At 60.3% G+C, this 55,462-nt stretch carries 58 protein-coding genes and 3 pseudogenes; 28 read left to right on the top strand and 33 right to left on the bottom strand.

All coding sequences use genetic code 11. The features are described 5' to 3' along the window. Positions 1–911: 911 nt before the first annotated feature. Both VLI63_RS17110 and VLI63_RS17105 read right to left on the bottom strand, forming a co-directional pair. Positions 912–2,191, bottom strand: a pseudogene (locus VLI63_RS17110) (IS256 family transposase). A gap of 154 nt (positions 2,192–2,345) precedes the next feature. Then, positions 2,346–2,801, bottom strand: a complete 456-nt coding sequence (locus tag VLI63_RS17105; protein ID WP_409158059.1) for a MarR family winged helix-turn-helix transcriptional regulator — start codon at positions 2,799–2,801, stop codon at positions 2,346–2,348. A gap of 96 nt (positions 2,802–2,897) precedes the next feature. On the opposite strand from VLI63_RS17105, the gene VLI63_RS17100 reads away from it, so the two are divergent. Both VLI63_RS17100 and VLI63_RS17095 read left to right on the top strand, forming a co-directional pair. After that, complete coding sequence (locus VLI63_RS17100; RefSeq protein ID WP_409158058.1) at positions 2,898–3,632, top strand: SDR family oxidoreductase; 735 nt, start codon at positions 2,898–2,900, stop codon at positions 3,630–3,632. Further along, entirely contained in the window at positions 3,629–4,474 is an 846-nt protein-coding gene (locus tag VLI63_RS17095; RefSeq protein ID WP_409158057.1) for an NmrA family NAD(P)-binding protein, read from the top strand. Before VLI63_RS17100 ends, VLI63_RS17095 begins: the two co-directional genes overlap by 4 nt. Before the next feature lie 39 nt (positions 4,475–4,513). Here the strand turns inward: VLI63_RS17095 and VLI63_RS17090 are convergent, their stop codons facing one another. Further along, positions 4,514–4,804: a hypothetical protein gene (locus VLI63_RS17090; RefSeq protein ID WP_409158056.1), complete on the bottom strand. Its 291-nt coding sequence runs from the start codon at positions 4,802–4,804 to the stop codon at positions 4,514–4,516. 258 nt (positions 4,805–5,062) lie between these two features. Here VLI63_RS17090 and VLI63_RS17085 point away from each other — a divergent pair, with 258 nt between their 5' ends. Further along, positions 5,063–5,983 (top strand): NAD(P)-dependent oxidoreductase, encoded by a 921-nt coding sequence (locus VLI63_RS17085; protein ID WP_409158055.1) that lies wholly within the window; start codon positions 5,063–5,065, stop codon positions 5,981–5,983. A 33-nt stretch (positions 5,984–6,016) separates the two neighbouring features. Here VLI63_RS17085 and VLI63_RS17080 read toward each other — a convergent pair whose 3' ends face one another. After that, positions 6,017–6,223, bottom strand: coding sequence for a hypothetical protein (locus VLI63_RS17080; RefSeq protein WP_409158054.1), 207 nt, complete (start codon positions 6,221–6,223; stop codon positions 6,017–6,019). A gap of 34 nt (positions 6,224–6,257) precedes the next feature. Between VLI63_RS17080 and VLI63_RS17075 the strand changes: the two are divergent. After that, positions 6,258–6,986 (top strand): annotated as a pseudogene (locus tag VLI63_RS17075) (IS256 family transposase); the annotation flags it as partial. 304 nt (positions 6,987–7,290) lie between these two features. On the opposite strand, the gene VLI63_RS17070 reads toward VLI63_RS17075, so the two are convergent. Beyond that, positions 7,291–7,623, bottom strand: a complete 333-nt coding sequence (locus VLI63_RS17070) for an ATP-dependent DNA ligase (RefSeq protein ID WP_409158053.1) — start codon at positions 7,621–7,623, stop codon at positions 7,291–7,293. A 433-nt stretch (positions 7,624–8,056) separates the two neighbouring features. Between VLI63_RS17070 and VLI63_RS17065 the strand changes: the two genes are divergently transcribed. Both VLI63_RS17065 and VLI63_RS17060 read left to right on the top strand, forming a co-directional pair. Further along, on the top strand, positions 8,057–8,389 hold the full coding sequence (locus tag VLI63_RS17065; protein WP_409158052.1) for a hypothetical protein: 333 nt from the start codon (positions 8,057–8,059) through the stop codon (positions 8,387–8,389). Between the two features lie 241 nt (positions 8,390–8,630). Next, entirely contained in the window at positions 8,631–9,404 is a 774-nt protein-coding gene (locus tag VLI63_RS17060) for a glycosyltransferase (protein WP_409158051.1), read from the top strand. A 246-nt stretch (positions 9,405–9,650) separates the two neighbouring features. On the opposite strand, the gene VLI63_RS17055 is transcribed toward VLI63_RS17060, so the two are convergent. Further along, the gene (locus VLI63_RS17055) at positions 9,651–10,178 is read right to left on the bottom strand and encodes a hypothetical protein (RefSeq protein WP_409158050.1); all 528 of its coding nucleotides are present in this window, start codon (positions 10,176–10,178) and stop codon (positions 9,651–9,653) included. Between the two features lie 986 nt (positions 10,179–11,164). On the opposite strand from VLI63_RS17055, the gene VLI63_RS17050 reads away from it, so the two are divergent. From VLI63_RS17050 to VLI63_RS17040, 3 genes are read left to right on the top strand one after another with little or no spacing between them, the layout of a single operon-like run. Continuing rightward, positions 11,165–12,103 (top strand): hypothetical protein, encoded by a 939-nt coding sequence (locus VLI63_RS17050; RefSeq protein ID WP_409158049.1) that lies wholly within the window; start codon positions 11,165–11,167, stop codon positions 12,101–12,103. 23 nt (positions 12,104–12,126) lie between these two features. Continuing rightward, positions 12,127–12,951 (top strand): glycosyltransferase family 2 protein, encoded by an 825-nt coding sequence (locus tag VLI63_RS17045; RefSeq protein WP_409158048.1) that lies wholly within the window; start codon positions 12,127–12,129, stop codon positions 12,949–12,951. Then, positions 12,948–14,042 carry a glycosyltransferase gene (locus VLI63_RS17040; RefSeq protein ID WP_409158047.1) on the top strand — a complete coding sequence of 365 codons (1,095 nt, stop codon included), beginning with the start codon at positions 12,948–12,950 and terminating at the stop codon, positions 14,040–14,042. The genes VLI63_RS17045 and VLI63_RS17040 overlap by 4 nt, the downstream gene beginning before the upstream one ends. Positions 14,043–14,774: 732 nt before the next feature. Here VLI63_RS17040 and VLI63_RS17035 read toward each other — a convergent pair. The 6 genes from VLI63_RS17035 to VLI63_RS17010 all read right to left on the bottom strand — a co-directional run bounded on the left by VLI63_RS17035 (position 14,775) and on the right by VLI63_RS17010 (position 18,984). Beyond that, positions 14,775–15,413 carry a TetR/AcrR family transcriptional regulator gene (locus VLI63_RS17035; RefSeq protein ID WP_409158046.1) on the bottom strand — a complete coding sequence of 213 codons (639 nt, stop codon included), beginning with the start codon at positions 15,411–15,413 and terminating at the stop codon, positions 14,775–14,777. Between the two features lie 277 nt (positions 15,414–15,690). Then, positions 15,691–16,848: a YihY/virulence factor BrkB family protein gene (locus VLI63_RS17030; protein ID WP_409158045.1), complete on the bottom strand. Its 1,158-nt coding sequence runs from the start codon at positions 16,846–16,848 to the stop codon at positions 15,691–15,693. A gap of 101 nt (positions 16,849–16,949) precedes the next feature. Further along, positions 16,950–17,489 (bottom strand): DUF3618 domain-containing protein, encoded by a 540-nt coding sequence (locus VLI63_RS17025; RefSeq protein WP_409158044.1) that lies wholly within the window; start codon positions 17,487–17,489, stop codon positions 16,950–16,952. Further along, positions 17,486–17,893 (bottom strand): phage holin family protein, encoded by a 408-nt coding sequence (locus tag VLI63_RS17020; protein ID WP_409158043.1) that lies wholly within the window; start codon positions 17,891–17,893, stop codon positions 17,486–17,488. The genes VLI63_RS17025 and VLI63_RS17020 overlap by 4 nt, the downstream gene beginning before the upstream one ends. Then, on the bottom strand, positions 17,890–18,708 hold the full coding sequence (locus VLI63_RS17015; protein WP_409158042.1) for a hypothetical protein: 819 nt from the start codon (positions 18,706–18,708) through the stop codon (positions 17,890–17,892). The genes VLI63_RS17020 and VLI63_RS17015 overlap by 4 nt, the downstream gene beginning before the upstream one ends. A gap of 153 nt (positions 18,709–18,861) precedes the next feature. Next, positions 18,862–18,984, bottom strand: a complete 123-nt coding sequence (locus tag VLI63_RS17010; protein ID WP_409158041.1) for a hypothetical protein — start codon at positions 18,982–18,984, stop codon at positions 18,862–18,864. A gap of 441 nt (positions 18,985–19,425) precedes the next feature. Here VLI63_RS17010 and VLI63_RS17005 point away from each other — a divergent pair, with 441 nt between their 5' ends. Next, complete coding sequence (locus VLI63_RS17005; RefSeq protein ID WP_409158040.1) at positions 19,426–19,611, top strand: hypothetical protein; 186 nt, start codon at positions 19,426–19,428, stop codon at positions 19,609–19,611. Between the two features lie 328 nt (positions 19,612–19,939). Here the strand turns inward: VLI63_RS17005 and VLI63_RS17000 are convergent, their stop codons facing one another. Next, positions 19,940–20,110: a CsbD family protein gene (locus tag VLI63_RS17000; protein WP_409158064.1), complete on the bottom strand. Its 171-nt coding sequence runs from the start codon at positions 20,108–20,110 to the stop codon at positions 19,940–19,942. A 514-nt stretch (positions 20,111–20,624) separates the two neighbouring features. On the opposite strand from VLI63_RS17000, the gene VLI63_RS16995 reads away from it, so the two are divergent. Together VLI63_RS16995 and VLI63_RS16990 are read left to right on the top strand one after the other, a co-directional pair. Further along, positions 20,625–21,176 carry a hypothetical protein gene (locus VLI63_RS16995; protein WP_409158039.1) on the top strand — a complete coding sequence of 184 codons (552 nt, stop codon included), beginning with the start codon at positions 20,625–20,627 and terminating at the stop codon, positions 21,174–21,176. Positions 21,177–21,796: 620 nt separating this feature from the next. After that, entirely contained in the window at positions 21,797–22,990 is a 1,194-nt protein-coding gene (locus VLI63_RS16990; protein WP_409158038.1) for an AI-2E family transporter, read from the top strand. A gap of 189 nt (positions 22,991–23,179) precedes the next feature. Here the strand turns inward: VLI63_RS16990 and VLI63_RS16985 are convergent, their stop codons facing one another. After that, a complete protein-coding gene (locus VLI63_RS16985; RefSeq protein WP_409158037.1) occupies positions 23,180–24,079 on the bottom strand; it encodes a phosphotransferase in 900 nt (299 codons plus the stop codon). A 95-nt stretch (positions 24,080–24,174) separates the two neighbouring features. Between VLI63_RS16985 and VLI63_RS16980 the strand changes: the two genes are divergently transcribed. Beyond that, positions 24,175–24,702 carry an ATP-binding cassette domain-containing protein gene (locus VLI63_RS16980; protein WP_409158036.1) on the top strand — a complete coding sequence of 176 codons (528 nt, stop codon included), beginning with the start codon at positions 24,175–24,177 and terminating at the stop codon, positions 24,700–24,702. A gap of 1,537 nt (positions 24,703–26,239) precedes the next feature. Here VLI63_RS16980 and VLI63_RS16975 read toward each other — a convergent pair. Both VLI63_RS16975 and VLI63_RS16970 read right to left on the bottom strand, forming a co-directional pair. Next, positions 26,240–26,584: a type II toxin-antitoxin system PemK/MazF family toxin gene (locus VLI63_RS16975; RefSeq protein ID WP_409158035.1), complete on the bottom strand. Its 345-nt coding sequence runs from the start codon at positions 26,582–26,584 to the stop codon at positions 26,240–26,242. Next, positions 26,581–26,817, bottom strand: coding sequence for a hypothetical protein (locus tag VLI63_RS16970; protein ID WP_409158034.1), 237 nt, complete (start codon positions 26,815–26,817; stop codon positions 26,581–26,583). Before VLI63_RS16970 ends, VLI63_RS16975 begins: the two co-directional genes overlap by 4 nt. A gap of 150 nt (positions 26,818–26,967) precedes the next feature. Here VLI63_RS16970 and VLI63_RS16965 point away from each other — a divergent pair, with 150 nt between their 5' ends. The 3 genes from VLI63_RS16965 to VLI63_RS16955 all read left to right on the top strand — a co-directional run bounded on the left by VLI63_RS16965 (position 26,968) and on the right by VLI63_RS16955 (position 29,446). Continuing rightward, positions 26,968–27,246, top strand: a complete 279-nt coding sequence (locus VLI63_RS16965) for a hypothetical protein (RefSeq protein WP_409158033.1) — start codon at positions 26,968–26,970, stop codon at positions 27,244–27,246. Between the two features lie 235 nt (positions 27,247–27,481). Then, a complete protein-coding gene (locus tag VLI63_RS16960; protein WP_409158032.1) occupies positions 27,482–27,928 on the top strand; it encodes a MarR family winged helix-turn-helix transcriptional regulator in 447 nt (148 codons plus the stop codon). Between the two features lie 72 nt (positions 27,929–28,000). Beyond that, positions 28,001–29,446 carry an MATE family efflux transporter gene (locus VLI63_RS16955; protein ID WP_409158031.1) on the top strand — a complete coding sequence of 482 codons (1,446 nt, stop codon included), beginning with the start codon at positions 28,001–28,003 and terminating at the stop codon, positions 29,444–29,446. Positions 29,447–30,325: 879 nt separating this feature from the next. On the opposite strand, the gene VLI63_RS16950 is transcribed toward VLI63_RS16955, so the two are convergent. From VLI63_RS16950 to VLI63_RS16910, 9 genes are all read right to left on the bottom strand, one after another. Next, positions 30,326–31,324 (bottom strand): ABC transporter permease, encoded by a 999-nt coding sequence (locus VLI63_RS16950; protein ID WP_409158030.1) that lies wholly within the window; start codon positions 31,322–31,324, stop codon positions 30,326–30,328. Further along, positions 31,321–32,289 carry an ABC transporter permease gene (locus tag VLI63_RS16945; RefSeq protein ID WP_409158029.1) on the bottom strand — a complete coding sequence of 323 codons (969 nt, stop codon included), beginning with the start codon at positions 32,287–32,289 and terminating at the stop codon, positions 31,321–31,323. Before VLI63_RS16945 ends, VLI63_RS16950 begins: the two co-directional genes overlap by 4 nt. Next, positions 32,286–33,860: a sugar ABC transporter ATP-binding protein gene (locus tag VLI63_RS16940; RefSeq protein WP_409158028.1), complete on the bottom strand. Its 1,575-nt coding sequence runs from the start codon at positions 33,858–33,860 to the stop codon at positions 32,286–32,288. Before VLI63_RS16940 ends, VLI63_RS16945 begins: the two co-directional genes overlap by 4 nt. Positions 33,861–33,982: 122 nt before the next feature. After that, on the bottom strand, positions 33,983–35,056 hold the full coding sequence (locus VLI63_RS16935; RefSeq protein WP_409158027.1) for an ABC transporter substrate-binding protein: 1,074 nt from the start codon (positions 35,054–35,056) through the stop codon (positions 33,983–33,985). A gap of 113 nt (positions 35,057–35,169) precedes the next feature. Beyond that, positions 35,170–35,958: a DeoR/GlpR family DNA-binding transcription regulator gene (locus VLI63_RS16930; RefSeq protein ID WP_409158026.1), complete on the bottom strand. Its 789-nt coding sequence runs from the start codon at positions 35,956–35,958 to the stop codon at positions 35,170–35,172. 100 nt (positions 35,959–36,058) lie between these two features. Continuing rightward, positions 36,059–36,712, bottom strand: a complete 654-nt coding sequence (locus tag VLI63_RS16925) for a recombinase family protein (protein WP_409158025.1) — start codon at positions 36,710–36,712, stop codon at positions 36,059–36,061. Next, complete coding sequence (locus tag VLI63_RS16920) at positions 36,709–37,035, bottom strand: sugar-binding domain-containing protein (protein WP_409158024.1); 327 nt, start codon at positions 37,033–37,035, stop codon at positions 36,709–36,711. The genes VLI63_RS16925 and VLI63_RS16920 overlap by 4 nt, the downstream gene beginning before the upstream one ends. Beyond that, positions 37,035–37,373, bottom strand: a complete 339-nt coding sequence (locus VLI63_RS16915; protein ID WP_409158023.1) for a hypothetical protein — start codon at positions 37,371–37,373, stop codon at positions 37,035–37,037. The genes VLI63_RS16920 and VLI63_RS16915 overlap by 1 nt, the downstream gene beginning before the upstream one ends. 927 nt (positions 37,374–38,300) lie before the next feature. Next, positions 38,301–38,630, bottom strand: coding sequence for a hypothetical protein (locus VLI63_RS16910; protein ID WP_409158022.1), 330 nt, complete (start codon positions 38,628–38,630; stop codon positions 38,301–38,303). Positions 38,631–38,896: 266 nt separating this feature from the next. Here VLI63_RS16910 and VLI63_RS16905 point away from each other — a divergent pair, with 266 nt between their 5' ends. Then, positions 38,897–39,187, top strand: a complete 291-nt coding sequence (locus tag VLI63_RS16905; protein WP_409158021.1) for an antibiotic biosynthesis monooxygenase family protein — start codon at positions 38,897–38,899, stop codon at positions 39,185–39,187. 61 nt (positions 39,188–39,248) lie between these two features. On the opposite strand, the gene VLI63_RS16900 is transcribed toward VLI63_RS16905, so the two are convergent. Both VLI63_RS16900 and VLI63_RS16895 read right to left on the bottom strand, forming a co-directional pair. Continuing rightward, positions 39,249–39,797 carry a GNAT family N-acetyltransferase gene (locus VLI63_RS16900; protein ID WP_409158020.1) on the bottom strand — a complete coding sequence of 183 codons (549 nt, stop codon included), beginning with the start codon at positions 39,795–39,797 and terminating at the stop codon, positions 39,249–39,251. Positions 39,798–39,909: 112 nt separating this feature from the next. Next, complete coding sequence (locus VLI63_RS16895) at positions 39,910–40,155, bottom strand: hypothetical protein (protein WP_409158019.1); 246 nt, start codon at positions 40,153–40,155, stop codon at positions 39,910–39,912. Positions 40,156–40,432: 277 nt separating this feature from the next. Between VLI63_RS16895 and VLI63_RS16890 the strand changes: the two genes are divergently transcribed. After that, positions 40,433–41,095 (top strand): TlpA family protein disulfide reductase, encoded by a 663-nt coding sequence (locus tag VLI63_RS16890; protein ID WP_409158018.1) that lies wholly within the window; start codon positions 40,433–40,435, stop codon positions 41,093–41,095. Positions 41,096–42,129: 1,034 nt separating this feature from the next. Here the strand turns inward: VLI63_RS16890 and VLI63_RS16885 are convergent. The 3 genes from VLI63_RS16885 to VLI63_RS16875 all read right to left on the bottom strand — a co-directional run bounded on the left by VLI63_RS16885 (position 42,130) and on the right by VLI63_RS16875 (position 44,607). After that, positions 42,130–42,948, bottom strand: a complete 819-nt coding sequence (locus VLI63_RS16885; RefSeq protein WP_409158017.1) for a hypothetical protein — start codon at positions 42,946–42,948, stop codon at positions 42,130–42,132. A 52-nt stretch (positions 42,949–43,000) separates the two neighbouring features. Next, on the bottom strand, positions 43,001–43,312 hold the full coding sequence (locus tag VLI63_RS16880) for a hypothetical protein (RefSeq protein WP_409158016.1): 312 nt from the start codon (positions 43,310–43,312) through the stop codon (positions 43,001–43,003). Between the two features lie 95 nt (positions 43,313–43,407). Further along, the gene (locus VLI63_RS16875; protein ID WP_409158015.1) at positions 43,408–44,607 is read right to left on the bottom strand and encodes a sensor histidine kinase; all 1,200 of its coding nucleotides are present in this window, start codon (positions 44,605–44,607) and stop codon (positions 43,408–43,410) included. A 201-nt stretch (positions 44,608–44,808) separates the two neighbouring features. Here VLI63_RS16875 and VLI63_RS16870 point away from each other — a divergent pair, with 201 nt between their 5' ends. From VLI63_RS16870 to VLI63_RS16855, 4 genes are read left to right on the top strand one after another with little or no spacing between them, the layout of a single operon-like run. Then, complete coding sequence (locus VLI63_RS16870) at positions 44,809–45,459, top strand: hypothetical protein (RefSeq protein ID WP_409158014.1); 651 nt, start codon at positions 44,809–44,811, stop codon at positions 45,457–45,459. After that, positions 45,456–46,121, top strand: a complete 666-nt coding sequence (locus VLI63_RS16865; protein WP_409158013.1) for an ABC transporter ATP-binding protein — start codon at positions 45,456–45,458, stop codon at positions 46,119–46,121. The genes VLI63_RS16870 and VLI63_RS16865 overlap by 4 nt, the downstream gene beginning before the upstream one ends. After that, positions 46,121–46,852 carry an ABC transporter ATP-binding protein gene (locus VLI63_RS16860; protein ID WP_409158012.1) on the top strand — a complete coding sequence of 244 codons (732 nt, stop codon included), beginning with the start codon at positions 46,121–46,123 and terminating at the stop codon, positions 46,850–46,852. Before VLI63_RS16865 ends, VLI63_RS16860 begins: the two co-directional genes overlap by 1 nt. Then, positions 46,849–49,509 carry an FtsX-like permease family protein gene (locus VLI63_RS16855; RefSeq protein WP_409158011.1) on the top strand — a complete coding sequence of 887 codons (2,661 nt, stop codon included), beginning with the start codon at positions 46,849–46,851 and terminating at the stop codon, positions 49,507–49,509. The genes VLI63_RS16860 and VLI63_RS16855 overlap by 4 nt, the downstream gene beginning before the upstream one ends. Positions 49,510–49,519: 10 nt before the next feature. Here the strand turns inward: VLI63_RS16855 and VLI63_RS16850 are convergent, their stop codons facing one another. Continuing rightward, entirely contained in the window at positions 49,520–50,239 is a 720-nt protein-coding gene (locus VLI63_RS16850) for a response regulator transcription factor (RefSeq protein ID WP_409158010.1), read from the bottom strand. A gap of 490 nt (positions 50,240–50,729) precedes the next feature. On the opposite strand from VLI63_RS16850, the gene VLI63_RS16845 reads away from it, so the two are divergent. Both VLI63_RS16845 and VLI63_RS16840 read left to right on the top strand, forming a co-directional pair. Then, on the top strand, positions 50,730–51,173 hold the full coding sequence (locus VLI63_RS16845; RefSeq protein ID WP_409158009.1) for a DUF1003 domain-containing protein: 444 nt from the start codon (positions 50,730–50,732) through the stop codon (positions 51,171–51,173). Between the two features lie 105 nt (positions 51,174–51,278). Further along, a pseudogene (locus VLI63_RS16840) lies at positions 51,279–51,427 on the top strand (IS3 family transposase); the annotation flags it as partial. Positions 51,428–51,560: 133 nt separating this feature from the next. Here VLI63_RS16840 and VLI63_RS16835 read toward each other — a convergent pair. Continuing rightward, positions 51,561–52,790 (bottom strand): permease, encoded by a 1,230-nt coding sequence (locus VLI63_RS16835; RefSeq protein WP_409158008.1) that lies wholly within the window; start codon positions 52,788–52,790, stop codon positions 51,561–51,563. Positions 52,791–53,081: 291 nt separating this feature from the next. On the opposite strand from VLI63_RS16835, the gene VLI63_RS16830 reads away from it, so the two are divergent. Next, positions 53,082–53,417, top strand: coding sequence for a hypothetical protein (locus tag VLI63_RS16830; RefSeq protein WP_409158007.1), 336 nt, complete (start codon positions 53,082–53,084; stop codon positions 53,415–53,417). Between the two features lie 158 nt (positions 53,418–53,575). Here VLI63_RS16830 and VLI63_RS16825 read toward each other — a convergent pair whose 3' ends face one another. Further along, positions 53,576–54,052, bottom strand: coding sequence for a hypothetical protein (locus VLI63_RS16825; protein WP_409158006.1), 477 nt, complete (start codon positions 54,050–54,052; stop codon positions 53,576–53,578). A gap of 294 nt (positions 54,053–54,346) precedes the next feature. Between VLI63_RS16825 and VLI63_RS16820 the strand changes: the two genes are divergently transcribed. Genes VLI63_RS16820 through VLI63_RS16810 form a run of 3 tightly spaced genes read left to right on the top strand, consistent with a single transcriptional unit; the run spans position 54,347 to position 55,271 of the window. Next, on the top strand, positions 54,347–54,943 hold the full coding sequence (locus tag VLI63_RS16820) for a dihydrofolate reductase family protein (RefSeq protein ID WP_409158005.1): 597 nt from the start codon (positions 54,347–54,349) through the stop codon (positions 54,941–54,943). Between the two features lie 15 nt (positions 54,944–54,958). After that, positions 54,959–55,120, top strand: a complete 162-nt coding sequence (locus VLI63_RS16815) for a hypothetical protein (RefSeq protein WP_409158004.1) — start codon at positions 54,959–54,961, stop codon at positions 55,118–55,120. A gap of 7 nt (positions 55,121–55,127) precedes the next feature. Next, a complete protein-coding gene (locus VLI63_RS16810) occupies positions 55,128–55,271 on the top strand; it encodes a hypothetical protein (RefSeq protein ID WP_409158003.1) in 144 nt (47 codons plus the stop codon). Positions 55,272–55,462 lie beyond the last annotated feature (191 nt).

The raw sequence follows: 55,462 nt of genomic DNA, 5'->3' as shown, positions 1-55,462 counted from the left end.
CTCCTTTTTCGCGCCGTCCTACGGAGCAGTTCTGCCCAAATCTCGCCGCTATTGAGGTCGGAGTGGTTCGAGTTCGTTCGCTGGCGTGCTCGCTTAATTGAGGAACGTTCGTCCACAAACGAAGTCTTCTGTATTTCAATCTGAGCGCTCTTGCGAGGTGCTTTGTGTGCCCCGAATTGGGGTCGGCATCGAATCTCTGCAATTGTCCTCCTAAAGGGGGACATCAGGTAACGTGTCACCCACGCCGATAGAGTTTCCCGATCTGTCGGTGGGATACCCGAATGTGACGAACGCGGCTTTCCCCCGGGCATTGCGGCCGTCTCAAAACGCGTGTCTGACTGGAGTTGCCCTGAGGTCCCTTCAGAGCGATCCGGCGCAACGCCCCCGAAAGTTGCGCCGGATCGCATTCTCTTAAAACGCCCCCGTTTTGGGGTCTTTCTGCATTCATAGCCTCGCACCATACTCAAGGGCGTCAAGGCATTCGGGGGAATGTTCTTGACGCTAAGTGCTGAAATACGCGGGACGCAGCTGTGGGTTCATTCGGGTTGACCCCACAGCTGCCCCAGGAATCTTTCCTTCAGGCATAAGCACCGAAGGCGCATAGCCGTCGCGGGCCCTCGCTACCGAGAAAATAGAGCCCCCGACGAGACGGCCGAACGCAGAGGCCGGCAACACCCTGGCGTATGAGCCATCTCGCACGAGAACGGTCATCGGATACGATTTTATGCCCTCGCGAATGTGCCCTTGAGGCCACTATTCGCCCGTATCGGCCGCCCCGAAGAGGAACCACTACTGTCACGGCGACCGCGATATCGTGAACTCCCCGCCCCTCCAGCGAACACTTAAGAAACGAGTCTCGAGCGGCGCATTCCCAGGGTCTGTAACGTTTGCGGTGTTTCCAGCATTTTTGGTTAGTAGGTTTCTGCTGCCGGCCAGCGGTCGGCGAAGGTGATCGCGAATGCGTTCAGTGCTGGTTTCCACCTCACGGTCCAGCGTGTCCTACCGGCACCTGTCGGGTCAAGGGACCTCGTCACCAAGTAGAGGCATTTGAGCGCGGCGGCCTCGGTCGGGAAATGGCCCCGGGCCCGAACGGTCCGGCGGTAGCGAGCGTTCAACGACTCGATCGCGTTCGTGGAACAGATCACGGTGCGAATCTCGACGTCGTACGCAAGGAACGGTGTGAGTTCCTCCCACGCGTTCTCCCACAACCGGATGATCGCCCCGTACTCGTGACTCCATTTCTCTCTCAGCTCATCCAACGCCAGCCGGGCTGCATCAGCGTTCACGGTGGTATAGATCGGGCGGACCTCCTTCTTGAGGGCGTCCCAGTCCTTCTTCGACGCCAACCGGAACGTGTTGCGGATCAGGTGGATGATGCAGGTCTGCACCGTGGTGCGTGGCCACACGTTGCCCACCACTGCAGGCAGTCCCTTCAGGCCGTCGCAGACTAGGAAGAAGGTGTCGGTGACGCCACGGTTCTTGAAATCGGTCAGGACACTCATCCAGAACTCCGCCCCCTCTCCACCGGTCCCGGCCCACAAACCCAGAACATCCATCTCGCCTTCCATTGAAACGCCGATCGCGGCATAAATGGGCCTATTGGCGACCTGCCCGTCACGAATTTTCACCAAAATCGCATCAATGAAGATCGCCGCGTACACGCCATTCAGCGGCCTGTTCGCCCAGGACGCCATTTCCTCGGACACCTTGTCCGTGATTCTCGAGATAGTCTCCCTCGACACCTGCGCCCCATAGATGTGGGCGAAGTGCGCAGTGATCTCACCCGTCGTCAACCCGTGGGCATAGAGCGAGAGGACTATCTCGTCGACCTCATTCAGGCGGCGCTGAAGCTTCTGAACGATCACCGGCTGGAAAGTCCCATCCCGATCCCTCGGGATCTCAATCTGGACATGCCCAGTCGCTTCAGTCAAGACCGTTTTCGGCCTCGTGCCGTTTCGCACGTTCGTGGCATCCCGGATTGGATCGGCCCGGCTCTTCTCGTGGCCGAGGTGCTCCGTCATTTCCTCGTTCAGCGCGGTCTCCAGGACCGTTTTCGTGAACTGTTTCAGCAGCCCGTCGGGCCGGTCAGGGATAAACCCTGCTCGGCCGCCAACCGCACCAACTCCCTCGCTGCCGTCTCCTCCGCAGAGGGCTCCAGCTTGTTTCTCTTCACAACATCCAGTGTCGTCATCACGGCACCTTTCCCGCCAGGCTCACGCCCAACGTGTCAGGCCGGAAACACCGAATTCGAGACAGTCCCATCGTGCATTTCCCTCTCGCCCGACTTGTAGTAGAGGACTGCGAGCGTGCTCCCTGCTCGTAGCTGTTGTCCGTCCGCGAAGCTCTCAGCTCGCGATGTTCTTGTGGCCTTGTAACAGCTTGGTCAGAAGACTTTGAAGCTGTGCGATCTCGGCGGGTGTCAGGGCGGCCGAAAGCTCCGTTTGAACCAGGTCGGTCGCAGTTTGCAATTGGTCGAGGTAGGTCTGGCCGGACTCGTTCAGGGTCACGATGTTCCGACGCCGGTCGGACAGATCGGTCTCTCGACTGAGGTGGCCTGCGTCACGGAGTCGACCCACGACACCGTTGACGTCGTTGCGGTCAAGGCCCAAGTAGCGGCCGAGGTCGGCTTGACTGAGAGTGCCGTATTCGTCCAACGCGGCGAGAACGGCGAATTCCGCACGGGCGGACAAAGGCATTTGCGTTGCCGTCAGCCGAGAGCCGACCGTATTCATCTTGCTCGCCTGCCAACTAAGGAGAGAGCGCAGTCGTGCGGGAGGATCTGGTACCAATTCGTCGACCATGAACCCCATCCTAATCGTTGACACGGCCAACGAACCGGATTACGTTGGGAAAACCAACATTGACCAGACCAATGAGTCTGAATCCTGGAGAAACTAATGACTACTGTCACCACGTTCGATCTCACCGGCCACCGTGTCCTGATCCCCGGCGGTACCGGTGCCGTCGGGGAGGGTGTCGTGCGCGCCTTCCTGACCGCTGGGGCCGAGGTGATCGTGCCGACACGCTCCGAGGGCCGTTCCACCGAATTTCGTTCGCTACTCGGTGATGCGGCCGATGAGCACCTGCATCTCATCGTGCACGACTACACCACGTTCGCCGGGGCGAAGGATCTCGTCGAGCAAATCGTCCGCTTCCGCGGCGGGCTCGACTCGGTCGTCGCCCCGATCGGCGGGTGGTGGCAGGGCGGCCTCCTGACCGAGATCTCCGAGGACGACTGGGCCTCGGCATTCACGGAGCTCGCAACCACCCATCTGGCCATCCTGCGAGCAGCGCTTCCGCACCTCGCCGCCAAAGGCGCCTACACCGTCATCGTCGGAGACTCCGCGACCCGGCCGGTTCCCGGCAGTGGTCTGGTGAGCATGGAGCAGGCTGCCCTTCTGATGATGCAGCGTGTCGCCGCGGCAGAGTCCGGTGAAAGCCGGCGGGTGTTCACGTTGGTGCTCGGGCAAGTCACCAGCCGTCTGGCCGAGGGCACCGTCACCGTTGGAGATGTCGGACGGGTCGCGGTGGCGATCTCCGGAACTACCGCACCGAGCGGATCCGTCGGCGTCCATGACGCCGGCGAGGCCGAGTCGGCGATCGCTGCTCTTCGCGAAGCGGCGCGGGCATGATCCTCGTCACCACGGCCGGGAAAGTCGGTTCCGAGTCAGCTCGTCTGATGGCAGATGCGGGGCACGGAGTCCGCGTGCTTACCCGCAACCCTGATGCTCACGCTGCCCTCGCAGCGGCGGGTGTCGAGGTGGTCGAAGGGGACCTCAATAATCCGTCCTCGATCGCAAAGGCGGTCCAAGGCGTGGCGTCGATCGTGCTCGTCACCCCTCCGAACGCCCATCACGAGATCGGTGTAATAACTGCAGTCCGTGGCACCGGCATCCATGTGACGAAGGTCACCGCCGACGCGTCCGCCGATTCCCCTATCGCTCGCCGCCGCGATCACTTCCGCATCGAGCAGGCCCTGACATCCTCGGGGCTGCCGTACACACTGGTTCGCGCCAACGCCTACATGCAGAACTTCCTCGCCTTAGCGCCGGTGATAGCCCGCACGTCGACCTTCTCGTCTCCGACCGGTGACGGACGCGTGGGCATGGTCGACGCGCGGGATGTCGCAGCCATGCTCGCCACGATCGCCACGTCTCCTGCTCGCCATACCGATCGAACCTATCGGGCCAGTGGACCCGAATCGTTGTCTTACGACGACGTCGCCGTCCGGCTATCGAAAGTCCTCGGTCGAACGATCACACACGATCACATCAGCGTTCAGGACCAGGTATCGGCGATGGTCCAGATGGGCATGCCTGAAGGTGTTGCGCGCGCCAACGCTCAAGCGCTCCGGCTGTTCGCGGACGGTGACTCCGACTGGCTCAGCACCAACGTCGAAGACGTCACCGGACGCCGCGCCTCACCCTTCACCCAGTTCGCCACCGACTACCGCCTTGAATTCATCCCGAACTGAAACCCATCAAGGGCTCGCGGAGCCCTCACTGCTGACCTGCTATAAAGCGGCAACAAAAAGCCGCCACAGAGCATCAATAGTTACACGCACGGTCTCACGCCACTGGCGCGCCGCTACGCTCACAGCCTCCCGTGCCGTCTCCTCGTACTTCTTCGCGTGGGCGAACAGTCTCGCTGCGGGCTCCGGAATCTTGATCGTCACGCGCACCTCAAACGCGCTCTCGTCCACGTCGAGCCACGCGGCCGCGAGGTCGACCGTCGACCTCCCGACACCGAAATCCTTCGTTACCGGCCGCTGCGGAACGCCGTCCGCGACAAGCCTTCTGATCACCGCCCAATCTCTCAAAGTGATCCCCCATCCAATTTGTCTGGGTACCCTCATATTCAAACGTCGCTTTGGCCTCATTTTCGAACGTCGTCGACAGCCGGAAACCCCGTTAACGAGGCAGACCCCCCGCGACTGGTGACGAGTGACCCTGAAGCGGTGTGGAGATTGTTCGTCACCCTCATCGACTGCTTCGGAGTTGACTGCTTTCACTAGCAGCCCCTTCACAGAGCTTCGATGCAATTGGGTGGTTCGTTGAGGAAAATGGTGGTCATGATGCGGACTGTTGGACTTCTCGGTTTTGGTCGGATGGGCTCTCGTATTGCTCGGCGGCTCGTGAGTGGCGGATGGAACGTCACCGTGTTCGATCCGCGCGCTGGGACGCGCATGGGGGTGGAGGCTATCGGGGCGGTGTGGGCGGGTGACGCGGAAGCGCTTGGGGTGGTCTCCGATGTGGTGATGACTGTGCTGCCCGGCCCGACCGAACTGGAAGAAGCTCTGCTCGGATCCGGGTCCCCGCTCTCGTCGATGCGGCAGGGAACGTTGTGGCTCGATGCTACGAGCGGCGATCCGCGAGTCACGCAACGCCTCGTCGCGCATGCAGCGGTCAGAGGTGTCAGATGCGTATCCGCTCCCATGGGTGGGGGCCCGAGAGACGCGGAGGCAGGGTCGCTCCGTTTCTTCGTCGCCGGCAACCGAGCAAATATTGAATCCAGTCGCGATGTGCTTGATGTGCTCAGCGGACCCGATGGAATCGCTGTCGTGGGCGAGGACCCGGCCGATGCGCAGGTTGTGAAACTTCTGGCCAATCTGCTGTGGTTTGGGCAGGTCGCGGCAGTGACAGAAGCCTTGCTGCTCGGACAGTCGCTTGGCCTCGACCCAGTGACGGTGAGAAACGTCTTGTCGCGAAGTGCTGCGGCAGGCGCATTCCTAACCGATTCAACCGACGCGCTTTTCTCGGGCGACTATCTCGAGAACTTCCCGATCAGTCGCTGCCTGGAGGAATTGAGCACCGTTGCCGCTCTCGCGGAGCAAACATCAACGCCTTTCGATATTTCGACCGCGATTTCCGGCCTCTATCGGGATGCTGTCGATCAATTCGGCGACGCTGACGGCGAATTGCTGGTCGCAAAGCTATTGGAGCAACGAGCCGGTCGGCTGCTACGGCCGAGCACCGGTGTGTGAGTTGCCGTGATCCCGGACGCAGCCATGCCGGATTTACCCGATGAGGCTGACGGCGCGGGCGATGACGAGCGCCACGATGACGAATCCACCAGCGGAGTGTAGGGACATGAGCAGCTTGGCTCGCGCGGTAAGGGGCATGGTGTCGGTGGGACTAAATGCCATCGAGGTCGACAACGAAAGGTAGAAGTAGTCGGCGTAAGTTGCAGTCCAGTCCGCTGTGAGCGACGATCCGGCCGCCACCTCGACGATGGTGTCACTATCTTCATCCTGAGGAAATCTGATGCGGCCCCTGCTGCAGACCATGATCAACGCTTTGCTATCGGCTGACGCCGATGCCGTTGTCGGAGCGGAGTGGGGTGAACGCAGTCCCGACCGGGTGACCCACCGCAATGGCTATCGACACCGCAACCTCGATACTCGTGCCGGCACAATCGAGATCGCCCTTCTGAAGCTGCGCTCGGGAACGTATTTCCCGGAGTGGCTCTTAGATCGTCGGAAGCGATCCGAGGCGGCGCTGATCGCAGTGATCGCGGACCGCTACCTGGCTGGTGTTTCGACCCGCCGGATGGACAAACTCGTGAAGACTCTCGGGATCCACTCGTTGTCGAAGTCGCAGGTCTCTCGGATGGCTGCCGATCTTGATGAGAACGTCAACTAGTTCCGACACCAGTCTTTGGTCGACGCGGGGCGGTTCACCTTCGTCGCTGCGGATGCGCTCACCATGAAAGTCCGCGAGGGCGGCTGGGTGATCAACACCGTCGTGCTTGTCGCCACCGGGGTCAACGGTGACGGGCGACGAGAGGTCCTAGGACTGCAGGTCGCCACAAGTGAATCAGGGCCGGCATGGAACGCGTTCTTCGCCGACCGTGGCCCCCGCGGTCTGACCGGTGTTAAGCTGGTGACCTCCGGCGCGCACGCCGGGCTGAAAGACGCGATTGCGGCACACCTGCCCGGGGCGGCCTGGCAGGGATGCCGCACGGCTGGACGAGCAACTACTCGTGGGAATCAGAGCCATAGCTCATCGTGAACGATTATCAGCAGCGTGACAAGTCGCTAGATTATGAAATTGCCACGGCGTCGGCATCAGTGAGAGAAGGATCATCAGGCCGATTTTGCCGGCCCTCCCGGAGACCGTTTAAAGACCGATCACTGCCTCGAGGGGCGCCGCAGGGCAACGGCTAACGACACATGTCGAACACGAATGCGAATATCACATTGTCGAGCTTGACGCACGACCCAGACCAACGGCAATGTCCTTGAGTCAACTGCTGACTATTCGACAGGACGTTACTTATGGTCGACATTGGTTACGAAGCTGCCCTTGAAGGGGTATGACCGGCAGCTTCGGGTTCAGGTATGAAATGTAGGCCACCTCCGCTATTGGCGGACTCCATCAGAAGGTTGATCCATTCCCGGTTCACCAAGGGCATCCGGCTTCCGCTGAAGCGGTACATCATCGTGTTGCTGGGATGCAGCCAGATGCTGGAGCGCCCACCTCCGTCAGATAAAGGGTTAGTCCACGTGAACAGGAAGCTTTCATGGCGGCGCAGCTTCGCGGTGATGACGATCTGCAAATGAAATAGGGCACGGTCATCGAAGGTTACTTCTGCAGTCGACCGGCCGTAAACGAAGATGCCCATGCCTACCTTCTCCCGTCATCCCAAACTTTAGTTCTGGATCGTTGAGTCAGAGAGTTATCGTGATCATGACTGGGGGACGAGCGTGAGGAGCCTGCTGAACTGGTCGGGAATGTCGGCACTGCCCATGATCGCCGCTGAATGGAACCCGATGCTCTCCTGCCCGATCGACAGTTGCAATCGGCGGGAATGAATCGCGAAGAATAGGACGGGGATGAAGATGAAAAAATGCCCTCCACCGTAGTCCGATCTGTTGGCGGCGCTGGGAATGGGAAAGTTCAGGTGAACACAATCATTATCCCGCTAACGGGGCATAACCGCGGGGCGTTGCGCCCGGCGCTTGACCGATTTGAGACGCCAACATCTTTCGCTCGCTACAGTCGCGAGCGATATTTCAGGGGTGACAGAAAACCCGCGCCGGAGTACTGATAGTCCTATGGAACGTATCCACTACTCGGGCGACTCGTTTGTCACTGGTACCGAGATCGCGGCAGCAATCTTCTCCTACTCTGAAGCCCTCGCAAAGCGGGGAAGTTCAGCTACAGTGACCATTCCCGTTCGAGAGGAGGACGGGTCCATTGAGCATGCCCGCCTTCTGCTTGGCCCAGCCAGCCAGATCGTTTCCGAATCTGAGCCGAGCGACTTCGACGAATTGGAGGACGGTGAGCTGGTTGCCTCCATTAGACACGCCACTGAGCTTCTTGGTAGCAGTCAGGCTCGGTCTGTTCACCTCTCCGACGTGGATCACGAATTCAGCTGGGAGATGTGACATCCATCACGACCGACTTCACGCTTGTCAGCCAAAAGCCACTGGAATCGGACTGAACATAATTTCGCCGCGATACTTCGCTCACTCACACCAGCTTGACGGGCAGTGAGCTGCAGCAGAACATGTTCTCACCGCTTGAACTCTGAACACTCATATTGATCCAGCGGGCGATCCTGATGGCGACAGGGCATGAGGCATGGCGGCTCCAAATCGACCGAACTTCTACGACTAGAGGATAGAAATGAAGTGCAACGCTGAGGGTCGAAAGGGTTTACCCGTTGCCGAGATTGTGGTCGTGGTCCCTGCGCGAGACGAGGAGGAACTCATTGATCGGTGTCTGAGGTCAATTGTGGAATCGGCCCGTCAGGTATCGGTGATGGTACATATTTGCGTTGTCGCCGACGGATGTTTAGACCAAACTGTGCCGATAGCGCAAATGATCGCCGGCGTGAATGTGGTGGAGATTGATTCATCCAATGTAGGAACGGCTCGAGCCGCCGGAGTCGCACACGCCTTGACGTTGGTTCACTACCCACTGGACCAGGTTTGGATCGCTAATACCGATGCAGATTCGGAAGTTCCGCTCGGTTGGCTTGAAGACCACCTCCGGTTAGCTGATATCGGGGCCGACGCTGTGGTCGGTACGGTTCGCCCTGATTTCACCGATTTGACCCCGGCTCAGGTGCGCGCATGGTTGGTAACCCATCCCAGCGGGGTGGTCAACGGTCATGTTCATGGTGCGAACCTCGGGATCCGAGCTTCCGCCTATCAAAAAGCCGGAGGCTATAGAACAGTGCCAGAGCACGAAGACGCTGACCTAGTGCACCGACTTCGCAGTTTTTCAGTCACCGCCGAATGCGAGGTGCTGACTTCCGGACGCCGGTTCGGACGAACGCCTGGCGGGTACGCGCGGTACCTGCGCGAAGACCTCGAAAACGCGGCCGCCCGCCGTCAAATATCAGATCCGTCAGCCGACGCGACTTCCGCAGTTTCTCCGGGACTGGCGCCTCAATAGGCCTGACTTCATGAACCCATTCCGCGTCCACTTGACACGCCACCGCCGGAAATATGCGGACGGGAGAACACGACTTCTAACAAGGTCAAGATGGGTCTTCGTTAAGGCTCGCGTTCTTTGCGCTGTTGGATCATCCGCCGCGCCACCTCGCACTGCTTATTTCTCCGGGAAAGAACCATGATCGTCGGGATCGATATGACCTCACCACCCACATATCGAGCGCGCCTACAGCCCCTCCCCGCGGAGTTAGAAAAACCCGCCCGCGGGGGCATTAGCACTCCGGCTTGCCGAGTCCGGTTGTTTAGGCGAATCGGGAGTGGCTTCGTGGTGTCGTTGCCCCGGTGTGCGACGGTCCTCTTTCATCTCCGCCTCAAACAGATGTCTCTTCCCTCCCGCGATTTGCTCTCGAGCATGAGCTTCTTGCATCTTAAATTCTCGGTAGTAGTTGTCGTCGTAGTCTTCGATGATTTGAAAAGTCCATCGTCCTTCAATTACGTTACGTCCGACGAGTGTGCGATCGATTTCGTCAGCAATATCAGTTCGACCAGCCGCATTCAGCAGCTGCACTGCCTCGCCGAGCGCCAGGTCCCCTTTTCCGGTAAGCCGGTGAAACCCATACAACAACCCGCGAGCGTGTTCAATAACTTCCAGCGCTTCAGATAACTTGCCTAGCGCTTCAACTTCTGCATCACTCACACTCGCGGGACGCTGATGTGCGACGTCTGGCCCATCGTGAGGAACCGTAAGTTCCGACTGTTTCTCAATATCTGTCATTCTTCTTTCTCCTTCTTTTGAGCCCGTGACTACGCCGAAGGTGGGCAAGCACGGTGGTTAGAGTGTCGCCTTCCGAAACGAAACTGTCCGCCTCAACATCACTCTCCGGCACAGATGCCGCCGAATAGAGCGCATCCCACTGAACCGGGGCGTCCGAGTTGGCGCAGGGTCCTCTTTACTCCAGATGTACTCCCCCGCGACAGCGCGCGGATACGGATCGAAGAAGAACCTATTCACGATTGACCGGTTTTCATGGGCTGGACCCCGCAGGCTCGCTGGATGGTCTCCGAACCGCATTCCCGCGACGACCCTCGCGATTAAACCGTGACCAAGATGCCCGGTAAGGCATCCAAGAATGCTTCGTTTCTCACATTCGGACCCGCTGATAACGGTGACCTTGTTCAAGTTGGCAGAACTCGAATAGGTCGCATAATTTGTGAACTGGCCGGCAAATGTGACGCCCAGAGACAACGCAAAAGAAGCGTCTGACATGCGACGAGCTTACGAGCGCCGAGCGAGAATGGTCGAAAATTTTGGGCGGCCTTGACACGCTCTCGGTCTTCCACACGGTTGATCTATTGAGTGACCGTTTGACATTGTGACTCGAAAGACTCATGTCGCGCTGTGAGGGCCACCTTCCCTCGAAGCGAGTCTTCCCGTTCGAGCCCCACAAAATGGAACTCGCTGTGAAATCAAGGGGGTAGCACCGCCGGCAATCGAGGCCATTGTGGAGGGGTGGACACTTTCGCGCTGGACAAATCCTTCGCGGCAGATTGCCCTGTTCCGCGCGTCACTCACTTCGTCGCAACAGCAACGTCCTCTGTGATCGTTCGACCCCATCCATCGGCAAAGGTTCTTGCGGACGCGGACCAGTTCTCTTGGCCATCCCTTAACGGTGGGACCTCGCGCCTGTGATCGGATATTACGTGCATCATCGTGGGTCCGGGCACTTGCATAGGGCGCTCACTATCGCTTCTGCTCTCGCCATGCCGGTAACTATCCTCTCCTCACTTCCTCAGCCTGAAGCCTGGTTGGGAGAGTGGATACAGCTACCTACCGATACTGACGTCCATCCAATTGAAGCTACAGCAAACGGTGCTTTCCACTGGGTGCCTCTGGAATCCGTCGGACTGTCGTCGCGGATGAGCGCAATCTCTTCCTGGCTTGGAGCCGCTCGTCCCGAGGTTGTGGTTGTCGATGTCTCGGTAGAAATTGCTGCCCTTGTGCGACTGCACGGGATTCGCGTGGTCACATTCGCGCAACCCGGTGACCGCACGGACGAGGCCCATACGTTGGGTTATCGGCTTGCTTCCGCGATCATCGCGCCGTGGCCAAGCGATCTCCGCCCATCGGCTGTCCTCGCGCCTCTGGAGTCCGAATTCCAACATGTCGGCGCGATCAGTCGAATCCAAGTAGAAGCTGCGGTCTCCACAGACGTCGTGCGGCGCCCGAATCGGATAGCGGTGATGAATGGATCTGGAGGGCGCGGCATAAGCGCTCTGGACATGGTCGTGGAAGAAGCTCAAGCGGCGATGCCCGACGCAGAGTGGGTCCGGCTCGACGGGGAGCCTGTGAACACTGTCGAACACAACCTTCGTGAGGCGTCCGTCGTCTTCGCCCATTGCGGACAAAACGCTCTTGCTGAAATAGCGGCATGCCGGACCCCAGCAATTCTGGTGGCAGAGGACCGGCCGCACAATGAACAGCACAGCATGGCAGCGTCACTGCGCGTCAGCGAACTTCCCGTCATCGTTCTGACTCCGGGGGATGGGGTAGACCGCCGAGCAGCAATTGCGACGGCGCAGCTCCTGGACGGCGAAGGTTGGGCCCAATTCGTCGACGGAGACGCAGCACGTCGAACAGCGACCGTGATCACCAACGTCGCCGGCGCCAGTCACCTCCCCTCGCATCGGAGGGCAGTATGAACCACCACGCTCACCGAATCGGTGTGATCACGATCGTGTCCGGACGACGAGACCATCTGATTAACCAGCACCGCGGGCTGGCGCTCAGCGACACAGCACCGCACTGCTACGTGGTGGTCGCGATCGACGAGCCGCATCTCGCCGACTGGCTGGACCAGAGCCCACCCGTCGCCCAGATCAAGCACCTTAACAGCCCAGATGCTCATCTCCCCCTGGCCGCCGCACGCAACCTCGGGGCGAAACACGCCATCGACCGCGGTGCAGATTTGCTGGTCTTCCTCGACGTTGACTGTGTACCCTCTCCTTCTCTGCTAGCACGATATTCGGAAGCGGCCTACCTTTTCCCCACCGCACTACTCGGCGGTGCGGTCGGTTACCTTCCCGACAACATCAGCCCATTCTCAAAAAATCGGGACCTGCTCGCACATTTCCACAACTTCAGGCCCCGCCCGCGGGCCGGGGAGACATACCTCACCGATCCGAATCTGTTTTGGTCTCTCTCCTTCGCCCTCACCACTGCGATGTGGAAAGAAATCGGCGGATTTCATGAGGCGTATCGCGGATATGGGGGTGAGGACACTGATTTTGCGCGCACCTCGGAAAAGAGCGGAAACGAGTTTCGGATGGTCGGTGACGCAGAAGCGTTCCACCAATATCATCCCAGCCCCTCCCCACCCGTCCACCATCTCGAGGACATCCTCCGCAACGGACGCATATTCGCCGAACGGTGGGGGACCTGGCCGATGATCGGTTGGCTAGAAGAGTTTGAAAAACAAGGCCTCGTTTACCACGACGACAGCAGTGGCGACTGGCTAAAAATTGATCCCCACCCGAAAGACGCAACATGAAAATTGCCATTCTCAGCCACATGCACCACCCCATCGCGGAACCATTCGAGGGAGGCACAGAAGCTCACACCGCCATGCTTGCCAACGCTCTGGTCGAACGTGGACACGACGTGACTTTGTTCGCGAAGGAAGGATCAGTCACCTCCGCCACTATGTATTCGCTGGTACCGAAAGATTTCGAATTCATACGTAAAGCGACACCGCTGGTGCGTATCCAGCAGGCGGGATTTCTGGCTGAGGCGGTGGATCACAGCATCAATATCATCCACTCATCCGGATTCGACGTCGTTGTGAACAACTCGCTCAGTTCACTGCCCTACATCTCTATGCGCGACCTTCCCATGCTGACAATCCTGCACACTCCACCCACTCTTTCCGACGTAACCGCGATCGTGAGCGACCCCGACTGGGTGCCCAGTCCCCTACACGAATATGTGAGCGTCTCCGCGACGAACGCGGAAGCGTGGCGCGCACTCCTCCCCCGCGTTGGCGTTGTGAGAAACGGCATCCATCTGAATCAATGGTCCTCGCCAGTCCGACCGACCCCGGGCCTTGCGGTGTGGGCGGCTCGAATCACTCCAGAAAAGGGATTGCACCTGGCAATCGACGCCGCTCGTCTTGCCGGTCTCGATATAGAGTTCGCCGGTCCGATCTCGCACAGCGACTACTTCGATGCCGAAGTCCGTCCTCGCCTAAACCAACATGTCCGCTACCGCGGACATCTTTCCCACGCCGACTTGCGCGGACTATTTGCGTCCGGATCAGTATTCATCGCCTCTCCCACTTGGGCAGAGCCATTTGGACTGACGGTAGTGGAAGCTTTAGCAAGCGGTACACCGGTCGCCGGTCTCCCCAACGGTGCATTGCCCGAACTCATCGAGCCGGGGGCCGGCGTGATCGCAACCACAACCACCGCCCCAGCTCTCGCTGAAGCGATCCGGATTGCTATAACTCGCGACCGTACACAAGTAGTCCGCTCTTCAACGCGATTCTCGTTCGACACGATGATTGACCGCTACGAAGAAATATTGGAATGTCTCGCCGAAAAGGTCCCCACACACCGTGAAGACGATCAAATGTCCGTCGGCTAGCTCCGCTAATCGAGCCGGACGACGCGCGCCGGGAAGATCGGACGCGCGCAAAGCTTGACTATCCAAGATCGGTCGATCATTCTCCAGCAGCCAACCCGCGTAACCACCCGGTCGTCTCTCACCGACTCCGTACGAGCGCAACCCAGCTGAACCCCCGGAAGACTCGAATTACCTGAGCGTCAATATTCCTGACACCTTCTGACCATGCGGGCGGTGAGGCTGTCCACTCCAAGGCACAATCGCCATGGGGAGCTGCTCCCAGTAGGCGAGTCGGGCCTCGATCCGACCATGCGGTCGATAGCCAAGCGACGCGGAGATTTCTGGCTTCAGAACAACCACCCGCACCCGCCACGGTCCCTGGCGCCATGGTCGTGGCCCGGGCCGGAACGCTATGCATCGCAATATCGGCGGTGAGCGCGTTCACCGTCGGACCGGAACTCACCCTAGAACCGATCCACCAACGAACGCTCTTGCTCGAGAACACGTAGTGGCCTCACACCGCCAGTGGACAAGTGAAGCTTTCCTTTATCAGTATTCTGCGCATCGCTGTTGGTCGGCGAAAGCCGATCCGGAACGGACTGGAACAAACCCGATCCACTCATCCTCCTCTGTGACGGTGCAGAGAAAGTTGAGGCCGGCGGAGCCAAAATAGGTGCTACCGCGGCCCCGACTCCCCGAGCGCGCTTCACCAGTTGTTCATCAACACAATCCGCCAAGTGGTCTGATCAGGTATCAGAAGCCTGCTTCGAGCCAGGATGCTGCTTCTTGGAACGAATTGTCTTCGGCAAACGCTAGCCCCGGCCGGTGATGGGCAATAAGCGCTCTGGCCATAGTCTTCGCTCGAGCTGCCGCCCGGGTATCCCCATCCACCGCGGAAATCACCGCACCCTTCATAAGGATGTGCCAGGACAAACAGAAATTGTCCAGATCATCCAGCCGAGCCTCATTGGCAAAAGCGGCGATAATATCCCGAATCCGCGACAAATGGCCGAGTCGAGCCAGCCCGAGCGGATGGTCAGGATCAGCCTCCAACATCACGGTGATGAACGTGCATGCTTCGTAGTCGTCGCGCTGAAACCATTCGTCGAAAACGTCGAAGATAGCTAACAACCGATCTTCGGGCGAAACCCCGCGCTGCTTGATCCCGGCTTCGACCACTCCGTAAAACCACTCGACCTCACGCCGCTGCAAAAAAGCTGCCCCCACCTCATCCCGAGAGGAGAACCATTCGCCCACTACCTCAGCGCTCAACCCGGCGCCGTCTTCAATCTCGGCCATTGACACGGCGTGAATGCCGCGTCTGGCAAACATCGCGTATGCCGCCTGCACAACCTGGTTTCGGATACCTGCGCCGTGATCGTTCGCTCTCATGTGTGAACCATACGCCCACACCTTCGACGGGCCGACTAGCTGCTCCTTTGGTCAGGTCCCCCGCCGGGGAGAGCGACCCTACAGATTCGACCAGCGACCGTCCACATTTGAATCACCCTCACAAAAAAGCTCGTAAACGGACGAGACCTCAATGAAGGCGATGAGGCCAAATGGACCCTGGGACACCCCAACGGCCGTAGGAATTTCCTGAGACCTGCACAGAACGCCACGGTGACCTGTCATCGACCGTGAGCTAGAAGGCGCGAGTCTCGAAGATCTACTTTCGATGCGTGAGACGGTGGAGAAGTCCCGTCTTTGGCGCTCCCTTGTCACGTGCCGATCTATCATCCGACTGGTCCGAGTCTTCCGAATCCTCCGAGTCGTCCGAGTTTTCTCCGTGGTCTTCGCGAAGCTTTCGGCCGATTGCAACGTCTTCCTGGTGCTTGGCCGCTTTCTTATCGCTGGCTACAGTGTCGCGCGGAGGGAGTTTGATATCTTCTTCCGCTTCGATTCCTGCTTGGAGTTGTCTGCCGCGTTCCGTTTCGGCGTCAAACTCCGCACCGAACAGGAGAGCGATATTGGTGATCCAAATCCACAGCAGAAAGACGATGATCGCCCCGAGAGAGCCGTAGGTTTTGTTGTAGCTGGAGAAGTTGGCCACATACAAGCCAAACAGTACCGATGCGCCGGCCCAGAGCGCCAAAGCGAGAAAGGCGCCCATGCTCATCCACCGCAACTTGGGCTGCTTCAGGTTCGGGGACGCGTAGTAAAGGATCGCGACCACCATGACTGCGATGACAACCAACACCGGCCATTTGACGATATTCCACACGAACACGGCTGTTTCGCCCAACCCCAGAGCATCCCCGATACTTTTTGCGACGGGTCCGCTGACGACCAGGATCAGCGCAGCGATCACGATCAACACGAGCGTGACAACGGTGATCAGTAACGTGGTAACTCGAAGTTTGAGGAAAGGGCGTCCTTCGTCAACGGTGTAGATGCGGTTCATCGCCCTGCCGAAAGCACGGACATAACCGGATGCCGACCACACAGCGCCGAGAATACCGGCGACGAAACCGAATCCGGCGGCGGGCGATTTCGCGAGAGATTCCAGCGGCCCTCGAACTGCATCAACCACCTGATGTGATCCAAGATTGCTTACGATTTGAAGCATCACAATGACGGTGTCTTTCGTCTGCCCAAACATACCGAGCAATGACACGATTGCCACTAACGCCGGGAATAGGGAGAGAACAAAATAATAGGTAAGACTGGCGGCCAGGTCGGTGCAGGCATCGGCACCGAATTCGCGGACCACTTTCCGGAATACGTATTTCCACGATCGAGCGGTGATGTCGGTGGGATCGTCAGGCTTTCTCTCGTCGTCTGGATCTGGCGACTCTTTCGCTTTGGTACTCGAGCGCTGCGCCATCGGAAGTCCCTGTCGTCGCTTTACTAATCGGTTGAATTGCCTATGCCCGCCACGTTGCGGGCCGGTTCGGGTGTATCTGAACCGGCCCGCCTTCTCGTGGGTTAGGCGTCCCGAACGCTTTCGGCGGAGTCCGTCGCGCTGGACTTCACCTCCGCGACGGCGTTTTGCGCATCCTCTTTTACCGAGGCTGCGGCGTCGGTTGCGGAATCTTTGACTGATTGTGCCGCGTCCATAGCGGGCTCTTTCAAATTAGCTGCAGACTCCTTGACCGCTGTACTGACCGCTTCGGTTAATGGCGCGGCTTTCTCTTTGACCGTCGCCGCAATATTTTGCTCTTTGATGCTTGCGGGGATCAGCGATGAAACGAGCCAACCAAGGCCGAAGACCACGAGGCCGACGGCGATAGCGTTGCCCTGAACTTTTTCCTGTACCTTATCTTTCACATCTTCCGCCGATGCCGCCAGATCATCTCGGGAGCCCATGAGAGTGTCCCGGACAGATCCGACCTTGCCTTTGATTTTCTCCGTTTGGCGGTGGGCGATGCTCGATGGATTGACTTTGTCGGCGAGGGCGTCAACGTCGTAGTCCAGGCTCGCTCGGGTTCGCTCAATATCAGCGCGGATAGCGTCGGGGTTGCTCATGAGGTACCTCCAGGTTTCAGTGTTTCAGGAATATTTTTGAGCGTCTCCACCGTTTGCGGAGCGCCCGTGATTGTCTTCAGCTGGGTTCGGCCAGCCAGGTACAGGACGAAGGCGACGATCGCGTATATTCCCGCGACGATGAGGGCCGACCAGGCGTTCCCGACCAGATACCCCAATCCCCACCAGGCAGCAATCGACACGAACAGGAGCACATAGAGGCCGGCAACGCCGGCGCCGCCGAGCATCCCGGCTCCTTTGCCCGCCTTTTTCGCCGATTCGCTCAATTCAGCCTTAGCAAGCTCGACCTCCTGACGAAACAGCGTGGAGATATCGGCGGTCACGCTGGATAAGAGATCCCCCAACGATGTTGTCGCCGCCCGCTCCTCCGGGTTGAGCTCCGTCACAGCGAGTCACCGCGACGATCGAAATCGATACTCGTGCCATATACGGAGTCGCCACTGAGAGATCCGCTCGAAGAGACGCGGTCAGAGGCGGACGTGACGGACGAATTTTCTGCACCCCCGGCAACGGATTGTGGACTCGGGGCATGCACGGAAGAGGTTTGAGTGGGCGCTTCCGAGACCGGGGACGAGTTTTCCGCAGATGCTGAGGTCGAGCTTTCGTTGTCGTCTTTGGCATTCGTTACGAGAGATTTGGAAAGCCGTCCCGCGAGGATCCCCGCGACCGCTGCGATGCCAATAAAAGTGCCCGGATTGTGGGAGGCGTACTTTCGCACATCCGCTAACACTTGATCGGTGTCCCGGTCGCCTAACCAAGACGCGACCGCACCCGCACGGCCGCCGAGGTTTCGAACCAGGTCCACAGCCGGACCGTTGTCTTCGGAGGAATCCGCCATAGACGTGAGCTGCTCGCCGACAGAGTGCAGCTGCTCGGCGGCTCGTTTCTTCTGTGTCCCGGCTTGCTCGCGCAGTTCGCTTGTGGCCTCCTCCAGCAGATTTTTGGCCTGACCTTTCGCCTCTGATGCGACGTTAGCCACTTTGTCTTTCGCGCTATCCGCCACGTCGCGAGCGGCATCCTTTGCATCTCCGGCTACAGCTTTGGCCTCTCCCTTCGCCGACTCGGCTTCGACCACAGCCGGGTTACCAGACGTGTCCGTCTGCTCACCCTCGGGGTGTGTATGCGTGATTTCGTCGAACAACGGAGTTGTGGCTGCCGCGTCATGGTCTGGAACATTGTTGCTGGGGTATTCGGTACTCATGATGTCCTTTCACAGGCTTAATAGGGGAAAGTGTGCCCCGCCGGACAGCGGGGTACGTATTCAATAAGGGGGTTCGACGCGCCGCGACACCATCGTTGTCGATGTTTAGCGGGGCGACGCTTTCCGAGGTGCCGGATAGGCCGGTCTTGATAGTCACCCAAGGCAGCTCTGAGTTTCGGCATCGACATACACGTGCCCGACAGTGCCGACCTTCGTGTCATCTTCACCGAAGTCGTCAACGCCGATCAGATCGTCGATGTTGTTCGTTTCGATCATCGTTCCTTCCTCCTTTTTTCCAATCCGAAATTCGGATGTTCGTGGTGAGGTAATTTGCTTGGCAACAAAAACGAAAATAGGGGGCTCGTGGCTGTTAAATCCGTCATCTCAAAAGGAGGTTCACCGGCCTAAAGCGGTCCCACTCCACAACTCTCTCCCAAGACGAGACAGCGCTCACAGCCGCGCGAGCGGGAACCGCCGGCGGGAATAACTCAACTGATGACCCGGTCGAAACGCTTGCACTGAGTTCGTCGATCACACGATCGCGCGTACCGGGGTCATACGTGATTTGATCGCCGGAGGATGGATCGATTGAGGACACAAAAACTCCAAACTCACAGATAGGGACAAGACCTCTCGGTCACTCTGATATGAAGCACGGAGAGCAAATCGTGCGCCCAACCACGAAGTCGCCGTTGCGAACATGAGAGGGTAAGGGGGGTGGGCTCTCACGTTCGCAGCCGTGCGCGATTCCTGTTCGGGCGCATTTTTCGCCAGCGTTTGATTGCGTTTGCCAACGTTCGCCATCGCGTCTTCGGGGATGCGATGGCGAACATCTATGCCGACCGGGTGACCGGCGCGAGCATGGTGATGTCATCAGTGTTCCTATCCAAGAAGACAAAATAAATCCCCTTGACAGGCCGTCCCGGAGTAGTAAAGTTGCCGATCCCCGATGTATTCAGCGGTGGGGAGAACACCACGCCCGACCGCGTCCGACTCGAATATGTCGCTGAACAAAGCATTATGACCCACACAACAGTCGTTGCCTCGCTTGCGCTCGAAAGCCCGGCGGGCGAACGGCTCGGACGTCTACGGGGCCGGTATGCACTGCATAAGGTGAGAGCGTGAAGGTCGAATGTGCGCGCGCCCAGTCCGACCGCTCTGCACAGTCGCGACTAATAGCGAAACGCCCCCTTCCAGCGTGGAAGGGGGCGTTCGCGAGCGAACTATCTGACTACTTGAACGCGTCCTTCACGTTCTCGCCAGCCTTTTTGACGTCCGCAGATGTTTGGTCCGCCTTACCTTCAGCGACTTTGCTGTCGTCTCCGGTGACTTTCCCCACAGTTTCTTTGATCTTCCCGCCCGCATCTTCAGCAGCGTTCCTAATTTTGTCGTCAGCACCCATGTGCACATCTCCTTTCATTTCTCCCACAAAGTACAACTCTTCCATCGGCCCAGAACAGGGCTTGAATCACCGAAGAACCTAAGGTAGAAAGTTGTTGACATTACCGATCGATCCGCGGGTTCCTTACCGCCGAGCGTAAGCAATTCGCACCCTCCTATGACCTATGAGAGACCTAACGGTCCGGCCGCCATTAACCTCGCGATCGGATCAGGCCATCCTCGGCGCAATCCTTCACTGCGAGAACGACCGACCACATCACACGCTCCGGCGGCAGACGGAGTCCATGCAGTTGCGCAGCGCATGAATCAGGGGAGCGGAGCCTGACACCTTCGTGTTTGCCGTCAAATCGGCCCGGGTTCACACCGCAGCAGGCCAATAGGGCGCGTCCATCGGCAAATCAGCATAAGGCCGGCCAATCGGAGGCCCTGCTCCAGTCGTGCCAATATTTCAAGCCCTAGTTTCGCAACAAAATCGGCAGATAGTGGGCATATATCCCCGCAATATTAGGAGAATCATGACCAAACGCAACACTTTCATCCGCAGTCTGCACGACATCGGACTTGCCGCCTGGTTCGGCGGTGCTCTTATGGGTGCTGTCGGATTGAATGGGGCTACTGCCGCAGCCACTCCCTCGTCGGAACGGCTTCGCTTGTCCTCCCTCGGTTGGTCCCGATGGGCGCCCCTGCAACTTGCCGCGATTGCCGTCCACGGAGTGGGCGGGGTGGGCCTCATCGCCTCTAACAAAGGTCGGCTTCTCGTCCAGCCGGAAAGTCGCGCGAACACAGTGGTGAAAATCGTCGTCACGGCCCTCGCCGGAGCGTCCACTTTGTATTCCGGCATCCTGGGCAAAACCATTCACGACCATCAGGATGAACCCACTGACGGGGTGACCGAACCGTCCCCCGAGTCCTCCGATGCCCTGTCCACCGCGCAGGATCGTCAACGAATTCTGCAGTGGATCACTCCCGCCTTAACTTTGGTGATGATCGTCCTTGCCGCCCAGCAGGGCGAGCAGCAACGACCAATCAAGGGGCTATTGAAATCAGCCGTGAAGAAACTCAGATAAAAATCTTTCTGCCGAGACCGTCGGCATTCCGCTGTTCACGTGCGCGCCGCACGGCCACGCGTCGGTATCGTGAAACCCGGGCGTCGCCAGTTCTTCGAGACCTCGGTGAACCCTCAGCCGAGTAGAGCAACTTCAATTTGCACTATTGGCGACCGAATTCGTTGTTGCGTTTAGAGGTTTCCCATCACCGCAGCACGCGCTCGGCAACACAACTCGAGAGCGGGGGTGCGGTCATGTACGCCGATGCGAATTTGAATGGATATGCCCGGGTCTATCTCCACAACACGAGTATGCGCAGCGATCCTCGGGATGCTCACAAGCATCTTCCCCACTGTCTCGGCAATCTTCGGAGTCTTCGGGCCCGAAAACAGGGCCGCGACTCCAGGGACATTCGTAACGACGCATCTGGTTAGCCAGCAAGGTCCAGAGGCGCGCTCAAAGTCGCCCGCGTGTAAGACCCACGCACCGTGCTGCGGGTTCGAGGATGTGTCACTTGGGAACGATCAGCGGGCACGCAATCGCCTGGACAAGACACGACTAACTGCTCTTCGCGCCATCTTCGCTACATCATCTCCGCGTGGTGGGCAACCGGATGGCAGCGCCGACGCCCGCACGGTTAGATGAACACCATGGGACTCTGGGGAAGATCGAAGACCGCTGCTGTTCGGGTGCCGGAGCTGGTGCCGACCGCCCCGCTGCGAAAAGCACGGGTAGAGGCATCCATTCCGGTGGCGGTCGAGATCGCCGGACAGTGGGCGTGGCGCATCCTCGCGTTGACGGGCACGCTCGTGGTCTTCGGTTTGCTCATCGTGAACCTGAGGGAAATCGTGATCCCGTTCATGGTCGCGCTGCTGATTTCGGCGCTGCTCGTGCCGTTCTCCAACTTCCTCAGGCGGCACGGGCTGCCGAAATGGCTGTCAATCGTGATCGCACTCGTGGTCTTCATTGTGGTGGTCGGCGGACTGATCTACCTCGTTGTGCTGCAGGTGCGGGCCGGGCTTCCAGACCTTGAGAAGCGCTCCGTCAGCGCTTACACGAACTTCAGGGTGTTCCTGAAGACCTCGCCGCTGCAGGTCTCTGACTCCCAGTTCAACTCCTATCTCGCGCAGGTTGGCACCGCGATCCAGTCGGACAGCAAGAACCTGGCGAGTGGTGCGCTGACGATCGGAACATCCGGACTTCATCTGCTCACCGGGGCGTTACTCGTGCTGTTCTCCACGATCTTTCTGCTCATCGATGGCACCGGGGTGTGGCGCTGGGTGACGAAACTGTTCCCACGTCGTGCGCGTACAGCTGTCGACGGAGCTGGAAAGGCCGGATGGCTCACCCTGACCACCTTCGTTCGGGTGCAGGTGTTCGTGGCCGCCGTGAATGCCGTCGGGATCGGGCTTTTCGCCTTCTTCCTCGGCCTTCCTCTCGCTATTCCCATCGCGATCGTGGTCTTCCTCGCCTCGTTCATCCCGGTCGTCGGGGCGATCGCAACAGGTGTCATCGCCGTCGCAATCGCACTCGTCTATGTCGGACCGATCCAAGCCGTCATCATGCTCGGTGGCGTGCTCGGCGTTCACCTGCTTGAGGCGCACGTACTGCAGCCGCTCGTGATGGGAACGGCCGTGAAAGTGCACCCGCTTGCTGTCGTCCTCGGGGTCGCTGCCGGATCGTACGTCGCCGGAATTCCGGGTGCCCTGTTCGCCGTGCCGATCCTGGCGACGATAAACGTGATGTTCACCTACGTCGCGAGTGGCGAATGGAGGGCACTGTCCAAGAAACGCGCGGAATACGACGCTGCCGCAGGCGTGTTCGAAAAGGAGTGATCCCCTCGTGGACTCGTTGCAGCGGGTTCGTAGACGGGATCTTCTGTATGAGCCCAAACGGACGCGCTCTCCGTGCCCTGGACGGCTCAATCCCGAATAGGCGACCGTGTTGCATGCTGAGAATGAGCACGTTCGGGATCCTCCTGCAGCCGCTTGTGCGTCAACTGGCTGAGCTCAGTGCGGTGGTACTTAGTCAGTCAGTAGCCGTTGCACGGTTTGTAACGCTTGGTTAAAGAACACCGGATTGGTGTGTTCGTAGTAATGCAGGCCACCGATCGCCATCTCAAAAGCCCACCCGAGTCCGCGCTCCTGGGCGGCAATGTCGAGTCCCATTGCGGTGACGAATGTACTGCGTGCTGGCTCCTCGAAGAGAACCCACGCAGGTTGGAGATCTGCAGCCGGATCGCCAATTGCCGGCAGCGCCACATCCACCATGCCCGTCAGCACACCGTCGTCCATGAGAAAATTGCCCGGCATCGGGTCGCCATGGATGCGCGACGGCGGGTCGATATGTGGTCGGGCCGAAAGCGCTCGCTCCCACACTTGTGTCGCTTTAGCCCGATCGATGAGATGGGCTGATCGGTCAATGGACTTCCGCACCCAGGCCGTGTCGGCGAGCGGGCGTCCGCCTCGACCTACGCCATTCCACGGCCGACCGCCCGTCTGCAACGACTGAATAGAACCAAGTACAGTGGCGAGGTCTGTGGCGAGACGAACATCCCGGCACACTGCTAACCGGTCGAGTGATCTGCCAGGCAACCAGGTCCAGAGGGTCCAGACACCCGGGTACCCCTCAAACGGTTCACCGATACCAAGCATCTGTGGCACGGCGATGTCGAGAAGACCGGCGAGGACTACCGCGTGCGCCTGTTCACCGCGAATATTCTCTCGTGCGACATCCGAATCGGTCGGCACGAGCGGCAGGCGGGCGACGACGTGCTCACCGACGCGAAACGGCGCAACGACGGTGCCAGCTGATTCGACACGCTCTACGGGCAACCCAGCAAACTCTTTAAACTGCGCCGCGATCGCAGAAGCCACCTCTTCAGCGGCAAGCTCCACTTGGCCCTCGTGCATCACGAACGTCATCCTCGCACGCGGCGCCCGCAAGGAAACGGCGTGCGGGGTCTGCTCGTTGGTATAGGCCCGAGATCATCTCCGCGCCACCGTGTCAGAATTTGCGAATGCAGACAATCAAGCGGACCGAGGTGATCTTCATCGGTGGTCGCTCCGGAGTTGGCAAGACCACCGTTGCTGCCGAGATCTCTTCGCTCTTCGCGGTTGAGGACATCGCCCACGCCCTGATCGAAGGGGACAACCTCGACCAGGCGCATCCGGAACCATGGCGGGATGGCATCAGTCTCGCCGAACAGAACCTGGCCGCGATGTGGAGAAACTACCAAGCGGCTGGCTGCTCGCGTCTAATTTTTACCAACACGGTAAGTGTTCTGCAGATGCCGAGTTTGACCGCAGCCCTCGGGCCGGACGTCAGCCTGACGGGGGTGCTCCTCACGGCAAGCGATTCGACCGCTACCGATCGGCTGGCACAACGCGAAGTTGGGTCCGGGCTTGAAGCGGCAATCAAGCGCAGCAAAGTAGCGGCGGTGGAACTTCAGCTCAACGCACCTGCTGAGGTGCGCCAAGTGTCCACTGACGATCGCGAAGTCCGCGACATCGCGAATGAACTTTTTGCCTTGTCCGGGTGGAGTTGACCAGATCGACCAACAGACCCTCCGACTGCATAGGAACGGCCAGAGCGACAAACTCACCTTTCGATCGCCGGGCTCGAGGCCGTGTGACTGGGGAACGTCAAATCGAACCTCTACGGTATCGGAGGGAGGTTCTCCCGGATGCCCCGAAGCCGCCACCCGCGGGTCAGCGACTAGACGCCTCATCTCAAGAACTCATCGCCTTGGTGCATTGGGACGGATTCTCCCTCGTCGACGCCACAGCACATCTCGGAATGAACCCCTCAAGCGCCCGAAGCCGCTACTCCAGAGCTCGCACAAAACTCGCCCTGCTCCTTGAGGACCAGGCGCCGAAAACGTCGAACCCGGCAGGGGGGGCTTCAATGAAAATGAACCGACGACGAGATATAGCCGCGGAGGGCTGCCATGACTGATCCCCAGCCGACAGACCTCGAGCTCCCGCCACCAATATCCGTAGACATCACCGACTTCGTCCGTCTCGGACTGGCCATCATTCAACCGGAAAACGCGCACCGCAACCAACCGCCGCAGTGACTATGCGGTGACATATCTCTTGTCCGGTCACTCTGGCAGGATGCAGTTCTTTTGCCAACTCCCGTTGACGAAAGGCGTCTAGCCGTCGCGGACCTACTCGCCGTCCTCACCGGGTGAGCGACCAACCGAGACCATATCAACAGTCGGATGCGGAGGCCGGCAAAGACGGGTCCGGCCGGTTGGCCGACGGAACCAGTGCTCAGCTCACGAAACCCAACAAGGACGACGTCAAGCCGGCTTTCGGCCTGGCTAGCGAAGCTTGAGCCAGTCGACCAGTTCACTGACCGGCAGTGGGGATCCAGCGGTGCTGACTCAGGGATCTTCACCCTTCGCCCCCCGGGGTTTGTCAGCCCTCACCTATCGTCGGTAAAATATTTCGATAAACACGCGGCGAAAGTGACCCATGATGAAGGTCTCTGAAGAAGACTTGATCTCAGTCCCAGACTTTTTAGGGATCCGGATTCTGGTTGCTGACGACGTCCTCCTTGAGTTCGGGATTCATCTTCTCAACACAGATCCCGAAGGTGTGTGCCTCGATCAAAATGGGCCCCGCGCTTTCTACATCACCCGGCAAGAACCCTTGCCTGGATCGAGGGTGCCCCGTGGCTCGATTGTCCGTGTGTCACTTTTCGGAGAAGATCCCAGTGACTTAGATTCAGTCTCTGGTTCGACACTGTTGCCGCCAGCGCCCCTACCAGCTGTTGAATACGAGCCGTGGACTTTCGGAAGCAGCAGTTTTGGTGGAAGAGTGTTAAGATCGCTGCGTCCCAAGCGACACTGACTGGCCGACAGGCAACGAGTCTCTGAAGTCTTCGATCACTGTGGGCACGACCCTGCTTTCACGTCCGAACCCCAACCGCGCCCGAGGGCAATCACTGCCGGTTAGCCGGACGATCAGCGGGCGGCATCCTTTTCCATCACGGGAGCAGCCTCGAGGGCACTTTTCGACCAAAGGCGCCGCCCGTAAGCGGAACCTCAGCGCAACGGTTGATCGCGGGCGGTTCGGTTAGATGTCGAGGAAGTCTCTCAGCCATACGCGCACGGTGTGGAGGCATCCATCGGAGACCTGTCCGGCGACCGCGGTGATCCGGTCGCGTGAGAGGGTGCGAGGCTGTTCGCTCATGATCCATGAGGCGCGATCCAGGCCGCTTGGACCGTCAACGGCGATGTGATTCGGCCAGCCGCGGTCTACGGTCGAGATCGGAAGGATGATCACGAGCGTTGTGACAGCGTCGAGGTAGCCGGCCGAGGCAACCACGAGAACGGGTCGATGCCCGCCCTGCTCGCGGCCATGCACAGGCTCGAGTGTTGCCCAGGCAACAACCCCCGGCGCGAGGTCCAGATCGCTCATGCAGTCGCGTCAGCGAGTTCGGTGCGCTCCCACTCGGTGGTCTCCGCTGAGTAGGAGATCGAATCCTCGCCCAATGTGTCGGCGATCGCCGTCTTGAGCTCGCTCAACCGATGCGCGCGGTCGTCTGCCTCGGCGAGACGAGCCAGGTGGGCACCCAACGTCAGGCCATCTCGGGCTGCCTGAACCTTCAAATGGTCCCGCAACCCGTCACTGACTTTGATCGTTGTAGTCATACTTCAAGTATACCAACAGCGGCAAGACTCCCTACCAGACATGGAACCCTCTGCGCGACGCGAGAACGTTAGCGAATGGGCACACCTAACGTAGGTTGAGCATGCAGCCTGCGAAATTTGCGCATCATGACAGTGGCGGGAGAGTGAAGTGTGACTAAGCGCCTGTTAGTGATCTCCGCAATCGTGGGAGGTATCTCCCTCCTTCTCGTGATCGTGTTGACTTTGATTGAAGGCGTGAAATATCGCGTCCGAGAGGAACAAGGGCTAGATCCAATCTCGGCCCCGGATTGGGTTGCCAATCTGACCTCCGCAGGGCTGGCGGTTTGCGCTCTAGCATTCGTGGTTCTCATGGTGACAACCTTCAAGACGCTGATTGCGGCTCCACCACTACCACTTGACAGCGATGAAAAGCCACTGAGCGGTGCATAAGGGGAACCGCGTACGGACAATTCTGGGCTGAGTCCGACGGGCTCGGACACCACCAGCGAAGAGTCGGAACCATCATCGTGCGCGTCTGGCTTGGATCGACGTGCGCGCCACGCGTTCACCTGCGACTCCGCGCCACAGGATTTCAGTAGCCCTTCGACGTATTCCGTCTACCGCTTCAGTATTCACGTGTATTCGATGATTGACAGTATGGCATCTAATGGTTAGAGTTCTAATTATGAATGAACGAAAGATCGCCGACACGAGCGGCATGGATCTCGTCCGCTGGATCGGATGGGCCCAGATGATGGCTGGCCAGGACTGGGTTCGGGAGCGCGAACTCAGCCGTGAACAGTCCTTCGTTCTTGGCTATCTCGTTCACAGTTCCGGCGTCATCCAGCGCGACATCGCGCAGGTGACCCGCACCAGCGCGGCAAGCGTCTCGAGCCTCTTGCGGGGACTCGAGCGCCGCGGCCTGGTCGAGCGCCGCGCCGAGGATGGCGATGAGCGCAGCAAACGTGTTTACGTGACATCCGCTGGCGCCGAACTCATCTCGGGCTTTGAGGAGGCGATGTCCGCAGCCAACGAATCAATTCTCGCTCCTCTCGACACGTCCGAGCGGGACGCACTGCATGCCCTTCTCTCCAAGATCACCGCAGAGCTGCCGCAACCCTCGCGGCCCTAGCTACGCAAGACCCACTCACCGCTCCGACGACCGTCGGCGCGGTGCTTCGACCATGCCCGGAAAAGAGCAGTCATGAGCAACACAACAAACCTCGAATCCACAAACACCAGTGCCGTCGGAACCAACCGCTGGTACCTGTCGACGGCTCCGATCGTGCGGGCCCTCGCGCACCTGTCCGTGCCGATGGCCGCCGCGATGATCGTCGGCGCCGTCTACAACGTCATCAACGCGGGCTTCATCGGCTCGCAACACAACACCGCGTATCTGGCCGCGATCACCTTCGGCACTCCGCTGCTCGGTCTGATCATGGGGATCGGCGGAATGTTTGGTGCCGGTGGCGGTGCGCTCATTTCGCGCCTCCTCGGCGCGTCCGAGAATGAGCCCGCGAAGGCCGACGAAATCAAGAACGTCGCGTCCTTCGCCTTCTGGGGCTCGATCATCGTCGGGGCGGTCTTCGGCGGCGTCGGACTTCTCCTGCTCCACCCGCTCGTCACTGTTCTGGGTGCGAACGCGGCCGCAGTGCCCGCGACCAGCGCCTACGTCGCCGTGATGCTTGCCTTCGTTCCCATTCTTGCCGCCGCGTTCTGCCTAGAGCAGCTCGTGCGTGCAGAGGGTGCCGCGCGCCAGGTAATGATCGGACTCATCGGGTCCACGATCTTCAACGTCCTGTTTGACGTGCTGTTCATCCTCGAGCTGCACTGGGGCGTCGTCGGCGCGGCACTATCGATGGGACTCGCCAACCTCGGGGTGGTCCTCTACTTCGTCATATGGCTTCAACGGAACAGCGAGAATGTTAGCCTCTCGCCGCGGTGGTTTACCCTTTCGTCCACCGTGATGAAGCCCGTGGTTGGCGTAGGTGTCGGCGAACTCCTGCAGTCCGGGTTCCTCATCATCACCTCGCTGGTTCTCAACAATCTGGCGGTCATCTATGGTGACGCCGCGCTTGCGGCGATGGGCGTCGCCGTCCGAATCGCGCAGGTGCCGGAGTTCCTGATCATGGGTGTCACGATCGGCGTTTTACCTCTCCTTGCCTACTCGTTCGGCAAGGGAGACCGGGTTCGCCTCACGGCAGCACTGCGCGGATCGGCGCTCACCGTCGGCGGCGTGCTGCTGATCTTCACCTCCACGGTATTCCTCTTCCGCGAGCAGTTGTTCTCCCTGTTCTCGGCAGACCCCTCAGTGATCGCGATCGGCGTGGTCGTTCTCACCGCACAACTGGTGTCCTCGATCTTCAATGGATTCGCCGGCCTCATCACCTCGCTGTTCCAGGCAACAGGACGCTCAGCGGCCGCAATCGTGATGTCCGTCGGCCAAGGCGTTATGTTCATCCCCATCGTCATTCTCGGCAACCTCTGGTTCGGACTGCCCGGCATCATCTGGTCGTTAACCGTCAGCGAGGGCATCGTGTTCCTCGTCGGCCTCGTGATGTGGTTCACCTCACGTCGAGCAATCGACCGCGGCCTCACCGAGGGCACCCCGGACCGCGCCGAGGAGATGGTGAAGCACGGCGAAGCCTGATCGCCACAGAGGTTACAAATCCTCACCCCCACCATGACCAACGCCCGACAAAGTATCAACGACACCACTCGCGCCCGGTAACCGGACGGCGAGCGGGCACTCCAGCGCCGTTACTGGCATCGAAACGTCGACGGCTGGACGGCCGCCCGTTTAGCCTGTCCGAGATTTAGCCTGATGATGGTGCGTCTTACGCACGAGGCGACTTTCTCAGAAGCGGTTGCGGCCGACGAGATCACCTGAGGAAGGCCACCGCTCTGTTGTAGCGCCGACGCGCTCACGCGTTGACGTGTTGGCCACCCGGCAAGTCCCCAGGTGGGGCCAGATCTAGCCGTCATCCTGGGGCCACTTTAAGTTGACATAGCCAACCGTGATATAACGCACCCATAAACAGCCCCTTGTCCTCGTCGGCGAACTGACACGAATATTACGGCAACGCTCTCCTATAGTTAACGTTCTTAGCGACTCATCGTCGCGTGGGGGCCTCGGATCACAGCACTCAGGAGTGGCCTGTTGATTCGAGCCGCCACCGCGTGAGCCTGTTCAGGGATATATGTGAAGGTCTGGATCACCGTGATCAGTCCGCTCGCATGGGCCCGGGCAACGAGGGCGTGTACTTCGGGATCAGTTTCGCCGATCGCTGCAGCGATCGCGTCGGCCTGGCCGTGGCGGAACCGCAGCGCCTTTTGGTATATTCTGCGTCAATTTATTTCCGGGGCGTGTCGCCAGCCGGGCCGTCAGCTCTCCGTACCCGAAGTGTTCCTGGCCTGGATGAAGGGCAGATGAGCGTCCTCCGCTACTGCGCGGGCAGAGCGAGGTTGGTGACGTTACCGATTCGGGTAAACCAACGCCAGTCTCACACTTCAGGGTTCCGACTCAGCTTCATAGCCGCTGGGTGCGGGACAGCACGGTCTGGATGATCACGACGATCGCGAGGAACACCCCGGACACCACTGATTGCACCGACGACGACAGCGACCCGACCTGGTTGATCATGTTCTGGATCACGGCGAGCAGCAGTACACCGGCGAGGGTGCCGATGAGGCTACCGCGCCCCCCAACGAGAAGAGTGCCGCCGATGACCACAGCCGAGATCGCACTGAGTTCCAGCCCTACCCCGACCGTCGGAACACCCGACGAAGAATAGCCGGCGTTGAGGGCGCCCGACAGACCGGCGCACAGCCCGCTCACGATGTAGACACTGAGCTTCACCCGGGCGACCGGCAGCCCCATGAACGTCGATGCGCTTTCCGAGCCTCCGACGGCGAAGATCGCCTGACCGCCTCTGGTGCGCGTGAGAACGACGGTCCCGACCACGACGGCGATGACCGCGATAATCACGGTCCAATGGATGCCAAAGATGCCTCCCTGCCCTATCGCGGTGAATGCGGGGTCGCTGACCAGCGGCGTGTTGGATCCCCCGGCCGTGATCGCGAGTACGAGGCCGCGCACGGCGAGCAATCCGGCGAGGGTGACGATGAACGGCGCCATCTTCGCGTAGGCGACGAGCATGCCCTGCAGCAACCCGATCACTCCGCACACCAACATCGGCAGCAGGAGGGCGCCGATCACCCCGAGGGCCGAGCCGTAGGCCGCGAGCACCCCGCCCAGCGCGAAGACCGACCCGACCGACAGGTCGATTCCCCCCGTGAGGATCACGAACGTCATTCCCACAGCGACGATGAGCGGAAACGAGGACTGGGTCGCGATATTGGTGAAATTGTTGAGGGTGAAGAAGGTGGGAAACGACACTGCGCCGACCACGATCAGGATCCCCAGCACGATGGCTGCACCGTAGCCCTGCAGGATGCCGGCGATCCTTTCGCGCCGTACCTGGCCTTCGGTTGTTGGCCCGGCGCTCGTCTCGATGGTGACGCTCATCGCGCTGAGGTCTTTCCGCGCTGGATGTAGACCGCGAAGAGGATGATGACGGCCTGGGTGATCTGGGAGAAGGCATCTGGCACATTGTGCTGGTTAAGAGTCGCGCTGATGAACTGCAGCAGCAGGGCGCCGGCAACTGTTCCCGCCACCTTTACCTGCCCACCGGTGAGGGGGGTTCCCCCGACCACGACGGCGGTGATGGCGGACAGTTCGATCAGGTTGCCGAGCGTCGAAGGCACAGATGCGCCGAGCCTTGCGGTGCCGATGATCCCGGCCATGGCCGCGAGAACCGCGCACAGCACGTAGACGAACAGCAGGATGCGCTTCACCGGGAGCCCCGAGAGCTCGGCCGCGCGCCGACTTCCCCCGATCGCGATCAGCTGTTTTCCGAAGGTCGTGCGATTGACGAGGACGGCGATGAGCAGCACGAGCACCACAGCGATGATGACGCTGAACGGCACTCCAACGAGCGAGTCCCGACCGATCGCGAGCAGGTTGGGGTCAGTCACCGACTTGAGCTGTTCGTTTGCGATCAGAAGGGCGATGCCCCGCCCGGCGACCATGAGCGACAGGGTCGCGACGATGGGCTGCACACCGACGAAAGCGACGAGTGACCCGTTGATGAATCCCACCAGACTTCCGACGACGATGGCGATGATCACCACCGGCACGAGCCCGTAACCGATATAGAGCGGAATCACCGCCGCTGCTAGCGCCATCACCCCGCCGACGGAGAGGTCGATCCCCTCGGTGCCGATCACGAGCGCCATTCCGAGAGCGACGATCAGCACCGGAACGACCTGAACGAACTGTGTGCGGAAGTTCTCGATCTGAAAGAAGTTCGGCGTGAAGAAGAGGTTGTAGAGCAGCAGCACGATGATGGCGATGTACACCCCGTACCTCTGAAGCACTGCCAACGCGGCTCCGCGCTTCGGAAGGGTGATCGTGACGGTCTGCTCGGTCACTTCTCGACCTCCGACTCGGTGTCGCGGGTGCCAGCGAGGGCTGCGAGCAATTCGGTCTCGTTCACATCGTCGCCGTCGAGTTCGGTCTCGATCGAACCGTCGCGCAACACGACCACCCGTGCCGATCCCTCGACGACCTCTTCGACCTCCGAGGAGACAAGCACGATCGCAAGACCCTCCCGCGCGAGTTCGTCGATCAGCGCCTGTACTTCCGCCTTCGCGCCGACGTCGATGCCCCTGGTCGGTTCATCCAACAGAAGCACCTTCGGGCTCATGGCGAGCCAGCGCGCGATCATCACCTTCTGCTGGTTACCACCGGACAGTTCGGACACGATCTGATCGGGACTGGATGCCTTGATGTGCAGCCGCTTCATGAAGACCTCGACGACGGCATCCTGGTTCTTCCGAGACGAGAATCCTCCGCGCGAGAGACGGGGAAGGGCGGCGAGCACGATGTTGTCACGCACCGACAGCCCGGGCACGATGCCCTCCGCCTTCCGGTCCTCTGGCAGCATCACGATTCCCGCGCGGATCGCCGCCGGGACCGATCCGCTCCTCACGGTCTTGCCGTCTATGGTCACCGCGCCGCGATCCAGCTGCATCACCCCCGCGAGAGCCTTGAGCGTTTCTGAGCGCCCGGAGCCAAGGAGTCCGCCGAGGCCCACGACCTCTCCGGGACGGATTGAGATGTCGATCCCCTCGATCTGGTGTTTGCGGCTGAGGTCTTCGGCTACGAGCACGGCGGGGGCGCTCGACGCGTGCGAGCCGCCGAACGCGGTCGCCCCTCCCCTCGTCACCTTCTCGACCGAGCGGCCGAGCATGAGCGAGATGAGTTCGACCCTCGGCAGCTCGGCGAGTTCGCCGACGTGCACGACCCGGCCGTCGCGCAGCACGACTACCCGTTCGGCCACGCGGTAGATCTCGTCCATCCGGTGGCTCACGTAGACGATGGCGATGCCCTGTTCGCGCAGGAGGGAGACGACCGAGAACAGTGTCTCCACCTCTCGCGCCTCGAGCGATGACGTCGGTTCGTCCATGATCACGACGCGAGCGTTGATACTCACAGAGCGAGCGAGGGCCACCATCTGCTGGATGCCGAGAGCCAGGCTACGCAGTGGCTTGCGCACATCCACCTCGATCCCGTAGACGTCGAGGAGGCCGCGGGCGTCGGCGTACATGCGCGGAAAGTCAATGAGCCCCCAGCGGCCCCGCGGCTCCCTGCCGAGAAAGATGTTCTGGGCGACCGACATCAGAGGAATCAGGTTGACCTCCTGGTAGATGGTGGAGACTCCACTTCGCTGGGCGTCCAGAGGCCGCGCGAACTTCGCGGGCACCCCGCCAAGCAGCAGCTCGCCGTCATCCGGCTGGTACACGCCGGTGAGCACCTTGATCAGAGTGGATTTGCCGGCGCCGTTCTCACCCATGAGCGCGAGGCTCTCACCGGGCCGTACGGCGAAGTCCACAGCGTCGAGCGCGGTGACGCCGGCGAACCTCTTCGTGACCGCGCGGGCTTCGAGCACTGGCACCGCCGGCATGTCAGGGGGTTCGGGGTTCGGGGAGTCGATGGCCACGGCCACTACCTCTCGTTGGAACGAATCGCGTGTGCAGGGAATCGTGCCGATTGAACACCGGCCCTCCGACGGCACGTCGCGGGGCGGCGACGGTACCGGCGGCGAGCTCGGCGTGCGATCGCCTAGAAGGCCGAATCTACCTTCTGCGCCGCATTCGACGGGTCATACTCGGAGTCCTCGATGACGATGCTCTGACCGACCGGGTTACCCGCGAGGAACGTCTTGAGTGTTGCGAAGGCGAGTGGACCGAAGCGCGGGTTGGACTCGATCACCCCGTTGTAGGCGCCCGTCACGATCTGCTGCACGGCGTTCTTGGTGCCGTCGATGGAGTAGATCTGGATGTCCTTGCCGGGCGCTTTGCCCGCGGCGATGATGGCTGCCTGGGCCCCAAGTCCCATCTCGTCGTTCTCGGCGTAAATCACCGAGATGTCGGGGTGGGCCTGCAAGAGCTGCTCGGTCACGGTCTGGCCGTCACCACGGTTGAAATTACCGGTCTGCTGGGCGACGATTTTCATATCCGGCGCCTTTGCCGCCATCTCATCGACGAAGCCCTTCGTACGGTCAGTCGTGACACCGTTCCCAGACGCCCCGAGAAGGATCGCGACATTGCCCTTCCCGCTGGTTCCCTTGATCAGCTGGTCGGCGGCTCGCTTGCCCTGCGAGATGAAGTCGGACCCGAGGAACGACACGTAGTCAGTGCACGCGCTCGCGTTCAGCTTGCGGTCGATCGTGAGCACCGGGATATTCTTGGCGCGGGCTGCCGACAGGGCGGGCTCTAGACCGTCGGAGTTCAGCGGGGCGACGATGAGCACTTGCGCGCCCTGCGAGATCAGGTCCTGAATATCGGAGATCTGCTTCGACAGGGTGGACTGGGCATTGGTCTTGATGAACTTCTTCACGCCGATCTTGGCCGCTTCGTCTGTAATCGACTGGGTTTCCGCGATTCGGAACGGGTTGTCCTCCTTCTCCGACTGGGAAAAGCCGACGATTGCGTTCTTCAGGTCGATCTTCGCGCCCTTGTAGTCGGCGAGTGAGCAGGTGGGTCCGTCCGAGGCCTTGACGGTCTGCTTGACATCGGCGCCCGAAGTACTCGCGGGCGTTGTTCCCGTGTTGGTGCAGCCCGTGAGAGCGAGCCCGAGGGCCGCGACGAATGCGACTGTACCTGCGAGAGTCTGCGCCGTGCGTTTCGTGAACATTGAGTCCAACTTCCTTGTTAGATGTGAGATGCAAAAGCACTCCGGCGTGCACCGAAACGCTCAAAACATAGCAATAGGTTTCAGAACGCAAACCCGCTTCTCAAGGATTGTTGCTAAAACGTGTCCAAAAGTCCAGAGGCAATTGTTGCAATATGCACATCGACCCCTTTTTGAGACAGTGCTTCCAACTGGGCGGATGGGGATCCACTGTCCGTCACCAACTGGGTGATGGAGGTCGTGGCAAGCGTTTGGATCGCCGTACGAATGCCGAGCTTGCTGTGGTCGGCGAGCACGACCACCCTGGCGCCGGAGCCGGCCATCGCGCGGTCGGCATCCGCCACTGTCATGTTCGGAGTGGAAAGACCGAATTCGGCTTCGAGCCCGTTCCCGGAGAGGAAGGTGGTGTCGGCGTGGATACCTCTGAGGGTGCGATTCGTGGCGTCTCCGACAAGGGCCCGGATGGATGCCCGCAGCGTCCCGCCCGTCAAAATCAGCTGATTTCCCGGCGATTCCACGAAGGCCTCGGCCACCGGAAGGGAGTTCGTGATGACGGTGAGACCCGTGCAGCGGATGAGGTTCTTCGCCAGGGCCTCCGTTGTGGTCCCTGGCCCGATGATGAGCACGTCACCGTCTCTCACCAGAGACGCAGCGAGCCGGCCGATGGCCTCCTTCTCGGCGATCGCCTGCACAATCTTCTCAGCATACGGAGATTCGACCGCCGTCTGCCCGGCCACAGCACCCCCGTGGGTGCGAGACAGTTTTCCTACAGAGTCAAGGTAATCGAGGTCGCGACGGATCGTGACGGCCGAGGTGTCGAGAAGCACGGCAAGCGCAGCGATAGACACCGCTCCATCCGCCCGAAGCGAATCGAGGATGAGGTGGCGTCTTTGGGCGGCGATCACCAGCCCATGTTACAAAGCTATGAGAGAAATTGATCGGTTGTGATCGATATTGCTGCAGTGCGGGATCGATGGGACCAGCGAGCCGCGATTGACAGCAAGTTCAGGCCAGCGCGTCGGCGTCCCCGAGGGACGGACTCCCGAAGCGCACCGTGAGCGAGGTGCGCTCCTCATCGGGCTGGCGATCTGCCGAGCCGTCGACCGCCGCAAATTCGATCGCGCGATAAACCGTGGCCCGCGAGGTGCCGAGCTCCTGCGCGATCTCTCGCACCGTCGCCCCCTGGTCCTTGAGCATCAACACGCGCTCGACGTTCGTCGGCGAGAGTGCCCGCGGCCGGCCGGCAACCCGCCCGCGCGCGCGCGCGGCGTACACCCCCACCATCGTGCGTTCACGACTGAGGCACCGCTCGAGTTCGTTGAACGCCGAAATGATGGTGAGCAGCGAATGCCCGGCATCTCCGGAGGTGTCGAGGTCCTCGGCGATGGAGGCCACTCCGACGCCGCGACGGCCGAGCAGCTCCAGCAGCGAGAGCACGTTGGGAGAAGTGCTGCCAAGTCGGTCGAGTCGCCACACCACCAGGGTGTCGCCCGGCCCAATCGCATCGAGCGCTGTGGTGAGTTCGGTGCGGATCGGCGTGGCCACGTTGGCACTGATGTCTTCGTACACCGTGTCGACACCGCGCTGCGCGAGGAGATCGCGCTGGAACTCGGAATTATGCTCAAGCGGCCCCACCCAGACATACCCGACCCGTGTCATCCGCTCATCACCCCAGCCACCGTCACGATTGCATCGCTCGCCGCCGGTCGGGGCGAGTTGTCTGACCCCGAATGTATCACCGGGCCCCTGGCGCGGAGAGCGCTCGTGATGTCGACACTGAAAGCGTCGTAGGCGCCGGTGTGCCGAGCGAGTTCGATGCCGTTCACGTAGACGGTGGCGTCATAGTTGACCGCTCCGAAGTTGAGTCGCAGGCGCTGGTCCCCGTTGGTGAAGTTCTTCGGCACCTCGACAATGCGGCGATAGAACATGTAGTCCGAGTGTTTCTGTACTCCACTCAGGGCCGACTCGGCCGGATACGGCATCAGGATCTGACCGGCGAGATCCGCAAGTAGAGGGGCACGGAAATGATGTACGCGATGACGATTACCGCATCCCCGAGCCGGTCCAATCGTGCAGTCGTTGCGTTGAGGGTGCCGCCGGCCGTCCCCTGTTCGATGGCGGTCACGTTGTGTCGGATGACAGTGCCAACGAGCCACGCGAACGCGCAGATCCCGAGCGCACCGAAGATCGCGAAAGAGCCAAGAGCCCGCTCGAGAATCGGCACGATGATCAGAAGGCCCGAACCAAGGATCGACGCCAGCGGCGTCACCGAAGCCGCGGCGACCCCGCGAACAGCACCCCACTTACCCGATAGCGCCACGAGCTCAGAAAATGTAAGACAGCAGGTAAAGCGAACTCATCGATGCCGCGATACCGCCACGACCAACAGGCGCTCGGCGTGGTAAGCGCGGGGCTGGAACGAGAGCATCTCCGCAGGACTCGATATCGACTCGCATGCCCATGAGCCCTTCGCCTTCATCGAGGAACGTCCACATCTCTCACTCGTGGTGGCGCCCTTCGCGTAGCGATCCAGGGACTTCAGCACTAGGGACACACTTTTGTGAAGCGCTCTAGCCCCCGTCTCCGATTTCCCATACTGCCAGAAACGTTATGCCCAGATGTTCACACTCGAGGCTGGCTCCCCGCCCCGCCCGCAAGCCGGACGTTCAACGCGGCAGCTCCGCTGCCAGTAGAGCCACCGGCAACGAGTGGCGATGGTGGGTCACTTCGGAACGGCTATGGCTGCGTTATTCGGTCAAGGGCCACGGCTCGTACTTTACATCCGCTAGCCAGTAGACCTCTGTCCGGAGATCCGCGATAATCCCGTCCGCGAGCCCCGCCCACTCTTCGCGACTTCCATCGTTGGACCATCCGGTCTGCGAATCGAAGTCTCTCTCCCAGATCTGATTCCAAGCTGCCAAGCGTTCCGTCAAATCGACCGATAGCCCGTAATCGCTCGGGCTCATTGTGTACCCGTAGTCGTGCTCGTCAGTGGTATTTTCCCAAAGCGGCCACTCTCGCCCGTAGTCGGGAAACACGCGAATGGTGCGGCGGCCTGGTTCGTCCCGCTTCTGTGAATGTCTCAGGCTATCGACCATCGGTTTGTCCTCCACAACACGAGGATAGGACGAGAGGACGAGAGGACGAGAGGACGAGTGAAAGTACCGTTCACCAACCCGGACGACAAGCTCCCTCCTGCCTCGCGCAGAACGAAGCGGGACGTCCTGCGGGACAGGTCCGCTCCTCGCTACGAGTAGAAGAGCGCCGTGAACAGGAGGTAGGCAAGTCCAATAAGCGGAAGTGACAATACCGAGATCGCGAGTGCGGACCAAGCGAGCGGCGACGGGTCCCGTATCGTGACGGCGATGGACGTAATAAACGCGATCAACACGAGCAATCCACCGCCAATGATGAAGCCAACAGCGGCATCGAACTGGCTTTCAAAGGAACTCCCTTGGTCCGTCAGAGCGAGAATGGCGCCGGTCAGCAGGACCAGAAAGGCAGCGATTGCAATGACAAGAGCAATCGGGGCGGAGTTGAGCATTCCGTTTCGCGGCTCAGCGCGAGAAGAAGTCATGATGGATAGTATCGCTCGCGGTCGGTACCGCACGTCGTGATCAGGATTCGTAGTCGATCACGATTTCGCCGACCCCGTCGGTCTTGTGGACGTCTTAACGAACGGCTCGCCCGTTTCAAATGCGGGGTATACGCGCTGTGCAAGCAGCGCCCAAAAATGGGACGATCAACGGGCGGTAGTTCTCGGCGGCGCAAGGGCACGTCCGAGACGACTTTTCGACCGGATCGGCCGCCCGTAAGGGGAACCGCGAATGGGACACTGTTCACGTGATTACCGAACATGCACTGTTGCCCGTGATGCCCGGCAGGGAAGACGAGTTCGAGATCGCTTTTACCGAAGCACGAGCGATCATCACCTCAATGCCTGGGTGCCGGGGACTGTCGCTGTCGCGTTCGATCGAATCGCCAAGCACATACCTGTTGCTCGTCGAGTGGGAGCAGTTAGAAGACCACACGATCGGATTCAGGCAATCGGAGCAATACCAGGCGTGGCGTGCTCTGTTGCACCATTTCTATGAGCCATTCCCCTTGGTCGAGCACTACCGATCCGTCCCGTAACCGGAACCGCTTCCGAGTCGCCGTGAGTTCGGCCACTTTGCCATAATTTTTGGACAGGCATCTATGGACCGCCAGCCCCCAGAGAAGCAGTGGGGATCCAGTAGCGCAATTTGTGCTGGACCATCACCTCTTCTGAGCGGTCAAGCATGCCTCCGCCTCGCTCGATAGTTGCTATCGATCCGACGTTGGAGTCGTCGCAGGTCACAAGCGCTCGCTCGATCCCCATCTCACCTGCCACCGCCAACGACTGGCGAAGAATCGCTGTGGCGATCCCTCGCCGTCGGAACTGGGGGCGCACCGCATAGCCGATGTGACCTCCGACACGCAAAAGTTGTTCCGAAAGGGCGTGCCGGATCGACACCCGACCGACAAGGTCGTCGTCTATGAACGCCGCCAGGAACGTTTCCGGGACCTGCGTTGGCGACAGTCCCCGTCCTAATCGCATTCGCTCCAGTGTTGCGAGGTAATCGGCAAACACAGTCCCATCGAGGTGCAATAGGAAATGGAAGTCCTCATCAGCCAGTTCTGCGTGAGCGGCCAACGCCACGGCCTCATCAGCGGCGCGCAGAGGCCGAAGAGTCAAACGATCCAATGCTTCCGTTGTCACCATGCCTAAACGATAGCTCCGCCCTACACGTTCCCCATCGACGGCCATCTCGCTCACCCAACGCTTACGGTCAGCTCAAGTTTCCGAACCTGGCCGGGTGCCCGTAGGCCGAACGTCATTCGACAAGGCCTGTGAGTCTCTCTTTTGCTGCGACTATAACCTCTGCGAAGTTCGGCGAAAAGACCTCATTGATCAAGGGCTCGAGGGCGGAAGTCAAAGACTGCAGTGCGATGAGCTCGGCCCGGTCCTGAGAGATGTTCTCGAGGGCCGATTGATCCTCTAGTCGATGAAGCAGTGCGAACAGCACAATAACTTCGTCATATTGCAACTCGACGATAAAGGTGTCGGAAATTTCGGCCATGTGGCCATTCTCGGATACGCGGTGCGTATTGCCTGCGTATGGAGCCATATCTCCGGGCCGTGGCCGTCAACAACAGCCGGGGATACCCCACGCCTCGCAGGCCAATTAGAGGTCGCGCATCGGATTCTCGAACGCCCGTATGCGGGACGCTCAGCGGACGGCAAGAACAGTAGGCGCGAGTTCGCGTTCGAGATCGCTTTTCGTCGGTGTTGGTCGCCCGCAAGCGGAACCCCTATTGGGACGAATTGTGGCTTGCGACAAAACTTAGAATGGGCAGGTGAGTTCGTTCCCCACCATATTAATCCGGCACGGGGGCATCCCGATCAGTAGGGGTACTTTTTCGGACCGCGTCAAAAACCTCTGGGGCATTATCAAATCTCGAATCGCCATCGCGCTCATCGCACTATTGGGTCTCAGCGGCTGCACGAGCGACTCCCTCGCCCGGGACTATGGCAACTACACAGATAACTCGGGACTGCCCGTTCAGGTCCCGATCGACAAACGCACCAAGCCGATTGATTTCACCGGCACAACCATCGATGGCAAAACACTCACCGTGTCCGCCGTCCGAGGCCGGGTGACGGTGGTGAATTTCTGGTACGCCGCATGTTCCCCGTGCCGCGCCGAAGCGCCCTTCCTCGAAACGCTATACAAGAAATATGAGCCCGACGGCGTGAAATTCATCGGTGTCAACGATCGGGATCAACCATCCGGTGCCGCATCGTTTGATAAGTCCTACAACATCAGCTATCCCTCGGTCTTGGACGTTGATAGCGGCGCCGCAAGAATCGCCTTCGCCGGAGCAGTAGCGCCGACGGCGACCCCAACGACCTTCGTGCTAGATGCCAAGGGCCGTATCGCCGCCCGAATTGTGGGCCCGATCGATTCGGAGTCCATCCTCAACACACTCATCTCCGACACCCTCGCTGAGAGTAAATAGCGCAGGATTTGACCGGCCAGATCGCCGTGTCAGCAACGTGGCAGTCACAGTTCCCTTACCCCGCAAGCGGAACCATCAGCGGGCGGCATTTCCCGCCATCGCGAGAGCCTGCTCTGGTCCACCTTTCGCCCGGATCGGCGGCCCGCAAGCGGAACGGTCAACGGGACATCTAAGTATTTGGTAGCGGATGGCCAAACGGAGAATTTTGCCTTTGACAGCGAGTGAGTTGATTCTCGGGTGGAAGTCGTGACCTCCACGTCCGCGGGGTCGGGCGCCTCTCGCCCAATGTCCCCGGTTCCTGGCTCGCCCAGACGATGTCATCCGAGGCTATTAGCAAGACGCGCCTGCGCCGAGGCCGCGTTCGGGAACATACATTGCGAGTCTTCCGGGTTGGGTCACCGACATTTCGATACGCTCTCGCGCACCAGATACTTGGACAAGTTCACCGACTCGCCATCGTGGACGTGGCGAACGTCTACAACCAGGCACCCTGCGTAGGTTGCCCCGTAAAAGTAGGACACGAAGCACGCCTGACGATCGGGGTGGTAGTTAATCGGTGCAGGCCCGTACTGCCCAGGGTCGATGCTGGCAGGGCTGTTGTCGCACGAGATCTCGACGGCTCGAGCTAGGTCGTTCTTCACAGTGAGCGTCAATACTGGTGTGTAGCCGAACGCGACTACGAGGGCAACGACACCCACAGCGCTGACAGCACTTAGAGCAACGATGGCAAATTTTGTTCGGAAATACACACCTCACAGTATCGACGCCAATTTGCGGTGTCATCCGTATCAGAATGATGACTTACTGCAAAGCGGTCGATCAGCAGCCCCGTCTATCCTGCCAACAGCGGTGAAAGCGAGCCACGAATGCCTCGTCGATCAGTGCCTCAAGGGCAACCTCAGCGGGCCACACCGGGTGGCTCACCCGGACTCGAATTTTGAGGTCGCATCTGGGCTTCGAGGCGTGACCGCTGAGCGAACGTCCCCTCGTCCTCAGGCATCTGGCACCCGACCAGCTAGCTGCCTTGCCAGAATCTATGCGGTCGGAAGGTCGAAGTTGTTCGATGATCCCAATTGCATACCGCCGCGGCGCTCCCGAATGGTGAGCCCGACGACGAGCAGCAGAATCACGCCAAGGAACAGCACGCTCGTGCCGGTAGTTCCGAGGCCCAGCCCACCATCCTTCGGGCTCTGTGAGAGGAGGTCACCAGTGGATGCTCCCAGAGGCCGGGTGAGGATGTAGGCGATCCAGAACGCGACTACAGCGTTGAGTTTGAAGGCGTAGTAGGCAAGTGCGACCAGCGCGATCGCGGCCGCGAACACGACGAGGGACAGCAGGTAGCCGAGATTCAGGCTCTCTGCGAGGAGGTCGCCTGCCGCTGTTCCGAGGGCGAAGGTGAACAGCACTGCGAGCCAGTAGAAGGACTCACGGCGTGATGTGAAAATCGAGTGGATCGAGAGGGTCTTTTCGCTGGCGAACCAGGCGATGAAGGTGACAGCCAGTGCGATTGCGAAAATCACGGCGGTGACCCAGAGCGGCACCCCGAAGTTGTCGGTGAGATTGTCGGTGATCAGAGTGCCGACGACACTGATCAACACCACGGCAAGCCAGTACACAGCGGGGAGGTACCGCTGCGCACGGAACTGGAAGACCAGCACGAGGGCCAGCAGGGCAGCCATCACCACGCTGGTGATGGTCAGTCCGAGATTCAGGTTGACATTCAGGAAGTCGGCGAAGGTCTCACCGACCGTGGTCGCGAGCACCTTGATGATCCAGAAGATCGCGGTGACCTCGGGGACCTTGTTGAGCATGGTCCGACCGATGGTCGGCGAGCCCGTTTCGTTGCGTGTCATACCTGGTGCTCCTTCGAACGGTGGGTGGTGGCCCCAGTAGATTGGTCGCCGACTAAGAATTCGCAAAGCTTTGAACCGAGCGACGCTCGCGCACAGTGATGATGGCGACGCCGACGGTGATCAGCACCGCGAGGGCGATGCTCACCGGTCCTGTTCCCCACTGCAGCCCTCCTCGAGCGTGGGATACCCCCATCCAGTCCGCGAACGACGCACCAAGCGGGCGGGTGATGATGTAGGTGACCCAGAACGCGAATACGGGGTTGAAGCGGGCGAATCTGTACCCCAGCGCGGGTATGGCGATCAGGACGGTGAACAGCACACCGGACGCGAAATAGCCGAGGTGCAGTGTCGTGTTGAAGCTCACTAGAAGCTGAGCATTCCGGACGCGCAAGCCGTGCCGTTGTCGGAAATCCTTTGGTGTCAGCGCCGGCGACCGTCAGCGTGCTCGTTGTGTAGCAGTTAATCGGTCGAGTTGGCGATCAGCACGATAGCGAATCGGGTACGAGGTGCTCGCGCAGAAAGGAGGACCTGCCCGCCGACGTCGGATGCTAGTTGCCTGGCGAGCGAGAGCCCCAGTCCAGTTCCTTTGTCAGTCGAGAATCCTGAGGCGAAGACATCCTGATCCTGCTCTATGGAGCTTCCCGCGTCTTCGACATCGATGGCGACGGCGTCGTGTGAATCTCGCAATCGAACCAACACCCCTCCTCGACCGTGGCGCAATGCGTTGTCGAGGAGGATGTCAAGGATCTGACGTAGAGCTGGCTCCGAGGCGATGGCGACCACGGACACCGTGTCGATCATGACCTGAATCGGCCTTCCGTATTTTGCGAATTCGCCGGTCCAGCGATGAGTTGCATCGACAATGATCGGGGTGACGTCGATTCGTGTTCCCGGCATCCTTCCCCTTACGAGCGACATCATCTCCCCAATTGTTGCGTCGAGCACGTCCGCTCTCTCGATCCCCCGGCGAATCGTCTCTCGGAGGTCGGTGCGAGGATCGGTGAGGGCGTTCTCGAAGAGCGCCCGAAGTCCGGTAAGCGGGGTTCGAAGCTGGTGCGAAGCGCTAGAGGTTAGATTCCTCTCGCGCGTCATCGCCTCGCTCAGTCTCTGGGCGGTCACGTTGAGTGCTCTGCCGGCGGCATCAATTTCCTCCAAACCGGACGGGCTGGTCCTCGCGGCGAAATCACCATCGCCGAGGGCGTGAGACGCGCGAACAAGGTCCTCAATCGGAACCATCAACTGGCGGGAAAGCGACCGCGCCGCCATCACTCCAATCGCCAGAGCAGCAGCCGAAGCTACAACCATGGCGGCCCAGATCCACAGTATCCGGCCCCACACGTTTGCTATCGGCATGGAAGCACGAACGGCTCCAGTGACGGCTTCCGCAGACGCCGTCGGTACGACCGCGACGAGAGAATCCTGCACGATGGTGGGCGCGGACCGGCCCGCCAGAACGCTGATGACCGCTGTGTCCGCGCGGCTGGGCCCGGTGCCGGCAACCCGCCGTCCGGCAACATCGTAGAGGGCAAGCTCTTGGCCGGCTTGCGGCTTCGGGATCTCGGTCTGATCGGTGCCGGAAAACATGGGATCGATGGTCAGAGCTGCGTGCAAGGCACTCGCTTCGAGGGCCGAATGCGCGTCCGCGAGTGAGAGGCTCATCACCGCATACCCCAGCGGCAGCAGGAACAGAATGAGTGCAACTGTCGTACTGAGAACGGCGATTCGCCGAATTCTGGCCTTCATGACACCGGTTACCTCTCAGCACGAATTTGCACTGCGCTTACCTTGCACTCCCCTGCCGCTTACCGACTGCTTTCTAGCGTGGAACTACCACATCTCATCGGCACCCCGGAGGATCTCATGGCAGCACAGCGTACAGCGCAGCAATCGAAAGCGGTTGCTGCGGCAGGATTTGCACTGCTAGCCGCAGTGGTGGGCCTCTCGGGGTGCACTTCGACGGGGACAACCTCAAATTCACCCCCACCCGCTTCGGCGACTGGCAATGCAGCGACGCCGACGCCGCGCTCGACTGAAGTGAGCCCGGCAGGAGACATCCCCGATAACCAGGCGTTCGTACCGTTCCTTTCCCCTGACGGCACTTTCTCGGTTGCGGTTCCTGAGGGGTGGGCACAAAGCCAGTCCGGTGCAATCATCACTTTCGCCGACAAGCTAAATGTGATCACGGTTGTAACCCAATCGGCGTCGGCTGCTCCGACCGTGACCTCCGTCACAAATGGTGAAGTCGTCTCGCTGAGGGCGTCGGAGGCCAAATTCTTTCTTACCGACGTCAAGTCGTTTTCACGAGCCGGCGGCAGTGGAGTGCTGATCACCTTCCAATCTGACTCCGCGGTAAATCAGGTCACCGGATCGGTCGTGCGAAACGAAGTCGAACAGTACTTGTTCTGGAAGGGCGGGAAGCAGGTTACTGTCACCCTGACCTCTCCGAAGGGATCCGACAACGTTGACCCGTGGGCAAAGGTCACCGGTTCATTCGTGTGGCTCGCCAAATGACCGCCCTCGCACTCGACGCCGATTCTCTCTATCGCTTTTACCGCTCCGGAGAGGAGGAGACGCTTGCTCTCCGCGGTGTCAGCGTGAGTGTCGACGCCGGCGAGATGGTGGCTGTAACAGGCCCGTCTGGATCCGGGAAATCGACGCTGCTTGCGTGTCTGGCCGGATTAGATGAGCCGACGGCGGGCACCGTGCGTGTCGGCGGAAAGAGGATGAGCGCCCGTCCCGAGGCCGAGCGCGCCGAGCTGCGTTCGGGATCGATCGGGGTTCTCTTCCAATCCAACAACCTCTTCGCGCACCTCTCGGTAGAAGACAATGTCCTTCTTGCCCAGCGACTTCAGAAGCGGCTTTCTCCGGCGCCCTCTGCCGTTGAAATCCTGGCGCGGGTGGGATTGGCGGATCGGGCTCGCGCGCTTCCGTCTCAGTTGTCCGGAGGTGAATCGGCCCGGGCTGGACTGGCCGTCGCACTCGCCAACGATCCTGTGGTTCTTCTCGCGGACGAACCGACCGGCGAGCTCGACAAGGCAACGGAACAAAGACTTCTTGACTTGCTGCGTACCCACGCCGATCGGGGCTGCGCGATTCTGCTCGTGACCCACAGCCCACACGTTGTCGCGACCGCGGATCGCGTGATCTCACTCCTCGACGGACAGGTACGGTAATGCATCCGAAATCGACATTTCGACCCGATATTTCGCACGGTGCCACCGAGATTCTGGTCCAGTGCACCGATGTTGCGCACACTTACGGTCTGGGCTCCACCGCAGTAGTAGCCGTCAACGCAGTCACCTGCTCTGTGATCGGCCGCGCCCGCCTCGCCCTGATGGGTCCGTCCGGCTCGGGAAAGTCGACGCTGTTGCATATGATGGCCGGCCTGGAGATCCCGACCAGCGGCGCACTGACCTGGCCGTCGTTCGGCGGTAACCCCGCTGGGATGCCCGAACAAGTGGGGGTCGTGTTCCAGGGTCCAAGCTTGATTCCCTCGCTCGACTCTCTGGGTAACGTTGCGTTTCCTCTGGTGTTGCAGGGACTGTCCGATATGGACGCGGAGAGACGCGGGAATCAGGCCCTGGAGGAACTCGGCCTGGGTTGGATGGCCAAAAAACTCCCCGACGAACTCTCTGGCGGGCAAGCACAACGGGTGGCTATCGCTCGTGTTCTCGCGACCGGGCCCCGGCTGATCCTTGCCGATGAGCCGACAGGCCAACTCGACCGAGAGACCGGGCAACACGTCATCGACGTGCTCCTCCATGCCGCGGACCGACTCGACGCTGCACTCGTGATCAGCACGCACGACCCGGAGGTGGCCGACCGGCTCTCCGAGCGCTGGCTGATGAACGACGGCACACTGCGCGAGGCAGAACTCACCGACCAGAAGGGCAACCGACCATGATCGGACTATGGATCACAGGGCTGTTGCGACATCGAGCAGGCAGACTGGTCGCGACTGCGGCGGGGATCGCAATAGCCGTGGCCGTGATCGCGAGCCTCGGGTCATTCCTTTCCTCCGCACAGTCATCGATGACCGCGCGCGCGGCATCGGGCGTCGCCGTCGACTGGCAGGTGCAGGTGGCCACAGGCGCCGATCCTCAGGCTGTAGCTAAAGCCACGCGCGCCGCCACCGGGGTTACCGCGGCGCTACCCGTTGAATTTGCCCAGAGCAGTGGTCTTACTGCCTTCGTGCAAGGCACCCTTCAAACCACCGGGCCCGCGGTAGTCCTCGGCCTGCCGTCGAAGTACTCGGCGAACTTCCCCGGTGAGATTCGATATCTCTCCGGCGCCCGAAGCGGGGTGCTCATCGCGCAGCAGACAGCAGCGAACCTCCACGTCGCACCCGGCGATCAGGTCTCTATTGGCCTTGCCGGTGCGAGGCCTCGTACCGTGACCGTTGCGGGAATCGTCGATCTGCCGCAGGCGAATTCGCTCTTCCAGAAGGTGGGTGCACCGCCGCAGTCGCAGCCCGTCGCCCCTCCGGACAACGTCGTTCTCCTTCCGGCCGATCAGTTTGCTCCCGTAGCATCCGCCCTTGCGCCGAACCATCCGGACTTGCTCAGCACCCAGATCCATGTCGCCCACACCCATGCGCTCCGGTCCGACCCAGCGCTCTCCTCTGTGGACATCACATCCGCTGCCCACAATCTCGAAGCGACTCTCTCCGGCGCCGGCCAAGTCGGGGACAACCTCGGCGCTGCCCTCAGTGCCGCTCGTGGTGATTCCAGCTATGCAACAGTGCTTTTTCTCTTCCTTGGGCTACCTGGGGCTGTTCTCGCTGGGCTTCTGACCATCGCTGTCGCCTCGTCCGGAGCGGAGCGTCGGCGCAGGGAACAAGCTCTTCTCCGGACCCGAGGCGCGAGCGCCCGGTTGATAAGTCGCCTGGTCGTCGTGGAATCGCTCCTCGTCGGTACGGTCGGAGGGGTAGCTGGCCTTGCCATCGCTGCGGTCATCGGGGCACTGTCGTTTGGGACAATCGGCTTCGGCCCGTCGGTAATTAGCGCCATCCTGTGGCCCCTCAGCGCCTTTGTCGTGGGTTTGGTGATAGCAGCTGGCGCCGTAGTGATACCGGCTGTGCGTGATTTCCGGAACCTCATCGTCAGTCAGGCTCGTGCGCAGCTCGCTCGCGACAGCACTCCCTGGTGGATGAAGATCTGGTTCGATCTCATCCTCCTCGCGGCGTCCGCGATCGTCTTCCTCATCACCACTCAGGACGGCTATTCATTGGTGCTCGCACCCGAGGGGGTCGCGTCGATCCAGGTCAACTACTGGGCATTCTTCGGTCCGGCATTGTTCTGGATCGGCTCCAGCCTCCTCGTCTGGCGCATCTACCTCACGCTCCTTGGCAGAGGTCGATCGATCGTCACGCGCCTCATCCGTCCGATCGCAGGAAATCTCGCCCTCACCTCCTCGTCGATGATGTCCAGGCAGAAGTCGCTCCTGGCTCGCGGCGGCGTGATGTTCGCGCTCGCTTTGACTTTTGCGCTCTCCACCTCGATCTTCAATGCGACCTATCAACACCAAGCCGAAGTCGACGCGCGCCTGACGATCGGGGCTGACATCGCGGTGACCGAGCCCCCGGGATCGAAAGTCTCGCCCTCCGCCTCTGCCGACATCGCTGGAGTCGCCGGCGTGCGCGCAGTGGAACCGCTCCAGCATCGCTTTGCCTATGTCGGAAGCGACCTGCAGGATCTCTTCGGGGTTCGTGCCTCCACGATCACTCAGGCGACACTCCTTCAGGATGCCTACTTCCAGGGCGGCACGGCGACACAGCTGATGGCGAAGCTCGCGAGCGCCCCCGACTCGATTCTTGTGAGCGCCGAGACCGTCAGAGACTTCCAGCTGAAGCAGGGAGACCTCATCAACCTCCGACTTCAGGACGCCGCCACACGCTCCCTGGTCACCGTACCTTTTCACTACGTTGGCGTGGCCCTGGAGTTCCCAACCGCTCCCAAGGACAGTTTCTTCATCGCAAATTCCCGCTACATTGCCCAGAAGACCAGTGACAGCTCTGTGAGCTCGTTTTTGGTCGATACCGGTGGCCAAGCAACCGACAGCGTGGCAAAGACACTCAGCCACACCCTCGGCAACAGCGCCACCATCTCCACAATCAGCGCCACCCGCTCCTCTGTCGGCTCGAGCCTCACCTCGGTCGACCTTGCCGGACTCACCCGAGTCGAGTTAGTGTTCGCGCTGATCATCGCCGCAGCATCCGGTGGTCTGCTATTCGCCTTGGGCCTGGCCGAGCGGCGACGAACATTCGCCATCGCAACCGTTCTCGGCGCACGGCGCAAACAGCTCCGGTCAGTAGTCCTGTCAGAAGCTGCGGTTGTGGCGGTAGGTGGAACCGTCGCTGGAGTTGGGCTTGGATGGCTGCTCTCGCAGATGCTGGTCTCCGTGCTCACCGGAGTATTCGACCCTCCCCCTGCAGCTCTGACTGTTCCGTGGACCTACCTCATCGCCACCGGCGTGATAGCGATCGGCGCAGTCCTCGCGGGAGCAATCTGGTCCGCGCGCCGAGCTCAAACTCCCGCGATCGAAGCGATCCGAGACCTTTAGGACGCGGTCTTCATGATCCCGCGCTGCCGAGATCCAGGCGATAGCCGTGTCCACGAAGTGTGACGATGTCAGGAAGGGCGGGATCTGAATCGGGAAGATTCACCGAGGCGACATCACGCAAACGGCGACGCAATGCCGCGATGTGAACGTCCAGGGTCTTGGTGGAACCGAACCAATTCGCATCCCACACATCGCTCATCAAATCCTCGCGGCTGACAGCGACCCCCGGTTGCCGGGCGAGGCGAACGAGGAGGTCGAATTCCCTCGCGCGAAGGGGCACATCGACCTGGTTGATCGTCGCGCGTCTCGCCGAAATGTCGATGGTCAACGCGCCCAGAGCGGTCGGAGATGCCTCGGTGTTGTTTCCTGTGGATCTCCTTAGATGCGCGCGAACCCGAGCAAGGATCTCGACAAGGCTGAACGGTTTGGTCAGATAGTCATCGGCACCCGACTCCAGGCCGGAGACGACGTCGATCTGCTCACGGCGGGCTGTGAGGACGACTATCACCGCCGCCGGAAGCAACATCCGCAGCTCCCTGCAGACCGAAAGGCCCTCGAGGTCGGGGAGCCCGAGATCGAGCAAGACCAAGTCCGGCGGCGCAGCCCGTGCCTGTCCGATTGCCGCGACACCGTCACGTACCCAGCTCACGGAATAGCCCGCTGCACTGAGCGCCGACTCCAGCGTTGCGCCGATTGTTAAGTCGTCTTCGACCACTAACAGCAAGGACATAGCTGCAGCCTATCGAGACAAGCATGGTTGGCTTATCTTCGCTGACTCCGAAGACAACTACACCAAGCGGGTGCGCTTTAAGCGAACGCAGCGAAGAGTCAAGACCAGGGTCCTCAAAGGGACGTCACCGGAAGGTTGTGTACTTCTTTCGCCACGCCTGCACTCCTGACGATCACCGGACGGGAATTCGCAGTGGTCCTCGAGCCCGATTTTCGGGCATATTTCGATAATTGGGGTGCCCATAAGCGGAACGGCGATCGGGCTGGTTGAAGGCCCGTGGTGAGGGCTGCTGATTGCGGTCACGACCGCTTCTACGGGGAGCCTTCTGACTTGATGACCCCCGCGTCGGGGCGGTGATAAAAGCACATTCGGGAAAGCGTGCGACTATCTTCCGGAGCGGTCGCGCCCACGACTGGGTGTTGGCTACAAGCTTTTTGCCGGTGCGTGCGGCCAACAGAGCGGCGGCTCCTGAGAAGAAGGAGTTCCTTTCATGGAGATCAAGAATTGGCACGCGGAACACAAAAACTCCCTCACCTTGGGGCAGAAGTCTGCCGACCGGCTCCGCAACTGGATGGGAAGCTGGCCATTCATTGGGGGCTTCCTCCTGGTCATGGTCCTCTGGGCTGGGGTCAATTCGTTAGCCTTCGGCAACAAATCGTGGGACCCCTACCCGTACATACTGCTGAACCTGTTTCTGTCAATGCTCGCCGGACTTCAGGGAGCGATACTTCTCATCGCGGCCAAACGCCAAGACTCCATCAGCGCAGCGATGGCGAAACATGATTTCGACACCAACGTGGCAGCGAAGAGCGAGATCGACCGGCTCATCAAACTCAGCGAGCAACACAAAGACATGATCACCGAGCTGCACGACCTGATCAAACGGATGCCCGGCGGAGCCGACGCATCCGATGACCGCAAACAGAAGAACTGAGCCCGACCGTTGGCAGAGTATGGCGAAGGAGATCTCGCCCAAGCCGCGATCGATCTTGCCCCAACAGAGCCGCCCGTCTGGGACATTTGAATAGCCGTATGAGGAACCGTCTACGCGACCAAACCACAGGCTCGCAAAGACCTCATCCACTACATCGAGGGGTTCTACAACAGTCGACGCCGGCACTCAGCGCTCGGCTACCGACGCCCCACGAAGGCCCCCATGGTTATCTGCAGCCAGCCCTGGCAGCGTAGAAGAAGCCACTAATTCCGCTGACCGAAATCACCGCGGCAGCCCATACCGAGTAGCCAGTACCCAATACGGTTCATGCTCGTCATCATTCCCGGGGACGGCAGCAGGTCTGTCACCACCCCACGCGTGGTCAACTCACGGTTGATGGTGGTCTGCCGAGTCGGTGGGCTCCTGTGCCTGACCGTCGTGGCTGCTGTGCTCGTGACCGGAAGTGTTTTCTCCAGAGTCGGGTGAGCCGCCCATCATCTTGAGCATGCTGCCAGAGCCAGTGCGGAAGAACACCACCAGCAAGGCCAAAGCAATGAGGATGAAGACGATGTTGAGCCAGGTGGTGTAATTCCAGCTGATCCCGGCGTCGATGATCGAGAGGTGACGGTTGGTGGGGACCAGGTGCAGTGGGGTGAAGATCAACTCGACGACGTAACCGGCGAGCACCATGGCCCCGTAAAAGATCGCGGTGATGCGCAGTGCCGCCTTCGTGCCGTAGTACTTCCGGTAGATGAGGATGATCGGGATGATGATCAGGTCGGCGAAGATGAAGCTGATGACTCCGCCGAAGCTGATGCCACCATTCCAGAGGACTGCGGCGAGGGGCACGTTGCCAACTGAGCAGACAAAGCTGATGACCGCGATGAGAGGTCCGATCAGGGGCCCGAGGATGAATGCCAAAGTCGGGTCATGGACGAAGAAGATCGCTTGCAGCCAGGCTTTTGGGACCCACGCACCGAACGCCCCGGCAATGAGCAAACCAATCAGGATGTCGCGGAGGACGGCCGCCCAATCCATTACGAAGTACCGAGACACCGACGTGATGCCGGCGCGAGAGAACAACCTCTTCGAAAAGCTACCTTCCGCAGTGACGGACATGTCCATCGCGGCGTGACCCTCCATCGATCCGGCGACGCCCTTGTCAGCTTGCTCCCGAGCAGCATCCACAATCTTGTCCCGCATCCACATCCGGAATCCGAGAGCGACAAACAGGATGATGAACGGGCCACCGACGAACTCCGCCAACGTGAACTGCCAGCCCATCACGAACGCCAAAATTAGCCCGAGCTCAAGCACCAGGTTCGTAGACGCGATCTCGAATGCCATCGCAGCAGTGAAGTTGGCCCCCTTTCGAATCAGCGCCCGCGCAAGGGCGACGGCAGCGTAGGAGCACGATGAAGACGCCGCGCCGAGAGCCGCCGCAATTGAGAGGGAGCGAGGGGAATCATCACGCATGAGAGCTACAATTCGCTCCTTACGAACGACCGCCTGGATCACCCCCGACAGAGTGAATCCGAGCACCAGTGGCCAAAGAATCTGCCAGCCCATCGAACCTGCGATGGCAAGAGCATTGCCAATTGCTTTCACAATGGTCACGCATTTCTCTTTTCTTTCTTGAACTTAGCGCGTTACCCCCCGGGGGTATCAATTGTAATACACGATCGGAAGGGTCCGTCAAGGTGGCTGGGTCTGGACCAAGCCGTCAGAACTCAACCTTGCCAATAACAACGGCAGCTTCAGCATCTTGGTAATTCACCCAAGTGGGCCTCCGATCGCAGCGAGGGAAACTCCGGAGTGCACACCCTGCCATTGACGCCCCGGCCATCAGTGTTACCTGCCCGTAAGTCGAACGGCTTGCGCGACAGAGTCAACCGGTAATCTGTCGGCATGGTCGATACGGAGGCACAAGCGCAATATCGGCGCGACGCGAGCGTACTGGCCGCGCTGGGATCGCATTTTGCAACTGCGAAGCTGCCGGATGTTGAGGTACGGATGCCAAGAGCCTTGGCAGACACCGCCGTTGCCGCGTGGGAGCGAGACGACGAGGGGCCGCTGGACTCCGAGGATTTGGAGCAGCGCATCCAGCGTCATAGGGCAGCGTCGCTTGCGCTGATCGGTCTTTCTATCGTGAAAGGTGGGAGACCTGACGATGGTGAGGTCTTCGTTGGTCTGCACCTTGACCTTGTTGGAGACGCGCTTACCGCGGCCGAGGACCTGCCATAACTCCCCTCGCCAATTGGCCTCTTGTTCTAGCGGGAGCAACTTGAGCGCCGCGCACCGGGTACGCACTTCCCGCAAGTAGGACCCCTCAGGAGATAAGTTCGCCTATCACACCTGCTCAGATTGAAGGCAGCCGCGACGGGTATGCAGCGGAAGTAGGCTCAAAAGGAATATCGGCCTGTGCCCATGATGGTGAGTATCCAGCAGAGTCCAAAGCCGGCCAGCGGCGCCGTGGTCAGAACGATTGGGACCCACCATCGGCGCCGTAACAATCCGTGTGGGCGAACCATGAGAGTGACCATCACGATAACGGCGGCGAGACCCACCGTGGGAACCGCGTACAAGGCGAAGATGGTGTACCCGAAGTTGCACTCAGGATTGGGGCTCCCACACCCGTCGTAGGTCATCTGTAAAAGTAGTCCGACGAAGCTGAAGAGTGCGATCATCGCCAACTGAGCCACTGTCAACGCTACGAGAGCACCAAGCGGAAAAGGTGCGCGGGATGTCAGGCGGTCGTGACGAAGCTGGCGAGCTCCACGACGTGCGGCGTGAAACGGAATAGTGCCGAATCCACTTAGCTGAGCCCCAGGCTCATCTTCTGAGTCATACGTAGCATTCAATCGGTGGAGTTCATCCATCCACGGACTCTACCGTTTGAGCTTATAGCGAGGTCCACGTTCACCTAGGCCCGTTGTCAATTCGTTGACTTAATCGACAGCAATTCGTGTGTCAGTACTTGCCCGGAAGCCGGACGATCACCGGACGGCATTTCCCGCCATCGCGAGAGCCCGCTCTGGAACACTTTTCGCCCGGATCGGCGGCCCGTAAGTGGAACCTTCAATGTGGCGCCGGTTGCCCGAGGCAAGAATCCGTCTCGGATGCGTCGAATTCACGCTTCCCGGTTCGTAGCATTGGCGAGAGAGAGGAAGCCAATGAAGCTCACTATCAGTTTGCAGGTCACGCTTGACGGCGTGGCCCAGGCGAATGGCGGTAATAACGAAGAAATGGACCCCGGGTTCACGCGCGGCGGCTGGGCAATGCCGTTTGGCGATGAGCAGGGGGTCCAGTACATCCTCGACACGTGGCGTCGGCCCGAAGCGTTCCTGCTCGGGCGCAAGACGTTCGAGATGTTCGATACCTACTGGGGCGCTCGCAGCGGCGACGGCGGGTTCGGTCAGGCGATCAGTTCCAAGCCGAAGTACGTCGTATCGGATACGCTCGCAGTTCCCGGATGGGAACACTCCACCGTGATTTCCGGCGATGTCGCCACTGCCGTGCGGGAGCTGAAGGCGCGGCAGGGAGGGGAGTTGCTCGTCGTGGGGAGCGTCACGCTTGCACGGTGGCTTTTGGAGCAGGAGCTGGTCGATGAGTTGAATCTCGTCCAGTTTCCGGTGGTCGTCGGCAACGGCGAGCGGCTGTTCCCGCAGAACGGCCTCGACTTTGGGCTGCAGTTACTGGACTCTGAGGTGTTCGCGACCGGCGTCGTCGGGCTGACGTACCGCGTAGCGGGTCGGCCGGAGTACGCCTAGCAGCAGGATCGAATCGTGCAGCACCTCATCAATGTCATTGATCACTGCCGCGAGACTGGCATGGTTGAGGAGGCGATCGCCATCGACGCGTTCATCGAGAAGACGGTCGCTGGTTCACAAGACAGCACCGTCCCACAGGTAGGCGAAACCTCGTGGCGTACTCACACGAGAAACTAGAAGCAACGTGATCTCAACGGTCGCCCGCAAGCCGGACGATCTGCAGACCGAATTTGAGAGCATCTTCAGTGATCGAAAACACGGTGCATTTCGTCTTGGAGGCGTGCCCGCAGCGGAACCTCAGTCGAACATCTGGGACTTCGTGCTGTGAGTAGAGATCTGTCGCGCGAAATCCTGACCTCGACCTCAGGAACTTGATGGGGTCAGCTCACGAAAGGGTCTGTCAGATTTCTTGTGTAACTGGTCATCGGCTAGTTGAGTCCTAGGCGGTCGCCGTAGGTCATTGCGAGGGTGTTAAGAATAGCTTTCCACCCGTTGATCTCGCCTGTCGGATTGGCCCGG

It is taken from the genome of Lacisediminihabitans sp. H27-G8 (genome assembly GCF_046156175.1).
Lineage (GTDB): Bacteria > Actinomycetota > Actinomycetes > Actinomycetales > Microbacteriaceae > Lacisediminihabitans.
Note: the sequence above shows the minus strand (reverse complement) of the source record. Positions and strands in the feature narration are given on the sequence as shown.

Bases quoted from the DNA above. Each gene is read 5' to 3' on its own strand.
- VLI63_RS17105 (WP_409158059.1), bottom strand. From the start codon at position 2,801: ATGGTCGACGAATTGGTACCAGATCCTCCCGCACGACTGCGCTCTCTC.
- VLI63_RS17100 (WP_409158058.1), top strand. From the start codon at position 2,898: ATGACTACTGTCACCACGTTCGATCTCACCGGCCACCGTGTCCTGATC.
- VLI63_RS17095 (WP_409158057.1), top strand. From the start codon at position 3,629: ATGATCCTCGTCACCACGGCCGGGAAAGTCGGTTCCGAGTCAGCTCGT.
- VLI63_RS17085 (WP_409158055.1), top strand. From the start codon at position 5,063: ATGGTGGTCATGATGCGGACTGTTGGACTTCTCGGTTTTGGTCGGATG.
- VLI63_RS17070 (WP_409158053.1), bottom strand. From the start codon at position 7,623: ATGGGCATCTTCGTTTACGGCCGGTCGACTGCAGAAGTAACCTTCGAT.
- VLI63_RS17065 (WP_409158052.1), top strand. From the start codon at position 8,057: ATGGAACGTATCCACTACTCGGGCGACTCGTTTGTCACTGGTACCGAG.
- VLI63_RS17060 (WP_409158051.1), top strand. From the start codon at position 8,631: ATGAAGTGCAACGCTGAGGGTCGAAAGGGTTTACCCGTTGCCGAGATT.
- VLI63_RS17055 (WP_409158050.1), bottom strand. From the start codon at position 10,178: ATGACAGATATTGAGAAACAGTCGGAACTTACGGTTCCTCACGATGGG.
- VLI63_RS17050 (WP_409158049.1), top strand. From the start codon at position 11,165: ATGCCGGTAACTATCCTCTCCTCACTTCCTCAGCCTGAAGCCTGGTTG.
- VLI63_RS17040 (WP_409158047.1), top strand. From the start codon at position 12,948: ATGAAAATTGCCATTCTCAGCCACATGCACCACCCCATCGCGGAACCA.
- VLI63_RS17035 (WP_409158046.1), bottom strand. From the start codon at position 15,413: ATGAGAGCGAACGATCACGGCGCAGGTATCCGAAACCAGGTTGTGCAG.
- VLI63_RS17030 (WP_409158045.1), bottom strand. From the start codon at position 16,848: ATGGCGCAGCGCTCGAGTACCAAAGCGAAAGAGTCGCCAGATCCAGAC.
- VLI63_RS17025 (WP_409158044.1), bottom strand. From the start codon at position 17,489: ATGAGCAACCCCGACGCTATCCGCGCTGATATTGAGCGAACCCGAGCG.
- VLI63_RS17015 (WP_409158042.1), bottom strand. From the start codon at position 18,708: ATGAGTACCGAATACCCCAGCAACAATGTTCCAGACCATGACGCGGCA.
- VLI63_RS17010 (WP_409158041.1), bottom strand. From the start codon at position 18,984: ATGATCGAAACGAACAACATCGACGATCTGATCGGCGTTGACGACTTC.
- VLI63_RS17000 (WP_409158064.1), bottom strand. From the start codon at position 20,110: ATGGGTGCTGACGACAAAATTAGGAACGCTGCTGAAGATGCGGGCGGG.
- VLI63_RS16995 (WP_409158039.1), top strand. From the start codon at position 20,625: ATGACCAAACGCAACACTTTCATCCGCAGTCTGCACGACATCGGACTT.
- VLI63_RS16990 (WP_409158038.1), top strand. From the start codon at position 21,797: ATGAACACCATGGGACTCTGGGGAAGATCGAAGACCGCTGCTGTTCGG.
- VLI63_RS16985 (WP_409158037.1), bottom strand. From the start codon at position 24,079: ATGACGTTCGTGATGCACGAGGGCCAAGTGGAGCTTGCCGCTGAAGAG.
- VLI63_RS16980 (WP_409158036.1), top strand. From the start codon at position 24,175: ATGCAGACAATCAAGCGGACCGAGGTGATCTTCATCGGTGGTCGCTCC.
- VLI63_RS16975 (WP_409158035.1), bottom strand. From the start codon at position 26,584: ATGAGCGATCTGGACCTCGCGCCGGGGGTTGTTGCCTGGGCAACACTC.
- VLI63_RS16970 (WP_409158034.1), bottom strand. From the start codon at position 26,817: ATGACTACAACGATCAAAGTCAGTGACGGGTTGCGGGACCATTTGAAG.
- VLI63_RS16960 (WP_409158032.1), top strand. From the start codon at position 27,482: ATGAATGAACGAAAGATCGCCGACACGAGCGGCATGGATCTCGTCCGC.
- VLI63_RS16955 (WP_409158031.1), top strand. From the start codon at position 28,001: ATGAGCAACACAACAAACCTCGAATCCACAAACACCAGTGCCGTCGGA.
- VLI63_RS16950 (WP_409158030.1), bottom strand. From the start codon at position 31,324: ATGAGCGTCACCATCGAGACGAGCGCCGGGCCAACAACCGAAGGCCAG.
- VLI63_RS16935 (WP_409158027.1), bottom strand. From the start codon at position 35,056: ATGTTCACGAAACGCACGGCGCAGACTCTCGCAGGTACAGTCGCATTC.
- VLI63_RS16925 (WP_409158025.1), bottom strand. From the start codon at position 36,712: ATGACACGGGTCGGGTATGTCTGGGTGGGGCCGCTTGAGCATAATTCC.
- VLI63_RS16920 (WP_409158024.1), bottom strand. From the start codon at position 37,035: ATGCCGTATCCGGCCGAGTCGGCCCTGAGTGGAGTACAGAAACACTCG.
- VLI63_RS16910 (WP_409158022.1), bottom strand. From the start codon at position 38,630: ATGACTTCTTCTCGCGCTGAGCCGCGAAACGGAATGCTCAACTCCGCC.
- VLI63_RS16900 (WP_409158020.1), bottom strand. From the start codon at position 39,797: ATGGTGACAACGGAAGCATTGGATCGTTTGACTCTTCGGCCTCTGCGC.
- VLI63_RS16895 (WP_409158019.1), bottom strand. From the start codon at position 40,155: ATGGCCGAAATTTCCGACACCTTTATCGTCGAGTTGCAATATGACGAA.
- VLI63_RS16885 (WP_409158017.1), bottom strand. From the start codon at position 42,948: ATGACACGCAACGAAACGGGCTCGCCGACCATCGGTCGGACCATGCTC.
- VLI63_RS16875 (WP_409158015.1), bottom strand. From the start codon at position 44,607: ATGAGCCTCTCACTCGCGGACGCGCATTCGGCCCTCGAAGCGAGTGCC.
- VLI63_RS16870 (WP_409158014.1), top strand. From the start codon at position 44,809: ATGGCAGCACAGCGTACAGCGCAGCAATCGAAAGCGGTTGCTGCGGCA.
- VLI63_RS16865 (WP_409158013.1), top strand. From the start codon at position 45,456: ATGACCGCCCTCGCACTCGACGCCGATTCTCTCTATCGCTTTTACCGC.
- VLI63_RS16860 (WP_409158012.1), top strand. From the start codon at position 46,121: ATGCATCCGAAATCGACATTTCGACCCGATATTTCGCACGGTGCCACC.
- VLI63_RS16855 (WP_409158011.1), top strand. From the start codon at position 46,849: ATGATCGGACTATGGATCACAGGGCTGTTGCGACATCGAGCAGGCAGA.
- VLI63_RS16850 (WP_409158010.1), bottom strand. From the start codon at position 50,239: ATGTCCTTGCTGTTAGTGGTCGAAGACGACTTAACAATCGGCGCAACG.
- VLI63_RS16845 (WP_409158009.1), top strand. From the start codon at position 50,730: ATGGAGATCAAGAATTGGCACGCGGAACACAAAAACTCCCTCACCTTG.
- VLI63_RS16830 (WP_409158007.1), top strand. From the start codon at position 53,082: ATGGTCGATACGGAGGCACAAGCGCAATATCGGCGCGACGCGAGCGTA.
- VLI63_RS16825 (WP_409158006.1), bottom strand. From the start codon at position 54,052: ATGGATGAACTCCACCGATTGAATGCTACGTATGACTCAGAAGATGAG.
- VLI63_RS16820 (WP_409158005.1), top strand. From the start codon at position 54,347: ATGAAGCTCACTATCAGTTTGCAGGTCACGCTTGACGGCGTGGCCCAG.